This window comes from Nocardia pneumoniae NBRC 100136, assembly GCF_000308755.1.
GTDB lineage: Bacteria > Actinomycetota > Actinomycetes > Mycobacteriales > Mycobacteriaceae > Nocardia > Nocardia pneumoniae.
In genome coordinates, this window is sequence record NZ_BAGF01000060.1 from 1 (window position 1) to 57671 (window position 57671).

Annotated in this window: 56 protein-coding genes (1 of these 56 running past the window's edge); 33 read left to right on the forward strand and 23 right to left on the reverse strand. The window is 67.8% G+C overall.

Annotation, left to right across the window (positions count from 1 at the left end):
* Positions 1-2464: ATP-dependent helicase (locus ON34_RS20185; protein WP_245548110.1), on the reverse strand; the 2464-nt coding region annotated here is incomplete at its 3' end.
* A 93-nt stretch (positions 2465-2557) separates the two neighbouring features.
* Between ON34_RS20185 and ON34_RS20190 the strand changes: the two genes are divergently transcribed.
* The 10 genes from ON34_RS20190 (at position 2558) to ON34_RS33685 (ending at position 11317) form a co-directional block, all read left to right on the forward strand.
* Entirely contained in the window at positions 2558-3334 is a 777-nt protein-coding gene (locus ON34_RS20190; RefSeq protein WP_040781581.1) for an alpha/beta hydrolase, read from the forward strand.
* A gap of 4 nt (positions 3335-3338) precedes the next feature.
* Positions 3339-3650, forward strand: coding sequence for an MGMT family protein (locus ON34_RS20195; protein ID WP_040781583.1), 312 nt, complete (start codon positions 3339-3341; stop codon positions 3648-3650).
* A gap of 17 nt (positions 3651-3667) precedes the next feature.
* Positions 3668-4423: a VOC family protein gene (locus ON34_RS20200; RefSeq protein WP_040781585.1), complete on the forward strand. Its 756-nt coding sequence runs from the start codon at positions 3668-3670 to the stop codon at positions 4421-4423.
* An 82-nt stretch (positions 4424-4505) separates the two neighbouring features.
* Positions 4506-6248, forward strand: a complete 1743-nt coding sequence (locus tag ON34_RS20205; RefSeq protein ID WP_040781587.1) for an NTP transferase domain-containing protein — start codon at positions 4506-4508, stop codon at positions 6246-6248.
* A 548-nt stretch (positions 6249-6796) separates the two neighbouring features.
* Entirely contained in the window at positions 6797-6967 is a 171-nt protein-coding gene (locus ON34_RS36160; protein WP_157172350.1) for a hypothetical protein, read from the forward strand.
* A gap of 157 nt (positions 6968-7124) precedes the next feature.
* Positions 7125-7475, forward strand: a complete 351-nt coding sequence (locus ON34_RS20210; protein WP_040781588.1) for a DUF1330 domain-containing protein — start codon at positions 7125-7127, stop codon at positions 7473-7475.
* Positions 7476-7554: 79 nt separating this feature from the next.
* Positions 7555-9201 (forward strand): bifunctional S-methyl-5-thioribose-1-phosphate isomerase/methylthioribulose 1-phosphate dehydratase, encoded by a 1647-nt coding sequence (locus ON34_RS20215; protein WP_063821715.1) that lies wholly within the window; start codon positions 7555-7557, stop codon positions 9199-9201.
* On the forward strand, positions 9198-9773 hold the full coding sequence (locus tag ON34_RS20220) for a 1,2-dihydroxy-3-keto-5-methylthiopentene dioxygenase (protein WP_040781590.1): 576 nt from the start codon (positions 9198-9200) through the stop codon (positions 9771-9773). The genes ON34_RS20215 and ON34_RS20220 overlap by 4 nt, the downstream gene beginning before the upstream one ends.
* The gene (mtnC, locus tag ON34_RS20225; protein WP_040781592.1) at positions 9770-10459 is read left to right on the forward strand and encodes an acireductone synthase; all 690 of its coding nucleotides are present in this window, start codon (positions 9770-9772) and stop codon (positions 10457-10459) included. The genes ON34_RS20220 and mtnC overlap by 4 nt, the downstream gene beginning before the upstream one ends.
* Before the next feature lie 198 nt (positions 10460-10657).
* The gene (locus tag ON34_RS33685; protein WP_051022903.1) at positions 10658-11317 is read left to right on the forward strand and encodes a hypothetical protein; all 660 of its coding nucleotides are present in this window, start codon (positions 10658-10660) and stop codon (positions 11315-11317) included.
* Between the two features lie 200 nt (positions 11318-11517).
* Here the strand turns inward: ON34_RS33685 and ON34_RS20235 are convergent, their stop codons facing one another.
* The 7 genes from ON34_RS20235 to ON34_RS36165 are packed head-to-tail and all read right to left on the reverse strand — an operon-like array spanning position 11518 to position 16909.
* Positions 11518-12435: an NAD-dependent epimerase/dehydratase family protein gene (locus ON34_RS20235; RefSeq protein WP_040781596.1), complete on the reverse strand. Its 918-nt coding sequence runs from the start codon at positions 12433-12435 to the stop codon at positions 11518-11520.
* A gap of 12 nt (positions 12436-12447) precedes the next feature.
* Positions 12448-13317: a formylglycine-generating enzyme family protein gene (locus ON34_RS20240; RefSeq protein WP_040781597.1), complete on the reverse strand. Its 870-nt coding sequence runs from the start codon at positions 13315-13317 to the stop codon at positions 12448-12450.
* A 10-nt stretch (positions 13318-13327) separates the two neighbouring features.
* Positions 13328-13606 carry a ubiquitin family protein gene (locus tag ON34_RS20245; RefSeq protein ID WP_040781600.1) on the reverse strand — a complete coding sequence of 93 codons (279 nt, stop codon included), beginning with the start codon at positions 13604-13606 and terminating at the stop codon, positions 13328-13330.
* Positions 13606-14568 carry an NAD-dependent epimerase/dehydratase family protein gene (locus ON34_RS20250; RefSeq protein WP_040781602.1) on the reverse strand — a complete coding sequence of 321 codons (963 nt, stop codon included), beginning with the start codon at positions 14566-14568 and terminating at the stop codon, positions 13606-13608. Before ON34_RS20250 ends, ON34_RS20245 begins: the two co-directional genes overlap by 1 nt.
* A gap of 47 nt (positions 14569-14615) precedes the next feature.
* Positions 14616-15923: a nucleotide sugar dehydrogenase gene (locus tag ON34_RS20255; RefSeq protein ID WP_169333887.1), complete on the reverse strand. Its 1308-nt coding sequence runs from the start codon at positions 15921-15923 to the stop codon at positions 14616-14618.
* On the reverse strand, positions 15920-16642 hold the full coding sequence (locus ON34_RS20260; RefSeq protein WP_040781604.1) for a PIG-L deacetylase family protein: 723 nt from the start codon (positions 16640-16642) through the stop codon (positions 15920-15922). Before ON34_RS20260 ends, ON34_RS20255 begins: the two co-directional genes overlap by 4 nt.
* A 51-nt stretch (positions 16643-16693) precedes the next feature.
* The gene (locus ON34_RS36165; protein WP_157172352.1) at positions 16694-16909 is read right to left on the reverse strand and encodes a hypothetical protein; all 216 of its coding nucleotides are present in this window, start codon (positions 16907-16909) and stop codon (positions 16694-16696) included.
* Positions 16910-17637: 728 nt separating this feature from the next.
* On the opposite strand from ON34_RS36165, the gene ON34_RS20265 reads away from it, so the two are divergent.
* Positions 17638-18957 carry an NsdA family TPR-like regulatory protein gene (locus ON34_RS20265; RefSeq protein WP_040781607.1) on the forward strand — a complete coding sequence of 440 codons (1320 nt, stop codon included), beginning with the start codon at positions 17638-17640 and terminating at the stop codon, positions 18955-18957.
* Positions 18958-19139: 182 nt separating this feature from the next.
* On the opposite strand, the gene ON34_RS20270 is transcribed toward ON34_RS20265, so the two are convergent.
* Positions 19140-19871 carry a hypothetical protein gene (locus ON34_RS20270; protein WP_040781610.1) on the reverse strand — a complete coding sequence of 244 codons (732 nt, stop codon included), beginning with the start codon at positions 19869-19871 and terminating at the stop codon, positions 19140-19142.
* Positions 19868-20683, reverse strand: a complete 816-nt coding sequence (locus ON34_RS20275) for a winged helix-turn-helix transcriptional regulator (protein ID WP_306303648.1) — start codon at positions 20681-20683, stop codon at positions 19868-19870. The genes ON34_RS20270 and ON34_RS20275 overlap by 4 nt, the downstream gene beginning before the upstream one ends.
* Between ON34_RS20275 and ON34_RS20280 the strand changes: the two genes are divergently transcribed.
* The 5 genes from ON34_RS20280 (at position 20663) to narI (ending at position 28691) form a co-directional block, all read left to right on the forward strand.
* A complete protein-coding gene (locus ON34_RS20280) occupies positions 20663-21082 on the forward strand; it encodes a nuclear transport factor 2 family protein (RefSeq protein WP_157172353.1) in 420 nt (139 codons plus the stop codon). The genes ON34_RS20275 and ON34_RS20280 overlap by 21 nt on opposite strands.
* Before the next feature lie 658 nt (positions 21083-21740).
* A complete protein-coding gene (locus tag ON34_RS20285; protein WP_040781613.1) occupies positions 21741-25451 on the forward strand; it encodes a nitrate reductase subunit alpha in 3711 nt (1236 codons plus the stop codon).
* Between the two features lie 71 nt (positions 25452-25522).
* A complete protein-coding gene (narH, locus tag ON34_RS20290) occupies positions 25523-27259 on the forward strand; it encodes a nitrate reductase subunit beta (protein ID WP_051022905.1) in 1737 nt (578 codons plus the stop codon).
* The gene (gene narJ / locus ON34_RS20295; RefSeq protein WP_040781616.1) at positions 27256-27936 is read left to right on the forward strand and encodes a nitrate reductase molybdenum cofactor assembly chaperone; all 681 of its coding nucleotides are present in this window, start codon (positions 27256-27258) and stop codon (positions 27934-27936) included. The genes narH and narJ overlap by 4 nt, the downstream gene beginning before the upstream one ends.
* Positions 27933-28691 (forward strand): respiratory nitrate reductase subunit gamma, encoded by a 759-nt coding sequence (gene narI, locus ON34_RS20300; RefSeq protein ID WP_040781618.1) that lies wholly within the window; start codon positions 27933-27935, stop codon positions 28689-28691. Before narJ ends, narI begins: the two co-directional genes overlap by 4 nt.
* Positions 28692-28787: 96 nt before the next feature.
* On the opposite strand, the gene ON34_RS20305 is transcribed toward narI, so the two are convergent.
* Both ON34_RS20305 and ON34_RS20310 read right to left on the reverse strand, forming a co-directional pair.
* Positions 28788-29039: a type II toxin-antitoxin system RelE family toxin gene (locus ON34_RS20305; RefSeq protein ID WP_040781620.1), complete on the reverse strand. Its 252-nt coding sequence runs from the start codon at positions 29037-29039 to the stop codon at positions 28788-28790.
* Positions 29036-29308: a type II toxin-antitoxin system Phd/YefM family antitoxin gene (locus ON34_RS20310; protein WP_083889586.1), complete on the reverse strand. Its 273-nt coding sequence runs from the start codon at positions 29306-29308 to the stop codon at positions 29036-29038. Before ON34_RS20310 ends, ON34_RS20305 begins: the two co-directional genes overlap by 4 nt.
* 304 nt (positions 29309-29612) lie before the next feature.
* Between ON34_RS20310 and ON34_RS20315 the strand changes: the two genes are divergently transcribed.
* From ON34_RS20315 to ON34_RS20360, 10 genes are read left to right on the forward strand one after another with little or no spacing between them, the layout of a single operon-like run.
* Positions 29613-30305: a hypothetical protein gene (locus tag ON34_RS20315; protein ID WP_040781692.1), complete on the forward strand. Its 693-nt coding sequence runs from the start codon at positions 29613-29615 to the stop codon at positions 30303-30305.
* A gap of 5 nt (positions 30306-30310) precedes the next feature.
* The gene (locus ON34_RS20320) at positions 30311-31555 is read left to right on the forward strand and encodes an SRPBCC family protein (protein WP_040781624.1); all 1245 of its coding nucleotides are present in this window, start codon (positions 30311-30313) and stop codon (positions 31553-31555) included.
* Positions 31552-31959 carry a gas vesicle protein GvpJ gene (gene gvpJ / locus ON34_RS20325; protein ID WP_085997110.1) on the forward strand — a complete coding sequence of 136 codons (408 nt, stop codon included), beginning with the start codon at positions 31552-31554 and terminating at the stop codon, positions 31957-31959. The genes ON34_RS20320 and gvpJ overlap by 4 nt, the downstream gene beginning before the upstream one ends.
* Positions 31956-32759, forward strand: coding sequence for a GvpL/GvpF family gas vesicle protein (locus ON34_RS20330; protein ID WP_373291951.1), 804 nt, complete (start codon positions 31956-31958; stop codon positions 32757-32759). The genes gvpJ and ON34_RS20330 overlap by 4 nt, the downstream gene beginning before the upstream one ends.
* A gap of 1 nt (position 32760) precedes the next feature.
* The gene (locus ON34_RS20335; RefSeq protein WP_040781632.1) at positions 32761-33018 is read left to right on the forward strand and encodes a gas vesicle protein GvpG; all 258 of its coding nucleotides are present in this window, start codon (positions 32761-32763) and stop codon (positions 33016-33018) included.
* 6 nt (positions 33019-33024) lie between these two features.
* Positions 33025-33360, forward strand: a complete 336-nt coding sequence (gene gvpO / locus ON34_RS20340) for a gas vesicle protein GvpO (protein ID WP_051022907.1) — start codon at positions 33025-33027, stop codon at positions 33358-33360.
* Positions 33357-33794, forward strand: a complete 438-nt coding sequence (locus tag ON34_RS20345) for a gas vesicle protein (RefSeq protein WP_040781634.1) — start codon at positions 33357-33359, stop codon at positions 33792-33794. The genes gvpO and ON34_RS20345 overlap by 4 nt, the downstream gene beginning before the upstream one ends.
* Complete coding sequence (locus ON34_RS20350; RefSeq protein ID WP_040781636.1) at positions 33784-34575, forward strand: GvpL/GvpF family gas vesicle protein; 792 nt, start codon at positions 33784-33786, stop codon at positions 34573-34575. The genes ON34_RS20345 and ON34_RS20350 overlap by 11 nt, the downstream gene beginning before the upstream one ends.
* Positions 34572-34805: a gas vesicle protein gene (locus ON34_RS20355; RefSeq protein ID WP_040781639.1), complete on the forward strand. Its 234-nt coding sequence runs from the start codon at positions 34572-34574 to the stop codon at positions 34803-34805. The genes ON34_RS20350 and ON34_RS20355 overlap by 4 nt, the downstream gene beginning before the upstream one ends.
* Positions 34798-35103 (forward strand): gas vesicle protein K, encoded by a 306-nt coding sequence (locus ON34_RS20360; RefSeq protein WP_040781642.1) that lies wholly within the window; start codon positions 34798-34800, stop codon positions 35101-35103. Before ON34_RS20355 ends, ON34_RS20360 begins: the two co-directional genes overlap by 8 nt.
* Before the next feature lie 59 nt (positions 35104-35162).
* Here the strand turns inward: ON34_RS20360 and ON34_RS20365 are convergent, their stop codons facing one another.
* The gene (locus tag ON34_RS20365; protein ID WP_040781645.1) at positions 35163-35612 is read right to left on the reverse strand and encodes a cupin domain-containing protein; all 450 of its coding nucleotides are present in this window, start codon (positions 35610-35612) and stop codon (positions 35163-35165) included.
* A 72-nt stretch (positions 35613-35684) separates the two neighbouring features.
* Complete coding sequence (locus ON34_RS20370; protein ID WP_373291953.1) at positions 35685-36785, reverse strand: cytochrome P450 family protein; 1101 nt, start codon at positions 36783-36785, stop codon at positions 35685-35687.
* Positions 36786-37142: 357 nt separating this feature from the next.
* Between ON34_RS20370 and ON34_RS20375 the strand changes: the two genes are divergently transcribed.
* On the forward strand, positions 37143-38846 hold the full coding sequence (locus tag ON34_RS20375; protein WP_040781649.1) for a metallophosphoesterase: 1704 nt from the start codon (positions 37143-37145) through the stop codon (positions 38844-38846).
* 6 nt (positions 38847-38852) lie between these two features.
* On the opposite strand, the gene ON34_RS20380 is transcribed toward ON34_RS20375, so the two are convergent.
* Complete coding sequence (locus ON34_RS20380) at positions 38853-39191, reverse strand: TfoX/Sxy family protein (RefSeq protein ID WP_040781652.1); 339 nt, start codon at positions 39189-39191, stop codon at positions 38853-38855.
* A 532-nt stretch (positions 39192-39723) separates the two neighbouring features.
* Between ON34_RS20380 and ON34_RS20385 the strand changes: the two genes are divergently transcribed.
* Positions 39724-41910 carry a hypothetical protein gene (locus ON34_RS20385; protein ID WP_040781655.1) on the forward strand — a complete coding sequence of 729 codons (2187 nt, stop codon included), beginning with the start codon at positions 39724-39726 and terminating at the stop codon, positions 41908-41910.
* 22 nt (positions 41911-41932) lie between these two features.
* Here the strand turns inward: ON34_RS20385 and ON34_RS20390 are convergent, their stop codons facing one another.
* Positions 41933-42910, reverse strand: a complete 978-nt coding sequence (locus ON34_RS20390) for an alpha/beta hydrolase (protein ID WP_040781658.1) — start codon at positions 42908-42910, stop codon at positions 41933-41935.
* Positions 42911-43262: 352 nt separating this feature from the next.
* Complete coding sequence (locus ON34_RS20395; RefSeq protein ID WP_040781699.1) at positions 43263-44174, reverse strand: NAD-dependent epimerase/dehydratase family protein; 912 nt, start codon at positions 44172-44174, stop codon at positions 43263-43265.
* A 106-nt stretch (positions 44175-44280) separates the two neighbouring features.
* Here ON34_RS20395 and ON34_RS20400 point away from each other — a divergent pair, with 106 nt between their 5' ends.
* Entirely contained in the window at positions 44281-45282 is a 1002-nt protein-coding gene (locus tag ON34_RS20400) for a GlxA family transcriptional regulator (protein ID WP_051022908.1), read from the forward strand.
* A gap of 246 nt (positions 45283-45528) precedes the next feature.
* A complete protein-coding gene (locus ON34_RS20405; protein ID WP_157172354.1) occupies positions 45529-45981 on the forward strand; it encodes a hypothetical protein in 453 nt (150 codons plus the stop codon).
* A gap of 142 nt (positions 45982-46123) precedes the next feature.
* Here ON34_RS20405 and ON34_RS20410 read toward each other — a convergent pair whose 3' ends face one another.
* From ON34_RS20410 to ON34_RS20435, 6 genes are all read right to left on the reverse strand, one after another.
* Positions 46124-46876, reverse strand: a complete 753-nt coding sequence (locus tag ON34_RS20410) for a sirohydrochlorin chelatase (RefSeq protein ID WP_040781664.1) — start codon at positions 46874-46876, stop codon at positions 46124-46126.
* Entirely contained in the window at positions 46873-48114 is a 1242-nt protein-coding gene (locus ON34_RS20415) for a uroporphyrinogen-III synthase (RefSeq protein ID WP_051022909.1), read from the reverse strand. Before ON34_RS20415 ends, ON34_RS20410 begins: the two co-directional genes overlap by 4 nt.
* A 5-nt stretch (positions 48115-48119) precedes the next feature.
* Positions 48120-48521, reverse strand: a complete 402-nt coding sequence (nirD, locus tag ON34_RS20420; protein WP_040781704.1) for a nitrite reductase small subunit NirD — start codon at positions 48519-48521, stop codon at positions 48120-48122.
* A gap of 64 nt (positions 48522-48585) precedes the next feature.
* The gene (nirB, locus tag ON34_RS20425) at positions 48586-51111 is read right to left on the reverse strand and encodes a nitrite reductase large subunit NirB (RefSeq protein WP_040781670.1); all 2526 of its coding nucleotides are present in this window, start codon (positions 51109-51111) and stop codon (positions 48586-48588) included.
* Positions 51112-51140: 29 nt separating this feature from the next.
* A complete protein-coding gene (locus tag ON34_RS20430; protein WP_040781707.1) occupies positions 51141-52661 on the reverse strand; it encodes a nitrate/nitrite transporter in 1521 nt (506 codons plus the stop codon).
* Between the two features lie 297 nt (positions 52662-52958).
* On the reverse strand, positions 52959-54206 hold the full coding sequence (locus tag ON34_RS20435; RefSeq protein ID WP_051022913.1) for an MFS transporter: 1248 nt from the start codon (positions 54204-54206) through the stop codon (positions 52959-52961).
* A 65-nt stretch (positions 54207-54271) separates the two neighbouring features.
* Between ON34_RS20435 and ON34_RS20440 the strand changes: the two genes are divergently transcribed.
* The 3 genes from ON34_RS20440 to ON34_RS20450 form a co-directional block, all read left to right on the forward strand.
* Positions 54272-54943 carry a FadR/GntR family transcriptional regulator gene (locus ON34_RS20440; protein WP_040781673.1) on the forward strand — a complete coding sequence of 224 codons (672 nt, stop codon included), beginning with the start codon at positions 54272-54274 and terminating at the stop codon, positions 54941-54943.
* 200 nt (positions 54944-55143) lie between these two features.
* Positions 55144-56625: an MFS transporter gene (locus ON34_RS20445; protein ID WP_040781675.1), complete on the forward strand. Its 1482-nt coding sequence runs from the start codon at positions 55144-55146 to the stop codon at positions 56623-56625.
* Positions 56626-56978: 353 nt separating this feature from the next.
* On the forward strand, positions 56979-57671 hold part of the coding region annotated (locus tag ON34_RS20450) for an IPT/TIG domain-containing protein (protein ID WP_174372057.1) (this coding region is incomplete at its 3' end). The annotated region continues 368 nt past the right edge of the window; 693 of 1061 annotated nt are visible.

Here is a 57671-nt window from a genome sequence, read left to right on the forward strand (position 1 = left end):
GCCTGCGGTCCGGGTCGGCCTCGGGATCACAGACGACGCCACGCAATTCGGCCACCAAGGAATGCATCACCAGGGCACGGCCGGGGTCGACCACCGGAAGCGCGCCGGGCTCGCCGTCGTCGTCGTGGCCGAGCAGCTCGGCGAGAAAACGCGACGGCACCAGATCGCGTTCGCCCGAGACCGATTCCACGGCGGTCACCAGCAACGATCTCCGGGCGCGGCTGCACGCGACGAGCAGCAGCCTGCGTTCCTCGGCGAGGATCGGCGCCACGCGGCTCACCCGCTCCCCGGCATCGGCGACACCGGCGGTGAGATCGACCAGCTCCTCGGTGTGCAGCAGGGTGCCGCGCGAGCGCGGGTTGGGCCAGATCCCCTCCTGGACGGCGGCGACGGCGACCACGTCCCACTCCCGCCCCGCGGCGGCGTGCGCGCTCAGCAGCGCGACCGCCTCGCCCGGGGCGGTGCGTGGCGCGGCATCGTGCGGAATCTCCTGCTGCGACAGGTAATCGACGAAGCCTTCGATGCTCGCTCGCGGCAGCCGATCGACATAGGCGGCGGCCGCGTCGAACAGCCCGACGGCGGCGTCCAGATCCCGATCGGCCTGCATGCCGACCGCGCCGCCGCGCTCGGATTGGGCCACCCAGCGCCGCTCCAGCCGGGAACCGGTCCACAGCGCCCACAGCACGTCCTCCAAGCCCGCGCCGCGCGCCCGCGCCTTGCGCGCCCGGTTCAGCGCGTCCAGGACCCGGCGCAGCGGCGCGGCCTCGACCTCGGTGAGCCGGTCCAGGATCGCCGCGTCGCCGGATCCGATCAGCAGATCACGCAGCACCAGTGCGGAGGGACGGTCGATGTCCGCGTCGTGATCCGGCGGCGAATCCTCCTCGCTCTCGACGGTTTTCGCCCCGGTCCGCGCGACGTGGAGCACCGCGCGCCGGATGCCGCGCCGCAGGCGGCGCAAGGTGATCTGATCGGCGCCGCCGAGCGGCCCGGCCAGCAGGTCGAGCGCGTCCTCCGGCTCGAACTCCGGTTCCGCTCCGCGTGCTACGGCCTCGCCCGCCAGCACCGCGCGCAGCGACAGCAACATCCACGCCGCACCGCGCCTGCGCGCCAGCGGCGTGTCCAGCGCGGGCTGCTGCACCGGCACGCCCGCGGCCAGCAGGGCGCGACGCAGCGGCGCCAGCGACAGCGGCACCGAGCGGACGATCACCGCCATCCGCGACCACGGCACCCCGCCCGTGAGGTGGGCGCGGCGCAAATGGTCGGCGATCAGCGCGGCCTCTTTCGCGGGCGTGGCGAGCACGCGGACCCGTACCTCGGCGCCGTCGTCCTGCGGCGCCAGCTGGTCGGGCACCGGAAAACGCTGCGGCGCGGTGCCCGGCAGACGGGCCGCGATCCGCGCGACCGCCAGCCCCACCTGACCGTGGAACCGATGGTTGTCCCGCAGCACGATGCGCTGCCCGTCCGGCGCGTCCAGGTCGGCGACGAACCGCGCGTCCGCGCCGCGGAAGGCGAAGACGGCCTGATCGGGATCGCCCGCGATCACCGTGGTCCGCGCGCCGCGCCCGATCGCCTTGAGCAGCATCGCCGCCTGCGGATCGAGGTGCTGGGCGTCGTCGACCAGCAGATATCCGATCCTGGAGCGTTCCGCGGCAAGCAGATTCGGGTCGGCGGCCAGCGCGTCCAGCGCCGCGCCGACCAGTTCGGCGGCGTCCAGGGCAGGGGCTGTCGCCTCCGGCGCCTCCACGCCGACCGACCAGCGCAACAGCATCGTCTGCTCGTAGCGGAGCGCGAATCTGCCCGCCGCCACCCACTCGGGCTTGGCGTGTTCGCGGCCGAGCCGGATCAGGTCCTCCGGGCCGATACCGCGCTCGGTGGCCCGGAGCATGAGATCACGCAACTGCTCGGCGAATCCGCCGAGCGCGAGCGCGGGCCGCAGTCGCTCCGGCCACAACCCGTTCGCGCCCTCCGCGATATCCGCCAGGTCGCCGCGCAGCATTTCGCGCAGCACCGCGTCCTGCTCGGCGCCGGTCAGCAAGCGCGGCGGCGGGTTGCCGTGTGCCGTCGCATGTCTGCGCAGCACGGAGAAGGCATACGAGTGCACCGTGCGCACCAGCGGCTCCCGTGTGGCGCCGGGCACACCGCCCTCGGCGCCGGGCTCGGGTCCGGCCAGCCGCGCGGTGATGGCGTCGCGCACCGCGCGTGCCGCGTGCTTCGAATGGGCCAGTACCAGCACGGATTCGGGATCGGCCCCGGACGCGATGCGCGCGGCCGCGATATCGACGAGCAAGGACGTTTTGCCCGTACCGGGGCCGCCGAGCACCTGCCAGGGCTGCCACCCGGTGCGTGCCGGGCCGTCCTCGGCCGCGGCCTCCAGCAGCGCGCGAACGTCGGCGCCCCAGTCTCGCGGCCGGGGCGCCACCACATTCCGGCGAACAAGTCGCACCGCGCCATCCGATCGCACCACGCGGGCTATTGCAACAGACGCGACCGACACGCCGGTACACCCCTCCGCTCCACTGGCTCTGCGAACGATTCCGGCGCAGGTCACAATGAACCGGTGTCTGTTTTGAATGTCCATCGGTTCGGGCCGACGACCGGACCGGTGGTGCTCGCCCTGCACGGTGTGACCGGTCACGGCAAACGCTGGGAAGACCTGGCCACCCGGCATCTGCCCGACGTCCGTGTGCTCGCCCCCGACCTGCGCGGACACGGTCGTTCGACCTCGCTGCCACCGTGGAACTTCGAGACCATCGTCGACGACCTCGTCGAACTGCTCGCCGCCGAGGCCGACGGACCGGTCGTGGTGGTCGCGCATTCGTTCGGCGGCGCGTGCGCACTGCATCTGGCGCACCGACATCCGGAATTGGTGCGCCATCTGGTGCTGCTCGACCCGGCCATCGCGCTGGAGCCGGAATGGCTCAACCGGATCGCGCTGTCCACGCTGGTCTCGGCCGACTACGACAGCGTCGACGAGGCGCGCCAGGACAAGCTGGACAGCGGCTGGAGCGACGTGGAGCCGCGCCTGCTGGAGGCCGAGCTCACCGAACATCTGATGCCCACCGCGGACGGGCGCTTCGGCTGGCGGATGAGCCTGCCCGCCATCAACTCCTACTGGGGCCAGCTGGCCCGGCACTGGGTGCTGCCGCCCCGTGAGCTGCCCACCGTGCTGGTGCAGGCGATGAAGGTCGACCCGCCGTTCGTCACCCCGGAGTTCCGCGCGGCGCTCACCGAGCACATGGGCGCCAGCCTGACGGTGCTGGAATGGAATTGCGATCACATGGTCGCGCAGGCGTATCCGGCCGAGACCGGCGAACTCGTGCGCTCGGTGCTCTGAACCGATGCCGACGACAGACGCCCAGATCGAGCGGGTGCGCGCGCTGGTGGCGTCGATCCCACGCGGCCGGGTGGCGACCTACGGCGACATCGCCGCCGCCGTCGGGCTGTCCACACCGCGCACGGTGGGCTGGATCATGCGCACCGACGCCGCGGACCTGCCCTGGCATCGCGTGCTCGGCGCGAGCGGCCGACCGGCCGCGCACCTGGCCCATCGCCAGCTGCGCCTGCTCGCCGAGGAGGGCGTGCCGATCCGGGACGGACGCGTCGACCTGCGCGTCGCCCGCTTCCCGTTTCCTGATCGCGCGGACCGCTGAGCGCGTACCGTTGAGCCATGCCCACCCGCCTGGCGTGTGTCGTATTCGATGCCGACCGGCCGCGGTTGGTCGCGGACTTCTGGGCCGAACTGCTCGGCTGGAGCGTGACGCTCGAGTGTCCCGATCGAGTGGACGTCATGGCCTCCGAGGCCGACGGTCCCGGACCGGCCCTCACCTTCCTGCCCGCGCTGCGGGCCAAGATCGGCAAGAACCGCCTGCACCTCGATCTGGCCACCCGCTCGCTGGACCATCAGCGCACCCAGGTGGACCGGGCGCTGGCGCTGGGGGCGCGCCGGGTGAACATCGGCCAGGGCGCGGTGCCGTGGACGGTGCTGGCCGATCCGGAGGGAAACGAGTTCTGCGTGCTCGAACCCAGGGAGGAGTACGTGGACACCGGAGCCGTCGCGGCGATTGTGGTCGACACGCGCGACCCGGCGCGCCTGGCCGAATTCTGGTCGGTCGCCACCGGCTGGCCGTTCGCGCACCGCGGCGCGCGACTGGCCGGGTTGCGTTCGCCGGCCGGTCTCGGTTCCTGGCTGGAGTTCGTGCACACCCCTGACGCCGGGTCCGGACGCACCAGGCTGCATCTGGACCTCGCCTCGTTTCCGGCCGATGACCACGCCGCCGAGGTGGCCCGGCTGCGCGCCGCCGGCGCCAGGACGATCGACCGGGCCGCCCCGGCTCCCGACCACGAGACCGATCTGGTGCTCGCCGACCCGGACGACAACGAATTCCGGCTGCTGCGGTCCGCCCGTTTCCGGTCGAACGCCTGATCGGCGCCGTCCGCTCCCTGGCTTCCCGGCACCGACGAATTAGCATGGCCGCCATGGTGTACCTAGCTCGAGGTCGAGGCGTGTGACGGCCGTCGACGCGATCGTGCTCGCGGGCGGCCGGGCCAGCCGGATGGGCGGTGTGGACAAACCCGCGATCGTCATCGGCGGCCGTTCCATGCTCGAGGTGGCGCTCGCCGCGGTTGCCTCCTGCGCGCACACCGTGGTGGTCGGGCCGCACCGGCCCGAGCTGCCGCCGCGAATCATCCAGGTCAGGGAGGTGCCGCCCGGGTCGGGGCCGGTGGCCGCGATCGACGCGGGGTTGCGCGCGCTCGGCTCGGCCGCGCCGCTGGTCGCGGTGCTCGCCGCCGACCTGCCGTTTCTCTCGGAGTGGGCGCTCGCCGAGCTGCTGCGGCACGCCAACGAGTCCGGCGCGGACGCGGTGTTCGCGGCCGACGAGTCGGGTCGTCCGCAGTACCTGATCGGCGTGTGGCGACGCTCCGCGCTGACGGCCGCGCTGAACGGGCTCGGCGCGCTGATCAACCAGCCGATGAAGGCGCTGGTCCCCGCCGACGCCGCGATCATCCCGCTGCCCGGGGTCGGCGACTGCGACACCGAGGAGCAGGTGCGGCAGGCCAGGGCAGCGGTCGAAGCACCGCGCAGGCATCCGCCACTCGATCTCGACGAGGCGCGAAACCGGTTGCGCGGCAGACTCTCCCGATTGACCGCTTATGAGGCGGACCTGCGCTCGGTGACCGGCGCCGCGCTCGCGGGCCCGCTGACGGCGGCCGGGCCGCTGCCCCGCTTCGACGTGTCGGCGATGGACGGCTACGCGGTGGCTGGCGAGGGGCCGTGGCGCCTGCGCCGCGATATCGGCTTCGCGGGCGGGCGGCGTCCGGTGGGGCTGCTGTCCGGTGAGGCGGTGCGGATCGCGACCGGCGCGCACGTCCCGGACGGCACCACCGGCGTGCTGCGCGACGAGTTCGCGCACGTCGCGGAGGAAACCCTCTACCGGCTGCCGGACACTCCGCCGCGCGACGACATCCGCCGCCGCGGCGAGGACCGCGAGGTCGGCGACCTCGTCGCGCCGGAAGGCACGCCGGTCACCGCGGCGCTGATCTCCGCGGCCGCGAGCGTCGAGGTCACCGCGGCGACGGTGCGCGGCCCGGTGCGCGCCCGCATCGTCATGACCGGTGACGAGATCCGCAGCGAGGGTCCACTGCAGGCGGGCCAGACCCGCGACTCGATCGGCCCGATCCTGCCCGACCTGCTGTCCTGGTACGGCATTCACACTGTCGACCGGGTGCACCTGCGCGACACGCCGCACGGCTTCGACGAGGTCCTGGCCGTCTCGCCGGACGGCGACCTGCTGGTGATAGTCGGCGCGACCGGCGGCGGGGCCGCCGACCAGCTGCGTGCCGCGCTGACCCGCGCCGGGGCCGAGATCGTCGTGCCACGCCTGCGCCTGCGTCCGGGCGGTTCCACCGTCGTCGCCGAGCTCGGGTCCGGTACCACGGTGCTCGGCCTGCCCGGAAACCCGTTCGCCGCCGTCGCGACGCTCATGGCCGTGGCGCCCGCGATCGTCGAGGGTCGCACCGGCGCGTCCGCGGCGCGCCCGCTGCGCGGGCCGTTGCGCAACGCCGCCGAGGTCACGGGTCAGGTGCCGCGTGTCGTCCCCGCCCGCGCCGTGGACGAGGGTGGATGGATCGGCGACCCGACCATTCGCACCGCACACCTGGGCGGCCTGGTCGACCGCGATGGTCTGGTCGTGGTGCCGCCCGACGCGGTCGACGACGCGATCGTCGAATTCCTCCCGCTGCGCTATTGAGCGCCGGGAGGACGTTCTCCGGGCCAGCGGACCGGTACATACATGATCGCCGCTGAGGTTGAAAAAGGCTGTACACGTTCGGCTTCCAGGCCAGCATCCGGACGTCGCCGGTCATAACACTCACCTCACAGACCCAATGACGGCACGAAAACTATTCAGCAACAATGATTTTCAAATCTCCGCGGCGGTCACCCCAGGCCGACGACCGCATGCGCCACGACGGCAGAATTGAATTCGTCACCCCATGCGCGAAGCGCCCCAGGCTCGAGACCAATCAGCGCCGCGAATCCCTCCAGGAGAGCTCCGATTGTTCCTGATTACATTTCTATAGAGCGGCTTCCGAAAGGCCAGGGAATATGTATCATGCGTCGATCGAACAGCCGGATTCGCCAGTGAATACCGTCACCAATATCGGCCCTACCTGCGGAAATGCAAACAAACGGCCGCTAAGGGCCATATTTTTCACTTTCCCTTCCACAAGCCATATCCGCTCGCTATCGTGTGAGTTGTTAGGCGAATATCAATCCCCCGGAAAGGACCGTGTGGAGATGGCTGAAAAGTCGAAGAAAACGCCTAAGAAAATGCCGAAGCAGATGCCGAGGCAGCAGCAGCAACAGCGCCAGGAGCAGGGCATGCCCGAAGGCGCGAACCCGGAGAGCCGTCGCGGCAGCAAGGCCGAGGGCGACCGGCGCGGCGAGCAGGACCGCCGCTACAGCTGATCTGCGCCCTCGCCGCGCCGCCGGTCCCCTCTCCTCCCGGGACCGGCGGCCGCGGTCTGTTCGCCGCCTTTTACCTCCGCAGTAATTGCCGCCCCGCGCAGCGCGGACCTACGGTCGATTCCACGCCATCTCCGGTGTCATCGAACGAAGGAACGCCATGCCCGCCTATGGGTTCGCCCACCTGCGCGATCGCAGGCCACACCCCGACATTCTGGAGTACCTGGAACGCATCCAGGCCACCTTGGACCCCTTCGGCGGTCGCTTCGTCATCCACGGACCCCCGGCCGAGGTCGTGGAAGGCAGCTGGCCCGGCAGCATGGTGCTGATCGAGTTCCCCGGCATGACCGAGGCGCGGGAGTGGTACCGCTCGCCCGCCTACCAGGAGATCCTGCCGCTGCGCGCCGATCACATCGACGGTGACCTGCTGCTGATCGAGGGCGTCGGCCCCGACTACGACCCCCGCGAACGCGCCGCGAAGCTGCGCGCCGACGCGCCCGGGGCAGCCTGACGCGATTGCGGGTCGTCCAGCGCCGTCCGATACCGTTGACCAGGCAAGACCCTGCTCGACGTGACGAAGGATGCGCCTGATGGACGACAGCTCTCTGCTCTGGGACGACGGTGCGCTCGTCACCATCGACCAGCGCGGACTGCCGCACGAGGTGCGCGAACTGCGGCTGAGCACGATCGACCAGATCATCGACGCGATCAAGACGCTGGCCATCCGCGGCGCGCCCGCCATCGGTATCGCGGGGGCGTTCGGCGTTGTCATCGCCACCGCCGCGCACACCGTCGACGGTGTGGTCGACGAGGCGGCGGTCCAGGCCGAGGCTGATCGGATCGCCGCCGCGCGCCCGACCGCCGTCAACCTGGCCTGGGCGGTGCGGCGGGTCCGCGCGAAGGTGGCCGAGGGCGCGGACGCGGTGCTCGCCGAAACGCTGGACATGCTGGCCGAAGACGGCCGGGTCAACCGGGCCGCCGCCACCAACGCCGCCGACCTGGTGCAGCGCCTGTGCCCCGATCGGCCACTGCGGGTACTCACGCACTGCAACACCGGCAGGCTCGCGACCAGCGCGTTCGGCACCGCCATCGGCACGCTGCGGGTGCTGTCCGAGCGGGGCGCGATCGAGCAGGTCCTGGTCGACGAGACCCGCCCGCTGTTGCAGGGCGCGCGGCTGACCACCTGGGAACTGGCCGAGGCGGGCATCCCGCATCGGCTGACCATCGACTCGGCGGCCGCGTGGGCGATGGCGACCGGGCAGGTCGACTGCGTGCTGGTGGGCGCCGACCGGGTCACCGCCAACGGCGACGTCGCCAACAAGATCGGCACCTACGGCCTCGCGCTGGCCGCCCGGCATCACGGCATCCCGTTCGTCGTGGTCGCCCCGGAGTCGACCCGCGACCCCGAGATGGCCACCGGCCGCGAGATCGTCGTGGAGGAACGCGCGGCCCATGAGGTCACCGGATTCGGCGGTGTGCCAACGGCTCCCGCGCACACCGAGGTCTTCAACCCGGCGTTCGACGTGACCCCGGGTGAACTGGTGACCGCGGTGGTCACGGAGAACGGCGTGGTGCACCGCAACGATCCTTCGCACGGCACGGCGATCGCGGACATCGCGCGCGAGCTCTACCGGCGCGGGTGGATGCCCGGCACGGCGGGCAACATCTCGGTCCGCACCGGCGCGACCGCCATCGTCACCGGCAGCGGGTTGTCCAAAGGCGAACTCACCGAGCGCGACATGGTGACCGTGCGGGTCGCGGATTCGGCGCCGGTGTCCGACCATGGCCGCAAACCGTCGGCGGAGACCACGATCCACACCGCCGTCTACCGGACCCGCTCCGCCCAGGCCGTGGTCCACATCCACCCGCCGTTCGCCACCGCGTTGGCCACCCGCTCGGGCGAGCCCGGCGCGCTGACCACTCTTCGGATCACCGACTACGAGCTGATCAAAGGGCTCGGCGGCACCGATCCGGCCGTCGCGGACATCCCGGTGTTCCCGAACTGGCCCGACGTGCCGCGCATCGGCGCGGATATCGAGCGCTACCTCCTCGACCACCCCGGCGCTCTTCCGGTCCTGTTCATCGCCGGGCACGGGATCACGGCGTGGGGGGATAATCTCCCCCAGGCGCGCGACCGCGCCGAATGCTTGGAAGCGTTGTGCGAGCTGGTGTCCCGCACCGGCAGCCCGGCGGCGTTCGGCTCCCGCGACGACATTCTCGAGATTGGACTGACATGACCCTGCTGCAGGTGATGGCCGCGGACAACCCGGCCGACGTGCGCGTCCGCACCACCGACGACGAAGAGATCGGCACCGAACTGGCCCGGCACGGCATCACGTTCGGCCGCTGGCCGGTGGTCGAGAACGCCGCGTCCGTGTCTTCCGACGACCTGCTCGCCCACTACGCGAGCAACGTGGCCGAGCTGAACGAGTCCGGCCGCTACAAGCACATCGACATCGCGCGCATCCATCCCGACGACACCGACCCGAACTGGCCCCAGATCGCCAAGGGCGCGCGCGGAAAGTTCCTCGACGAGCACCGGCACGCCGAGGACGAGGTGCGCTTCTTCGCCGCCGGACGCGGCTGCTTCTACCTGCATCTCGGCCACGAGGTCCTGGCCGTGGTGTGCGAGGGCGGCGACCTGCTCTCGGTGCCCGCGGGCACGCTGCACTGGTTCGACATGGGTGAGCGCCCGGATTTCATCGCCATCCGCTTCTTCGAAGAGGAGGACGGCTGGGTCGGCGACTTCACCGGCGACAAGATCAGCGCGGGCTTCCCCACCCTCGACGAGCTGCTGACCGCGTCGTGACCGGCGCCGTAGTCGTCGACATCGAGGGCACCACGAGCCCCACCGCGGCGGTCCGCGAGGACCTGTACGGCTACACCCGGCAAAGGCTTCCGGCGTGGCTGGCCGAGAACAGCTCCGCCGCCGCGCCCGTGCTGGCCGCGACCAGGCAGCTGGCCGGGCGCCCGGACGCCGACCTCGCCGAGGTCGCCGCGATCCTGCGCGAGTGGCTGGACTCGGACGTGAAGGCCGAGCCGCTCAAGACCGCCCAGGGCCTCATCTGCGCGGAGGGCTTCCGCAACGGCGCGCTGCACGGCGAGTTCTTCCCGGATGTGCCGCCCGCACTCGCCGCGTGGCACGCCGCTGGGTTCTCGATATACGTCTACTCGTCGGGATCTGTTCGCAACCAACAGGATTGGTTCGCCTTCGCGCGCGGCCGCAGTCTGTCAGGGCTGATCAGCGGGTACTTCGATCTGTCGACAGCGGGCGGCAAGCGCGAATCCTCGTCCTACGAGAAGATCGCGGGCGCCATCGGCGTTCCGGCCGAGCGCATCCTGTTCCTGTCCGACCACCCGGACGAACTCGACGCCGCCGTCGCCGCAGGCTGGCGAGTAGTCGGACTAGCCCGCCCTGGCGAGCCCAATCCCCCACGGCCACCGCACCGTTGGGTCAAGACGTTCGCCGACATCGATCCCGCCAGCCAGACCTGATCGCGACACACGCCTTTATCGACAAAGTGACGCAACCACTTTCATGGACACAGCGGCCCAAACCCATATGTCACATAGCCCCTTGGCTGCGGCGTCGATGAGGTCTAGTCAGTACGGGGACCTGTAACGGGACAACGATATCGGCCGAGACAGAGTATGGAGCCGACGCTCGGCCCACCTCATCAGAAAGGCGTATCCATGAGCATAGCGACTGATCGCGTGTGGAGCATTAGAGACGCAATACTGCTGTGGTTGTACGAGGAAAATGCTAGCGGTAGTAGCCCACAACAACTCGATCGAAACGCCATCCAAGACACCGCAAGCTGGGCAGCAGAGCCCATCAATGATGGCGAACTCCAAAGAGCTGCGGAGTATCTGCTGGATGAGGAGCTCGTCCGAGGGACTCAGACTTTCGGTGGTGGCCTGATCATGCCGCGGATTACATCCGCTGGTGAGAAGCTCGTCGCGAGTGGACTTTCGGTCCGCCCCGGCCCGCCGCAGCCCGCAAACACGACCGGCGTTACAAATAATTACAATATAACAAACAACGCTCCGGCCCAGGTCGCTATCAACAGCAACGATTTCACGCAAACACTGACCGTCGAGGCCAAAGCCGATCGAGTAAACGCGGTCGCTGATGCCCTCGACCAGTACATTGCCGGAGAACCGCCCAACGCGGACGAAGTGAGGGAGCTTGCAACGGAGATCCGCAGCGCAGCCGGGGCACCCGAAGAGAACAAGACCAAACTCCAAGCGCTCTTGGCTGCTGCAATCGGCGCTGTCACGGCGGCAGCCGGTACCGAGATCGGGCAGCTAGTCACTCAGCTGGCGCTGGGTGCGATTCAATCGCTCGGCTAGATCGACTCGTCGAATTCCCTTCGACGCGACGATGCGCATCGTCGTTGGTGTCGAGGGATGCCGGTGAGCACATCGACTATGTCGCCGCTGGATTCAATCATTCCGCCGTTGCAGAGTAACCCAGGCATTTCGTCCGATGGCCCCGGGGCCGTGACCGCGCCTTGGATCGAGGCCCATGCGATCTGCAGACGTACAAGCGATTATGCGGTTAGCTGCTGGTAGGTGCGGAGGATGCCATCGGTAACGGTCGTGGCGGCTATCCATCCGAGTTCTGTTGCGGCGCGGCTTGAGTCGAGTGCGCCGTGCTTCCACTCGCCGTCGCGTTCGGGGGCGAAACGTGGCGCGATGGCGGTGCCTGCGGCGGCGTTCACCGCGTCGAGCAGGGTCAGGACGGATGTGCCTGCACCGGTGCCGATGTTGAACACGGCCTCGGTGCCGGTGTAGTCGGCGGCGGCCATGAAAGCCTCGATGACGTCGGCGACGTATACGTAGTCCCTGGTTTGTGTGCCGTCGCCGAAGATGGTCGGTGTTTCGCCGCGAGCGATCTGTCCGCAGAAGATCGCGACAACGCCCGCTTCGCCGTGGGGATCCTGCCGGGGACCGTAGGCGTTGCCGAGCCTCAGCGACAAGTGGCGGGTGCCGTAGAGCCGGTTGAACAGCGACAGATACGCCTCGGCGCAGTATTTGCTGATGCCGTATGGCGCTTCGGTCTGCGGGAGCACTGTTTCGATGGTGGGCATGGGTACGCCGTCGCCGTACATCGCGCCGCCGGTGGAGGCCAGGATGATGCGGGCACCGACCTGCTGCCCGGCGGTGAGCAGGTTGAGGGTGCCGCCGATGTTCGTGGTCGCGTCGTTCTGGGGGTCGGCCACGGAGTGCCGGACGCTGATCTGCGCGGCGAGGTGGAAGATCAGTTCGGGCCGCTCGTCGGTGACGATCTCGGTCATCGTGTTGGCGTCACGGATGTCGGCGACGTGCAGGGTGACGCCGTCGGGAACGCGGGACTTGTCTCCGCTGGAGAGGTTGTCGATAACGCTGACCGTGTGGCCGTCGCGAATAAGACGGTCGAGCAGGTGAGAGCCGATGAAACCGGCACCGCCGGTGATGATCGTGCGCATAGGGCAGGAACCTTATCCTTCGTCGTGGTTGGGATCGGCGACGCATCGGAAACCGATGTCGAAGCAGTTGTAGTCGGGCAGGCACGCGATGCGTTCGGTGGTGCGCGTCTGGAAGCGGAAATGCTTCCACGAGCCGCCACGCACCACGCGGTACCGATAGCGCATGGCCGCAGCGAATGCCGGATCGTAGGAGCGGTGCGGATCGTAGGGATCGTAGGTGCTGGCAGTCCATTCGGCGATGTTTCCGGACATGTCGGCTACTCCGAACGGTGAGTCACCGGCTGGGGAGAACTGACCAACCACGGTGGTGGACGGCGCGGGCCCATCGACCGCGTACCGGCGCATCCACCACCGACGCCATCCGTCTAGATCGGACAGCGGACCAGCCCAGAATTCGGCGCTGTTGGCCCGCGCCGGATCCCACTGTTCGCCCCACGGCCACGGCGACCATCGAGGCCCGTGCGCGGCATATTCCCATTCGGGCTCTGTAGGCAACCGCTTCCGTGCCCACGAGGCGTAGGCCGTGGCGTCAGCGTGGTCGACATGCACCACAGGATGGTCGGGACGCTCAGCCACCGCGTCCACGCCTAGTGCCGGCGTCCTCCAGCAGGTACCGGGTTGCTGGAGCCAGAACGTGGGGCCGTAGACCAGGCCGAACCCCCGACGCTCGGCTCTCGTGACGTGCCCGGTCGCATCGACGAATGCCGCATACTGGGCGTTGGTAACCGGCGTCCGATCGATGTAGTAGGCGCTGATGGCACGCGTGTGCTGCGGTGCTTCGTCCTCGAACCACGTGCGACCGTAGTGCTGCTGGCTGGCGATATCGTCGAGATGCGGTTCGGGAGCGCCGATGTCGACGCGCCCACCGGGGATATAGACCATGCCGTGAATGTCAGCCTCCCATGAGGGCGGGAATGATCTCCAACTCACTGTCGTCACCGGTGATCTCAGCGGCGAGTCCGCCAATGCTGCGTACGTCGATGTGGTTGAGGCACACGAGAGTCCAGGGCGCCAGGTCACCGTCCTCGGTGATGATTCGTTCTTTGAAGACCGGGAACGTGTCTGTGAGCCAGGTCAGCGCCTGCCCTACCGTAACTGCGTCGCAGGTCAGACCTGCGAAGTTGCTTCCGGCCAGTGTGCGCCAACTGGCGGGCAGGGTGAACCGCACCATTACGGCACCGCCGTTTCGCTGCGGTCGAGTACGTCACGCATCCACGTCAGCGACTGCTGAATGCCGTCGCGCAGAGTTGTGGTGGCACGCCAGCCGAGAATCGTTGCGGCGCGGCTTGTGTCGGGGCGGCGGACGGTGACCTCTGAATCTCGACCGGGGCCGATCTCCAGTTCCCCTCGCCCAGCGAGGTCGATGACAAGTTGCGCGAGTTCTGCGATGGATACCTCGTCCTCGCTGCCGACATTGATCGGCCCGAACTCGTCGACATCGAGCATCGCGAGTAGCGCGGCGACGAAATCCGCCACGTAGACGAACGAGCGAGTCTGTCTGCCGCCGCCGCTGATGTGCAAGGTTTCACTGCGCAGTGCAGCAGCACAGAATGAGGAGACAACGCGGCCATCCTCGGGCCACATATTGGGACCGTAGACGTTGAACGGTCGTACAACTCCGACGTTCGTACCTTGACGATGGTGAGCGGCCGCTGCGGCCTCGCTGACCCGCTTGCCCTCGGTGTAGGCACTGAACGGACCGACTGGGTCGGTGTTGCCCCGATAGTCTTCGTGCTGCGGGTGGACCTGCGGGTCTCCGTATATCTCGGAACTGGAGGCGATCACCGCACGGGCACTACTCCGGACAGCCAGTTCCAAGGCGTTCAATGTCCCGATCGTGGCAGCGCGGATGGTGTCGATGGGCATAGCCGTGTTGGCTTTGGGACTGGCTGGGCATGCCAGATGCACGATATGGGACACATCCTCGAGACCGGCGAACGCGACGGTGGTGGTGACGTCCGCGGCGCGGAATTGGAACCGCGGGTTGTCAGTGAAGAGATGAAGATTTGCGTGGTGGCCGGTGGACAGGTTGTCGATCGCGGTCACGCGGTGCCCGCGATCGAGCAGTGCCCGGCACAAATGCGAACCGATGAATCCGGCGCCGCCAGTGACAACGGTGTGGTCGGTACTCACGGGTGTTCCTTCCTCTTTGCGGTTGGGTAACTGAAGCTCATTGACGCTCAGAGTCGTTCGACGTTGGGAGCGGGTGGAAGCGCGAAGCAGGCATCGAACACATAGCTGGCGGAGCGGATTAGGTCGTAGTCAAGTGCGCGGTGAGCCACCAGGACCGCGACAACCGATGCGCGAGCGACCATCTCAACCGTCAACTCCTGCAGCATCGTGGGTACCTCCGAAACCAATGGTTCGACCACGATCACGTCGGCGCTGAACCGGCGCAGCTCGTCGACTACCTTGAGCGCACTCGATTCACGGAGATCAGGAACGTCGGCCTTATAGGTCACGCCGACTACGACGATGCAGGCACGGTCGGGCGCATGCTCCCGCCGACGCAGGCCGCTCACGATCCGTCCAGCGACGTAGGTCGGCATGGCGTCGTTGATTCGAGACGCCGTCTCGACCAGCCGCGCTGGCGCCCCGGATGCCTCTCGGATCGACCATGCGAGGTATCGAGTGTCCGCTGGCAGGCAGTGTCCACCCGCACCGATGCTGGGATGAAACTCCATGTACCCGTATGGTTTTGTGGCCGCCAGTCGTAGGGCGTCCCATATGCTCGCGCCGAGCGCGGGCGCGTAGCGGGCAAGCTCGTTGACCAGAGAGATATTGACCAGCCGGAAGGTGTTCTCGATCAGCTTGGCCAGCTCAGCGGTGCGGATGTCCGGTGCGAGCACGACCTCATCGACGAGACCGCGCCAGAACTCCGCGACCACTTCGCGTGATTCGTCGTCGATCCCTGCGACGATCTTCGGAACCGACACCAGCTCCGTAAGCGGGCTACCAGGATTAATGCGCTCAGGCGCATATCCGACGCGGATACCAGTACCCACGGTGAATCCGGACGTCTCCAGAATCGGCACCACGACCGTTTCGGTTGTGCCCGGGTAGGTGGTCGACTCAAGAACAACAGTTGCCCCAGGCCTGAGATACGCGGCCACGGTCTTGCTGGCCGCCTCGACACAGCGCAGATCAGGACGATTGCCATCGGTCGGTGTCGGTACAGCGATCAGAGCAACGTCGAAACCCTCGAGCGCATCCGAATCGCCAGTCGGGATGAGGCGGCCGGTTGCCAACGCCGCCCGCAGCTGCTGACCGGTCACGTCCGGGACGTAGGGGTCGCCGTTCTCGAGCCGGAGAACCCGATACGGGTCGGTGTCGAAGGCCACGACCGTGTGCCCAGCCGCAACTGCGAGCATCACGACCGGCAGGCCCACGTAACCGCATCCAACCACCGCCACACGCCGAGCTGGCACGGCGGCGACAGCGGCTGCGACCGGCAACTGCTCGATTGAATCGGGTCGCGTCATGGTCATGCCCTCCAGCGCAGGAGGTGGAACGCCTCGGCGTATCGGTAGCCGCTTTGCGCACCACGCAGGACCGCCAGACCACGCAGGGCTTCCTTGGAGCGGGTGTGTGGGTGCTCGCGCCATTGACTGGCGTGCAGTGCCATCGTGGCAACCTTGCGGTCGACATCGTCGGCGGCGAGTTCGACGAAGACATTGCGGACCAGAGCCGGTTGCGCGCTCCAGGAATCGGCGGCCTCCTCATACGTGAGAACCGCCGTCGGCTGGTGCCGAAAGGCGTCCGGTCCGGGCCTCAGCGCAGTGAGGACTGCCGATGCGACCGCCTGGTGGTCTTGGTTGTAGCTGGTCGGATCCGGTGCGAGAACCACCGACGGTTTGAGGGTGGGAAACGCCAGCGGATTCCCAGGACGTTCCAGCAGATCTACGAGTTGGCTTCGCGGCAGAATGTCCAGGCGCAAGTTGTGCTTGTCGCCGGGTAGCGCAAGGTGCCACCCGTCCAGGGAGAAGCTCTCCGCAACCTTCTCGATCTCACGCAACTTCTCGGCCGCAGTTGACCGGCCTGCCAAGGAGAAATCTGCGACCTCACCAGCGGTCACATACAGCACATGAACTTCACCGCCCTCACGCTTGACACGGCTGATCAAACCGCCACAGCCGAGGACTTCGTCGTCAGGGTGGGGCGCGATGATCAAAACGCGTTGTACATCCCAGTCGAAATACGTTGCCATGCTGAGTTCTCCTCTGTATCAGCGGCTGCCCGTGAAGAGGGCCGAGCAAGGTCAGGGCTCCAGGTAGAGCCGCTCATTCGGCAACCGGGAAAGGCCAGCAGTGTCGCCGGAAATGACGGTTACCGCGTCTGGGTAGTGGTAGGCGCGCCACTCCTGCACAAATCGTGACGCCGCGGTCAGGCAGGCAATGAAATCCAGACGGAGATCATGGAATTGAATTGACAGATGCACGTCATCTTCTTTGGGGCGTGGCGACAGCGGGTCCATGTCGTCACCGTCTGCGCTGTGGTCGGCAGGCTCGGATGGAATTGATCACGGCCATGCCGAATGGGCGGAAGTCGTCGCATGGTGGCCGCACCCAGACGCGGAATCCCGCCTGCCGCGCACCGGGTGACGGCAACGCGATTTGTGCGCCGAACCGTGATACGGAGACCTTGAGCCGAAACAGCTCGGCGAACAGCCTGTTCTCGTCTGGTACATCCGGCACGACGAGGAATGTCCACCGTTTCGAGTGCGGATGCGAGACGATCGGACCAAGCGATATGCCCTGAGTCCGCATATGGCTTTTCACCCGCCCACCCAACTCGGCGGGCATCGTGATGGCACCGACTCGGCCCGCTGGCACGATGATGCATCCGAGCTCGGGCTGAACTCTGGCAGGTAGCCCGCACGTATTTCGGTAGAAATGGCACCGCGTCATCGGCGTATCCGCCTGCACCGCTTGCAGCACCTGCGTGTCGTCTATCCCCATCCCCGCGCCTCCATGCTTGCTCGACTGATGAGCACCCGGAGACCGAGAGACTGCCCGATGGGCGACCCAACGCGGTCGGGGCACAAGCCCGGCCCTGGTGCTGGAGTCAGCCTGGTACAGCGAATGGTGTTGGGCGACAGCGTCGATCGGGCCGCCGGATGTGCGAAATATGCGGTCGACAACACATGCGGCGGCCTACAGTGTGTCCGTATTGACGCAAATCGGCGCAGGTCAAGGGGTGGACATGGCCGACAGTTCGATCTTCGCGTGGGACACACCCGAGTTCCGCGCCCACCTGGCCGCCCGGCGTCCCGGGCGGGCGTTCACGCTGGTCCGCAAGGCCGCGGGCATGACCCAGGCCGGGTTCGGTGAGCTCATGCACTGGGACCGCACGCATGCCGGACGCGTCGAACGCGACGAGGTCGCCACGATCTGCGACATCTATCAGATGGGCCGCACCGCCGATGCCCTGGGCGTCCCCCGGCTCGCGCTGCTGCCCGCCTTGCTCGAAACGTCCGACGTTGGGAACATCGAAATCACCGACAGCGAAGGAGCCGACGTGGACCGTAGGCAGTTCGGGCAGGCCAGCGCATTCATCCTCGCCGCCGCCCTCACCACCACCCCGGCCGCAGCGACCTCCCACGCTGCCACCGGCCAGCTCGTGGGAGCCGACCACGTGCGCTATCTCGCCGATATCGCCGATCAGCTCTGGGCACACGACAACGACTTCGGCAGCGGCGGACTCGTCAAGACCGCACTCGACCAGTTCGCCATCGCCACACGGCTGCTCGACCATGCCGACTACGATCCCCGCACCGGCACCCAACTCGCCGCCGTCGCAGGCAATCTCGGTCTCGTCAGCGGCTGGCTTGCCTACGACGGCGGAGACCAGACCACTGCTGGCAGGTGCTACAAAGACGCGCTGATCCTCGCCGAACGCGGCGGGGACGACTCGCTGGCCGCCGACATCATCGATGCCCTGCGGCAGCAGGCATGGACGGGCGGACGGATGCGCGAAGCCCTCCAACTGAGTCTGCGCGCCAGCGCCCGCAGCCGTCACGACCCCTCCGCTCGCCTGCAAGCCCTCCTCGCCGCCCGTGAAGGCGTCGCCCACGCAGCCGTCGGCGACCGTCGCCAATGCGAACGTGCCCTCGCCGCCGCCTGGCGCCAAGTCGACCGCGGCCTCGACGACCCCAACGACCCCGTACGGCTGCACTACATCACCGAAGCCGAGATCCGTACCATCGAAGCCCACGCCCGCCGCTACCTCGGCCAGCACGACAAAGCCGTCACCATCTACCACGACAGTGTCACCATCGGCACCCACCCACCGCGCGACGAAGCCTCCTACCGCGCCTACTACGCCGCCTCCCTTGCCCTCCTCGGCGACACCACCACCGCCATCCATGAAGGACTCACCGCCCTCACCATGCTCGAAGGGCCCGTGCGGTCACCACGCCTGGTCAACGAATTACGGCCGGTCTACCTCGCCGCACGGCAGACCGGCGGCGACGACGCCGACCAGTTCCGAACACGATTCGATGACCTGGTTCCCACAGCGTAGATCGCTCGGCGGACACAAGCAGCCGCCAGATCTCAGCTGAGGACCGGCGAGGGCGGATGCAATAGGTCGGTTGGACATCCTCGGTCCGCCAGCGCCGCTGACGATTCGCACAAGAGTCTCGGATACCTGCGCCAGCGCCATCGGACTCGATTGGGTGGTTATCCGGATGAGGAGCGGCGCGGCTATGGCTCGATCTCGATGTGGTCGATGTCGAGTGCGACGAGAATCGGATGGGGGAGAGTTCGGCCGCCGGGTCCTCGTGGGCGCACTCGTCGCCGTATGGGAAAGACGAGTCCAGCGAAGGGTCGGTGGTCGTTGCAGTAGTGGGCGGCGCGCGCCCATCGACCGATCGGGTGGGCAACGTAGTCGTGCCGGCGGATGAGACCGGCGGCGTCGACGTGGAAGGTCTGGTGTCGGGAGTGGGTGTGGAGGTCCGGCGGGAAGCCGACCTCGAGGCGTCGCCACCGCTCACCGGCTTCCGGCCAGGTCTCGCCTTCGGTGACGGTGACTCCCTCGCGCGTCAGAAGCAGGGGTGTCGAGAGGTAGTTCCACCATGCGTATCCGGCGAAGTACGCGGCATCCAGAGCGTCCCAGCGGAGGTTGCGACGGAGTCCGCTGAGCCCGGCGAAGGCGGCGCGAGCGTTACGCCGAGCGTTGATCAGTTCGCCATCGCGGGTCTCGATCCGTACGTCGCCTCGGTCGAACACCGCTTGCTGGTCCTGTTGCGGGAAGCCGAGAAAGACGGCGTGCTGTTGCGCCAACTGCACCCGCACGGTCACCTCGGCCATCCGGTTCCCGGGAAAGCGCGAGCGCAGGAGGCCCCCGAATCTCCCATGGGCAGTCACGGCCGTCACAGCCCGCCACTGTTCGAGGCCGCCATGGGCAGTGAGGACCTCGTCGAGCAGCCCGCTCATGTCTGCGCCCCGGCCAGCACCGTGGTGACGACACGCGGATCGCCGTGGACGCTCGCTTGGCCCAGGGCGTCATCGATGCCGATCGCACCGGCGGCGAGTCCCAGGACAACCTCCGGCTCCGCTTCGAGAATCGTGTCGGGGCACCGGTCGGGGTGGAGAGTCAGGTGGGGGCCGTCCTTGTCGATTCGCACGGTCAGGAAAAGATCGGCAACCTCGATACCCAGCTCAATCGGAGATTCTGCCGTCCTTCCCCGCAGCAGCGCGGGGAGTGCGACGGCCAGCCAGCGAGGCTGAAAGGCATCGCCGCCTCGGCCGCTGACCATCAACGGGAAGCTCCATCGGATCAACGCCTCGACCGTTTCACGCAGCTCACCGCCCCGCGGCGTCAGCGCGTACACGACACCGCCCGAGGCGGCCAGCCGCCGCTCGATCACTCCGCATGACTCCAAGCTCCGAAGGCGGTCGGCGAGCAGGTTGGTGGCTATCCCGCCCAGCGATGCCACGAGTTCGCCGTAGCGCATCGGGCCGGGGAGGAGCTCGCGGACGACCAGCAGGCTCCAGCGATCCCCCACCACGTCCAGCGAGCGCGCCAGACCGCAGAACTGCCCATAGGAACGAGCTGACTTCCGCTTGACTTCTTCCATAAGACTTGATTTATCAAGCGAACACTCGATGCGCTCCCACGAGAGGTTCCAATGCCGATCTCGGGCCCCGCCACCCCTGCTACCTCGCTGACCGCAACGGCGGTCGCCGCCCTCCGCACCGCCGGGGAAACCGGCGATGCCGACGCGGTGGCCGAACTCTTGGCGCATGACGTCGTCTTTCACTCCCCCCTCACCACGCGGCTACGGTTCGAGGGCAAGGAGGAGGTTGCGGCACTGCACCGCGACATCTTCGCCATCCTCGAGGACCTCACCGCCACCGAACCGCTCGTGCTCGGCGATACGGGATCGTTCTCGTTTCGCGCACGCGTTCGCGGGGTGGAACTCGAAGCCATGAATCTGGTGCGCTGCGACGAGCAGGGGCAGATCGTCGAATGCAAGGTCTTCGTCCGCCCGCTCCCGGGCCTCGCGACGCTGTTCGCGACGCTCCCGCCGCGGGTGTCGGCGCGGCGTCGCGGCCGCCTGCATGGCGCGCTCGTGGCATCCCTCGCCCGGCCGCTCGCCTTCGCGCTGCGCACCGCCGACCGCTTGGCGCCCTCGTTCCTCTAGCTTTGATCTTCGCGTCCGAGTCACGACCCGAAAGTCCTTCTGACGCAAAGGGACATGATCAACCACGGGCTTCCGCCCATGATCGACCGGCGGCGCGTCGCCAGCACAGACGACAACCCCGAAGGTTCAAAAAGTCGAGCTGGGCGCGGATACGCTCACCGCTTGCCGAGACATAGCCGAGCATGGACGTGCCCTGGACGCGACCCTCTTCCGTGCTCGAATGGCCCCCATCGATCCCGCGACTTCCCTATGCTATTTCCCGTAATCGCAAACTTTCCGCGAATTGTGATCCAGGCAACTGAATGCGGCCGGGAAAGCTTCACGGAAGCAACCGGAAACAAGTAAAACCAGCACCGCCGAGGGCTGTTCAGTTGTGTTAACAAATGTAAAGCGCGAGAGAACCGGTCGTTTCCAAAGCATCACCGACCCGGCCGTGAGCCACTCCCTCTGAGCCGCTTTTGACCAGGTCATCGCGCATCCTCCCTGGTCGTCCCTTCGGACGCGGCGCGGCGGCATCGCGCCACCGTGACCACCACGTTGCGGCGATCTCACAACTCACCACGCACTCGAATGGGCTGTGAGAGAGTTGTTTGGCGAGCCGTCGACGTCTCCTTACCCTCGACACATCAGCCCGATTTAACAGCTCGAAGGGGACGTCGTGGTTAATTCGCGTACCCAGGGTCGCGTACCCTCCACCCCGGCCACCGACGCCGGGGACGCCCTCCTGCGGCTGGGAAAATACTTCCACCGGGGCGAGGTGTCCGCCGACCAGCGGACGCTGCACAAGGTCGGCGGTCGCAGCGCCGACGAGTTCTACCGGGACCGCTGGTCGCACGACAAGGTGGTGCGCTCGACGCACGGCGTGAACTGCACGGGGTCGTGTTCGTGGAAGATCTACGTCAAAGATGGTGTGATCACCTGGGAATCGCAGCAGACCGACTACCCGTCCGTCGGCGCCGACAAGCCGGAGTACGAGCCCCGCGGCTGTCCCCGCGGCGCGTCCTTCTCCTGGTACACCTACTCACCCGCCCGGGTTCGCTATCCCTACGTGCGCGGCACGCTGCTGGAGCTGTACCGGGAAGCCAAGTCCCGGCTCAAAGACCCCGTGCTGGCCTGGGGCGAGATCGTCGAAGACCCGGAGAAGGCGCGCAACTACAAGGCCGCGCGCGGCAAGGGCGGCTTCGTCCGCGCCGAATGGTGGGAGGCTGCCGAAATCGCCGCCGCCGCACATGTTTACACGATCAAGCAGTACGGGCCGGACCGCGTCGCCGGGTTCTCGCCGATTCCGGCCATGTCCATGGTGAGCCATGCCGTCGGCGCCCGGTTCATCTCCCTGCTCGGCGGCTCCATGCTGTCGTTCTACGACTGGTACGCCGACCTGCCGGTGGCCTCGCCGCAGGTGTTCGGCGACCAGACCGACGTGCCGGAGTCCGCGGACTGGTTCGACGCGGGCTATCTCATCATGTGGGGCTCCAACGTGCCGGTCACCCGGACGCCGGACGCGCACTACATGACCGAGGCGCGCTACCGCGGCCAGAAGGTGGTGGTGGTCTCCCCCGACTACGCCGACAACACCAAGTTCGCCGACGAGTGGGTGCCCGCCCGCCCCGGCACCGACGCCGCCTTGGCCATGGCGATGGGCCATGTGGTGCTCAAGGAGTTCTTCGTCCAGAAGTCGACGCCGCGCTTCCTCGACTACGTCAAGCGCTACACCGATCTGCCGTTCCTCATCACACTGGACGAGCGCGACGGGTCGTATGTGCCCGGAAAGTTCCTCACCGCGGCCGATCTCGGCCACACCGGGGAGAACGTGCAGTTCCAGACGGTGCTGCTGAACGACGAGGCGCAGCCGGTGGTGCCCAACGGGTCGCTCGGCCATCGCTTCGGCGAAGCGGGCGCCGGAAAGTGGAACCTCGACCTCGGGGACGTCGATCCCCTGCTGACTCTGTACGGCCGCACCGACGACGCTGCGGCCGTACAGATTCCCCGCTTCGACAGCGACACCCCCGGCGTGCTCACCCGCGGCGTGCCGACCACGACGGTCGCGGGCAAACGCGTCACCACGGTCTTCGATCTGCTGCTGGCCCAGTACGGCGTCGGCCGCGACGGCCTGCCCGGAACCTGGGCGAGCGGCTACGACGACGCGGCCGAGCCCTACACCCCGGCCTGGCAGGAGGCCATCACCGGCGTGCCCGCCGTGCAGGCCGAGCGCATCGCGCGGGAGTTCGCCGACAACGCCGACCGCTCCGGCGGCCGCTCGATGATCCTGATGGGCGCGGGCACCAACCACTGGTTCCACTCCGACCAGATCTACCGCGCGTTCTTCACCCTGACCCTGCTGACCGGCTGCCAGGGCGTGAACGGCGGCGGCTGGGCGCATTACGTCGGGCAGGAGAAGTGCCGCCCGGTCACCGGGTGGTCCACGCTGGCGTTCGGTCTGGACTGGCAGCGCCCGCCGCGGCAGATGCAGGGCACGGTGTTCTGGTATCTGACCAACGACCAGTGGCGCTACGACCCGTTCACCGCGGAGTCGTTCGCCTCGCCGCTGGGCGACGGGAAGTTCGCCGGTCGCACGGCCGCCGACAACATCGCGCTGGCCACCCGGCTTGGCTGGATGCCGAGCTACCCGACGTTCGACCGCAATCCGCTCGACCTGGTGGACGAGGCCGAGGCCGCGGGCAAAACCGCGCCCGAGCACGTGGTCGACGGGCTGAAGTCCGGTGACCTGCGGTTCGCCTGCGAGGACCCGGACGCGCCGGAGAACTTCCCGCGCTGCCTGACCGTGTGGCGGGCCAACCTGCTCGGCTCCTCCGGCAAGGGCAACGAGTACTTCCAGCGCCATCTGCTCGGCGCCGACTCCAACTTGCAGACCACCGACGCCACCGGCGTGCGGCCCCAAGAGCTGAACTGGCGCGAGACCGCCGCCACCGGCAAGCTGGACCTGCTGCTGTCGCTGGACTTCCGGATGACCAGCACCACGCTGTTCTCCGACATCGTGCTGCCCGCCGCCACCTGGTACGAGAAGCACGACCTGTCCTCCACCGACATGCACCCGTTCGTGCACGCCTTCTCCCCGGCCATCTCGCCGCCGTGGGAGGCGAAGACCGACTTCGACGCCTTCCACCGGATCGCGCGCGGCTTCTCCTGGATGGCCGAGAAGCACCTGGGCAAGCGCAAGGACATCGTCGCCGTGCCGCTGCAGCACGATTCGCCGGACGCCACCGCGCAGGCGGGCGGGCGCGTGCTGGACTGGAAAGCCGGTGAGTGCGAACCCATTCCGGGCAAGACCATGCCGAAGCTGGTGGTCGTCGAACGCGACTACCCGAAGCTCGCGGAGAAGATGGCCGCGCTCGGGCCGCTGATCGACACGCTCGGCGTCACCACCAAGGGCGTCACCACCTACCCCGACCAGGAGGTCGAGTACCTCGCCGGGGTGAACGGCACCGTGGTGTCCGGCATCGCGCAGGGACGCCCGTCACTGGCCAAGGACACGCACGCGGCCGAGGCGATCCTCGCGCTGTCGGGCACCACCAACGGCAGGCTCGCGGTGGAGGGCTTCCACGCGCTGGAACGCCGCACCGGCACCAAGCTGGCCGACCTGGCCGCCGAGCACGAGGGCAAGCGAATCTCCTTCGCCGACACCCAGGCTCGCCCGGTACCGGTGATCACCTCGCCGGAGTGGTCGGGCAGCGAGACCGGCGGACGCAGGTACTCGCCGTTCACCATCAACACCGAGCGGCTCAAGCCCTGGCACACGCTCACCGGGCGGCAGCATTTCTACCTCGACCACGACTGGATGATCGAACTCGGCGAGCAGCTGCCGATCTTCCGTCCGCCGCTGGACATGACCGCGCTGTTCCGCGAGCCCGCGGTGGGCGAGGTCGGCGAGAAGGGCGTCACCGTGCGCTACTTGACGCCGCACTCGAAGTGGTCGATCCACTCCGCCTACCAGGACAACCTGCACATGCTGACGCTCTCCCGCGGCGGGCAGACGATCTGGATGTCCGACCGCGACGCCGCGAAGATCGGTGTGGCGGACAACGACTGGATCGAGGCGATCAACCGCAACGGCATCGTGGTGGCCCGCGCGATCGTCAGCCACCGGATGCCGGAGGGCACGGTGTTCATGTACCACGCCCAGGACCGTGCGGTGGACGTGCCGCGCATCGAGGGCATCGGCGAGGACACCAAGGGCCGCGGCAAGCGCGGCGGCATCCACAACGCGCTCACCCGCATCATGATCAAGCCCTCGCATCTCATCGGCGGCTACGCGCAGCAGTCCTTCGCGCTGAACTACCACGGCCCCACCGGAAATCAGCGCGACGAGGTCACCACGATCCGCAAGCGCTCGCAGGAAGTGGAGTACTGACATGAGCCCGACGAGGTCACCACGCTCTGTCCGTAGGCGTCCGCAGGAAGTGGAGTACTGACATGCGAGTCATGGCACAGCTGGCCATGGTGATGAACCTGGACAAATGCATCGGCTGCCACACCTGCTCGGTCACCTGCAAGCAGGCGTGGACCAACCGCGGCGGCACCGAGTACGTCTGGTTCAACAACGTGGAGACCCGTCCCGGACAGGGCTACCCGCGGCAGTACCAGGATCAGGAGAAGTGGAAGGGCGGCTGGACGCTGAACAAGCGCGGCAAGCTCACCCTGAAGTCCGGGTCCCGGTTCAAGCGGTTGCTGAACATCTTCGCCAACCCGGACCTGCCCACGGTCGAGGACTACTACGAGCCGTGGAGCTACGACTACGACAACCTGCTGTCCTCGCCGCCCACCGACACCACGCCGGTCGCGCGCCCGAAATCGCTGATCACCGGCCAGGATACGAACGTCACCTGGGGCGCCAACTGGGATGACGACCTCGGCTCCGGCCCCGAGCAGGTCGGCAAGGACCCCCTGCTGGCGAAGCTGTCCAACCAGGTGAAGCTGGAGTTCGAAGAGACCTTCATGTTCTACCTGCCGCGGATCTGCGAGCACTGCCTGAACCCGTCCTGTGCGGCCTCCTGTCCCTCCGGCGCGATCTACAAGCGCGCCGAGGACGGCATCGTGCTGGTCGACCAGGACAAGTGCCGCGGCTGGCGGCAGTGCGTGTCGGGCTGCCCGTACAAGAAGATCTACTTCAACCACAAGACGGGCAAGGCGGAGAAGTGCACCTTCTGCTACCCGCGCGTGGAGGTCGGCATGCCGACGGTGTGCTCGGAGACCTGCGTCGGACGGCTGCGCTACATCGGCGTCATGCTCTACGACGCCGACGCCGTGCTGGAGGCCGCGTCGGTCACCGACGACAAGGACCTCTACCCGTCCCAGCTCGGAGTGTTCCTGAACCCGCACGAGCCGCGAGTGATCGCCGAGGCGGAGCGGGCCGGGATCTCGCCGGAATGGATTCAGGCCGCCCAGGATTCGCCGGTCTACAAGCTGATCGTGGACTACCAGATCGCGCTGCCGCTGCATCCGGAATACCGCACCATGCCGATGGTCTGGTACGTGCCGCCGCTGTCGCCGGTGGTGGACGTGCTCACCGAGACCGGGCACGACGGCGAGAACGTGTCGAACCTGTTCGGCGCCATCGACGCGCTGCGCATCCCGGTGGAGTACCTGGCCGAACTGTTCACCGCGGGTGACGTGGGACCGGTGCGCGCGGCGTTGCAGCGCTTGGCGGCGATGCGCTCGTTCATGCGTTCGGTGAACCTCGGCGAGGAGCCCGATCCCGCGATCGCGCCGTCGGTGCGGCTGGAGCCGGAGGAGATCGAGGCGATGTACCGGCTGCTGGCCATCGCAAAGTACGAGCACCGGTATGTCATCCCGACCGGTGCGGGAGCGCGGGCGCACGAACTGGATTCGCTCGCCACCGGGTGCAGCCTGGACACCGACGGCGGACCGGGTATGACGGCGTTCGACCAGATGGTGGAGAAGTTCCATCTCACCGACACCAACGGCGCGGCGCCGGAGCAGAAGTCGTCTCGGATCAACCTGTTGAACTGGGACGGTAAGAGCACCGACGGCCTGCTGCCGACCAACGGCAAGCACGACGGGCACGCGAGCAACGGCGTTCCGGCCAATGGCTCGGCGAACGGACAGCCCACCAAGGGCTCGGGCATCGGCGTGGTCGCGAATGGCGACAGCGCCCGCGCCGATGACCCGGCCTCAGCACCCAGCGGGGCGGGCCGATGAGCCTGCTGAAGCTGCGCCGCCGCCCGGAACCGTCCGTCGAGCTCGCCCAACGCGACCGGCAGCTGGTCTGGCGGATCGCCGCGCTGCTGCTGGACTATCCGACCGAGCAGACTCTCGCCATGGTCGACCAGGTGGCCGCCGCGGCGGCGCAGTTGCCGGACGAGGTGCGCGCCCAGCTCAGCGAATGCCTCGACTACCTGCGGACGACCCCGCCGCTGGAGCTCGCGGCCGCCTACGTCGAAACCTTCGACATGCGCCGCCGCGCCAGCCTGCACCTGACCTTCTACGCCTATGGCGACACCCGCAAGCGCGGGATGGCGCTGTTACGGTTCAAGCACGCCTACCGGCACGCCGGTGTCGAACTCGGCGACGAAGAGCTGCCCGACCATCTGCCGGTGCTGCTGGAGTTCGCCGCCACCGTCGATCCGATCGGCGGTGAGCGACTGCTCGGCGAACACGTTCCGGTGCTGGAGTTGCTGCGGCTTTCGCTGTCCGACAGCGGTTCTCCGTACGCCGGGGTGCTCGCCGCGGTGGGGGCGACGCTGCCGCCGCCGACTACCGCCGACCGGCGGCGTATCGCCGAGCTCGCCGCGCAGGGGCCGCCGGAGGAAGAGGTCGGGTTGGAACCCTTCGCGATGGACCCCTCCCTGTTCGACGGATCGGAAGGCCGACGATGAACGCATCCCCGCATCTGCCGATCTCGCTGTGGCTGATCCTGCCGTACATCGCATTCACCTCGTTCGTGCTCGGGCACCTGTGGCGCTACCGCAACGATCAATTCGGCTGGACCACCCGCTCCTCGCAGATCTACGAGAGCCGTCTGCTGCGCTTGGGCAGCCCGCTGTTCCACTTCGGCATGGTCGGGGTGTTCGGCGGTCATGTGCTCGGCGTGCTGATCCCGGAGTCGTGGACCGCCGCGGTCGGGATCTCCGAGCACGCCTACCACGTCATCGCGGTCGGGGCGGGTTCGGTGGCCGGGCTCGCCGTGCTGGCCGGGGTCGCGATTTTGCTCTACCGGCGTATCACGGTCCCCGCCGTCCGCAAGGCCACCACCGGCAACGACAAGCTGATGTACGTGCTGCTGGCCGCGGCGCTGATCACCGGACTGCTCAACACCTGGGGCAGCAACCTGCTGTGGGGCACCTACAACTACCGCGAGACCGTCTCCCCCTGGTTCCGCAGCCTGTTCACCCTCACCCCGCAACCCGAGCTCATGGTGGACACCCCGTGGACATTCCAGCTGCACGGGTTGGTCGTGCTCGCGCTGATCGGGTTGTGGCCCTACACCCGGCTGGTACACATGTTCAGCGCGCCGGTCGGCTACCTGGTGCGGCCCTACGTGGTGTACCGCAGCAAGGAATACGACGCCCCCGACAAGCGCCGTTACGCCCGCGCCTGGGAAGCGCCGGTGACCCCGGAACGCTGGCGCTGACGACGCCGTCGCGCACGCGAGACCCCGCCCGGACAACGGCGTCCGGGCGGGGTTTTTGCTTGCCCGGTCGGCTCAGGGTTCCCTGCACCAGTTGGATCAGCGGTAGACGTCGGATCTTTTGGCCACGATGTAGATCGTCACGAGTTGTTCATCATCATCGATCTCGTACACCATGCGGTACTGACCGATCCGAACTCGCCAGTCATCACGGCTGCCGACAAGCTTCTTCGCACCGGCGGGTCGCGGCTCTTTACTCAGCCCGATGATGGCCTGGAGCGCGGCTTCGAACACATCGCGCGGAAGCTTTTGCAGTTGCTTCAGTGTGTCGGGGTGGAACTCGATCCTCACGACGCGAGGACCGTCGCGGGGTCGACACCCAGCTCCTCGACCATTTCCGACATCGACATCGTTTCGAAGGGCACTTCCCGCATCCGCCGCAATCGAAGGGCGTCGGCGATGTCGGCGTGCTCATGCAGACGCTCGTAGTCGGCCATGCTGATGAGCACCGCGATTTCGGTGCCACTGTCGGTGATGACGACCTCGTCGCCGGTCGCAGCCACCTCCCGCACGATGGCACCGAGCCTCGTCCGCAGATCCCTCAGACTGTAGGTACTCATGTCACACATGTTACACATGTGGACCTATTCCCGCGGCACGGTTTCGACGTAATTGGCGAACTTTCTCGAGAAATATTTTCGACCCCGTCGGCGACATCGAGCACTGGTAAGTCGCTGGTAGACCTCGCGCAATCGGATCTTGCGGACTTTGCGCAGGCAGCATGGGCCTCTCCGGCGGTAACCCAGCGTGCGCTGGGAGGTTTGGGTATGGCGATGTGGTCTAACCCGCACGTGGGGCACAGAGGACCTCGGCTGCCTCCTTTCTCTCTGTGCAGCGGCAGCCGAAGGCAAGCAAGGAGTGATGATGAAGGGCGGAGCGAAGATAGCTTTAGGGGTGGGTGCCGGGTATCTGCTGGGCCGCACGCGCAAGATGCGCTTGGCGCTGTCGCTGGCGGGCGCGGCGATGGCCAGGCGGTCTTCCGGCGGGCCGACGCAAGAACTGCTGGAGCGTGGGACTTCCCTGCTCAAATCGTCGCCGGAGCTGGCCGAGATCACCGAGACGGTCCGCGGACAGTTGATGGGCGCCGTGCGGGCCGCGGCGGTCACCGCCGCGAGCAACCGCATCGACGCGTTGAACGCCCGCCTGCAACGACAGGCGGCGCTGCCCGAGACGGAGGAAGAACCGCGAGACGAGACCGCGGACGTCGGCGAGGAAGAGTACCCGGAAGAGACGACCGAGGACGAGCAGGGATACGCCGACGAGGACGTGGGGGACGAGTACCCCGAAGAAGAAACGGACGAGTATCCGGAAGAAGAAGAGGACGAGTACCCGGAAGAAGAGGAGACGGAGGAGGACGAGTCCGAGGAGATCGAGGACGAGTCCGAGGAACCCCCGGGGCCGGTCCGGACACGCCGGGCGCCGTCCACCACCCGGCGCCGTGGCGGTGAGCCCCGGTCCAGGAAATCGGGTGCACCGGATCGGACCGCGGCCTCGCCTCGTCGGCACCGGATTCGCGCCGAGGCCGAGGAAGCGCCCATACGGCGCACGAGGAGGTGAGTCCGATGGCGTCGAGATCTCTATCGGACGCGGCGGACAAAGTAGGCAAGACCGCCGCCCGCACTACTGGCAAGGCAGGCAAGACCGCCGCCCGCGCTACGGGTAAGACAGGCAAGACCGCCGCCCGCGCCACGGAGAGGGCGGGAAAGACCGCTGGACGCGCTGTGGGAAAGGCAGGTTCGACCGCTGGCCGCGCCGCGGGCCAGGCGAGCGGAGCCGCAACCCGCGTCGGCGCGACGGCCCAGAAGACCGTTCAGGAGGCCACCCCGGCAGGCCACCTGCAGCAATCACTGCAGACCTTGGCCGGCACCGTGATGGATCGCGCTCTCGCGGGAGTCACCGGCAAGGTGGCGGGCACGGCCGACCGCCTCACCGAGTACGCCGAAGGAGGCGGCAGCCTGCTGGCGGCGGTGACCGGGGCGGAGAAGCTCGCGGGCGGAGCATCGCCGATCAAGGCGGCCATGAGCGGTGGGTTGGCGCAGGCCACGCACACGCTCCAGGACAAGCTCCACGAAGCCAAGGAGAGCCTGACCGGCGGAAAGGGCAAGGGCGCCGGTGGCAAGAAGCTGAAACTGACGAACATCGTCGAGCAGATCGACGTCGGCGTTCCGATCGAGCTCGCCTATGACCAGTGGACGCAGTTCGCGGACTTCCCGAAGTTCATGAAGAAGGTCGAGCAGGTCGAGCAGGTGTCCGACGAGAAGCTGGCGTGGACCGGCAAGGTGTTCTTGTCGAGGCGGACCTGGGAGTCCACGATCGTGGAGCAGGTGCCGTACGAGCGGATCGTGTGGCGCTCCAAGGGCCACAAGGGCTATATCGACGGCGCGGTGACCTTCCATGAGCTCACGCCGGACCTGACCCGCATCATCATGGTGCTCGAGTACCACCCCGGCGGCGTGTTCGAGAGGACGGCCAATTTGTGGCATGCGGTCGGCCGCCGCGCCCGCCTGGAGCTCAAACATTTCGAGCGACACGTCATGACCCAGAGCGCACTGCACCCGGATGACATCGAGGGCTGGCACGGCGAGATCCACGACAGCAAGGTCGTGAAGGACGACGAGACCGCCCGCCGCGAGGAGCGGGCCGACATCGAAGACGAAGACACCGAAACCGAAGAAGAACCCGTAGCCGACGTGCGGGACGAGGAAGAGGCCGAGGACGAGGAACCCGAGCCGCGCCGTCGACCCGCGAACCAGCACCGCAGCACCGCCGCACGCCGACAGAGTGACAGGCAAGGAGACCGGACATGACTATCGAACCCGTAGGCGGCGGCGGTGGTGGCGGCGCAGGGACAATGGCGCGCCCAGCCTCGTCCAGCTTGGCCGACGTCATCGACACGATTCTCGATAAAGGGCTGGTCATCGACGCGTTCGTGCGCGTGTCGCTGGTCGGTATCGAACTTGTGACCGTCGACGCCAGGGTCGTCGTGGCCAGCGTCGACACGTACCTGCGCTTCGCCGACGCCGTCAACCGGCTCGAAATCGGCACTGAACCGAAGGGCCTTTCGGATCTGGTCGGCGAGGCCACCAGTGGCGCCGCGAAGCACAAGACGAAGGGCGCGCTCGAGGCCGCGGGCGAGAAGGTCTTGGGCTTCCTCAACGAGGTCGAGGAGAAGCGCCAGCCCGTAACCCGGCCCAGGCGCAAGGAGGAATGATGGCCACGCAGCACGCAACCGAAGAAAGGGAAACCGAGAGCGGTCGGCGCACCGGCGTATACGTCTACGGCATCGTGCCCGCCGACGTGGAGCCCGAGGAGGACGCCTCCGGTGTCGGCGATCCCCCGAGCAGCATCGATGTGGTGCGGCACGGCGAGATCGCCGCGCTGGTCAGTGACGTCACGGTCGATCGGCGCTTCGGCACACCCGATGACCTGACCGCGCACGCGCGGCTGCTCGACGGTGCGGCAGCCGTCGCTCCGGTGCTGCCGCTGCGGTTCGGAGCGGTCATGTCCGATCCGGAGGCGGTAAAAAAGGAACTGCTGGAGGCGCACGACGACGAGTTCCGCACCGCGCTCGCGGAACTCGAGGGCAAGGCGCAGTTCGTGATCAAAGGACGCTACGTCGAGGGCATGCTCCTGCGGGAGGTGCTCGACGAGAACGCCGAGGCGGCGCGGCTGCGGGACGAAATCCGCGACAAGCCGGAGGACGCCACCCGGAATGAGCGAATCGCTCTGGGCGAGATCGTCAATCAGGCGGTCACGAACAAACGCACCGAAGACACCCGCCGGATGCTCGCCCTGCTCGAGCCGCTGACATCGCTGGTCAACCAACGCGAACCCACCCACGAAGAGGACGCGGTGCACGTCGCGGTCCTTCTCGAGCTGTCCCGGCAGAGGGAATTGGAGGAGGCGTTGACTCAACTCGCCGAAGGGGAATGGGAAGGACGCGTCGAGCTGAGCCTGCTCGGCCCGATGGCGGCATACGACTTCGTGACCAAACGAGCCCCGGAGGGCTGACATGGGCTTGCTCTCGTCGATCCTCACGCTGCCGATCGCTCCCGTCCGGGGCGTGATCTGGCTGGCTGAAGTGATCCAGGATCAGGTCGAGCAGCAGATGCGGGATCCAGCCACCATGCGGCGCGAGCTGGAGGAGATCGACAAAGCCGCGGCGGCCGGTCACCTGTCCGAAGAAGAGCGGAAACAAGCGCAGCAAGCGGTCATCGATCGCATGATCCAGCCGTCCGGCGACCCGACGTCGACCGATCGGAAGGAGTGACCTCGCGTGAGCCGCAATACGACATCGGAAGACTCTGAGGACGTCCACGCCGAATCGGGTGAGCCGCCGCTGGCCGCGCCGCAAGCCGTCGCGGCGGCGGCGACCGAGCATCTGCTGGAGCTGACCTCGAAGCAGGCGGAGGGAGTCACCTCCATGGAGCCGACGGAGGACGGCTGGCTGTTGGAGATCGAGGTGCTCGAGGACCGCCGCATCCCCTCGTCGTCGGACATGCTGGCGCTCTACGAGGTGGAGATCGATGGGGACGGCAATCTGCTGGCCTACCGCAGAACCCGGCGTTACGCCCGCGGCAGCACCGACATCGGCGGAAGGGATCAGCCATGACGGTAGTCCCAGAAGGTGGGTCGCAGGCGCCGATGCCCTACGGCGGCGCACGTCAGTCGACGAACCTCGGCGACATTCTCGAGCGGGTCCTCGACAAAGGCTTGGTGATCGCGGGCGACATCCAGGTCAATCTGCTCGACATCGAACTTCTCACCATCAAGTTGCGCTTGGTCGTCGCGTCGCTGGAGACGGCCAAGGCGGTAGGTATCGACTGGTGGGAGACCGATCCCTGGCTCAACAGCAAGGCCCGCAGCCTGGAGCGCCAGGATCACGACCTCGAACTGGAGAATCGGAAACTGCGCGACCGGATCGCTGAACTGGAGGCGGACCGGCGCGTATCCATCGAACGCCGCAGGGAGCCGAGCGAAGCGGCCGACCGCCGCGAACCCATCGAACGCCGCCGCGAACCCAGGAAAGCGAGGGATCGTGACTGACGGCGTCTGGCTGTACGCGGTGACGACGGCCGAGAATGTCGCGGAGGAGCTGGGCGGGATAACCGGGGTGGCGGGCGAGCCGGTGCGTGCCGTGGTCTCCGGCGGTTTGGCGGCCGTCGTCGGCACGGTGCCGCTCGAGGTCTTCGGGGAAGACCCGCTGCGCCGGAACCTCGAGGATCTGGCTTGGCTGGAGGCTACGGCGCGAGCGCACGACGCCGTCGTCTCGGCCCTGGTCCGCCGAGGCCCGGTTGTCCCGCTGCGCCTGGCCACCGTCTTCCTCGACGACGATCGGGTGCACGAGATGCTCGATGACCGGCGAGCGGATTTCGATTCGGCGCTGACCCTGGTGAGCGGCCGCACGGAGTGGGGTGTGAAAGCCTATGGCGACCGCGCCGCACTCGTCTCGGCCTCCGCCGAAGCCGCGAGCCGCGGCGAGGGCGGCGGAAAGGGCGCGGGCGCAGCGTATCTGGCGCGCCGACGCGCGCAGCTGGCCGCGCAGGAAACCGTCGAACGCGACGCGGCGCTGCACGCCGACGAAATCCATGCGTGCCTGGTCCGGCACGCCGCCGCTGGCCGCCGTCAACCGGTGACGGACCCGGCGCTGACCGGCCGCCGAGAGTGGATGGTGCTCAACGGCACCTATCTGGTGGACGACGATCGCGCGGACGGTTTCGCGGCGATGGTCGACGAGCTCGGCACAGAATTCCCCGGTATTCGGCTCGAGCTCACCGGGCCGTGGCCACCGTATTCGTTCGCGGGAGTGGAAAGGGAACCGGCATGAGCCATGTCGCGCCGAACGTCAACCGCGAGCGCCGTGTCGCGCTCGTCGACCTGTTGGATCGGGTGCTGGCCGGTGGGGTGGTCATCACGGGCGACATCCGGCTCTCCATCGCGGACGTCGACATGGTGCAGATCTCGCTGCGCGCCCTCATCTCCTCCATCAGCCCGCTGTCCACCCCCGCGCTGGACTCCTCGGCACACGGCGCGCTGGAGCCGCCCCCCGATGACTGAATTCGGCGGCATCCCACCGCGTATCGACACCGACCCCGAATCCGTCGAGCGCGGGCTGGTCCAACTCGTCCTCACCCTGGTGGAACTCCTGCGGCAGCTGATGGAGCGGCAGGCGCTGCGCCGCGTGGACCAGGGCGACCTGACCGACGCCCAAATCGAGCGTATCGGCACCACGCTGATGCTGCTCGAACAACGCATGGACGAACTACGCGACCACTTCGGCCTCACCCCCGAAGACCTCAACATCGACCTGGGCCCATTGGGCACGCTCCTCCCCCAATACCCCGACGAACGCTGAGATCAACGGCACATGGCCGCGGGATTTCGCGAGAGGACCCCTCCACCAGGTGCCGTTGATCATGAAGCGCAGGGCGGCGCGGGGGCGTCGACGAAGAGGGGTTTTCCGGTGGGGGGTGTGTAGACGACGTCGAGGATGAGGGGTTCGGTGCCGAGGTTTCGGCCGATGTGGACGTTCCACTCGCCCGCGGGCTCGTAGATGAAGTCCCCGGTGCGGTAGACGGGGGCGTCGCAGTCGGGGCCGGGATGGGTGAGGGTGCCCGCTCGGATGAAGCCGAAGACCGGGCCGTCGTGGTAGTGCCAGCCGGTGGAACCACCTGGGCCGATGGTGATTTCGCGGACGACCAGGTCGGTGCCCGCGACGAACGGGAGCAGTCCGGCCGGGATCTGCGCTTGGCCCAGGGTGACGGCGGTGATGTCGGTGCCCGGCGTCGCGTTGGCGTTCGCCGCGCCGGCCAGCGCGCCCGCGAGCACGACCGGCGCGACGGCGACGCGAAGGATAGGCGTCATCCTGGCAGCCTAGCCACCGTGACGTGGCACGGGAACCCTTCCGTGCCCCCGAACGCTGGCGGACCGCCCATGCTACACAGCGTCGTTCGGCGGAGACGGCGGAAAAGTGACCGGCAGAGCCGCTAACGCCCGGTGGAAGGGGCCAGGCCGCCAAGTCGGTCCCCCGGCCGGTACGGCGAGCTGCATCTCGGGCAGCGCATCGAGAAGTTGATCGATGGCCTCCTGAGCGATCAGGTAGGACAGGGATCGGGCGGGGCAGGCGTGTGGTCCGAGGCCCCATGCCAGATGCGAGCGATTACCGGTCTGATCCTTCGCCCGGATCGCGGGATCGTTGTTGCAGGCGGAGATGCTGACGACGACCGGCTGGTGCGCGGGCAGCCAGACGTCGTCGATGAGGATCGGCTGCCTGGGGTAGGTGATCAACATGTTGGCCAGCGGCGGGTCGTTGAACAAGAGCTCGTCGAGGGCGTCGCGGGTGGACAGACTCCCGCCCAGGACAGTTGTGCCGAACCGGTCGTCGGTGAGGATCAGCAGCAGGGTATTGCTGATCAGGTTCAGTTGCAGTTCGATTCCCGCACCGTAGACGCTCACCAACTGGTGGACCATCTCCAGCTCATCGAGTTCGGCTGGGTGCTGCAAGAGCAGCGTGGTGATGTCGTTGCCGGGTTCGCCCCGTTTCAAGGTCACCAGTTCCAGAATCGCCTCGCTGAGCATGGCGTTGCCCTTCTCGGCCTCGATGCCCTCGAAGATCGCGGCCATACCGGCGGCGACTCGAGAACCTATCTCCGGCGGGCACCCGAGCATCGCATTGACGACCTCGAACGTCAGCGGGAAGATGTACTGGCTGATCAGGTCGGCCGCACCGGCCTGGCAGAAGCCGTTGATCAGCGGGATGGCGATCTTCTGCACGGTGGCTTGGATACCGTACAGATTTACCTGAGCAATGCTCGTGGTGATGGCCTGCCGGTAGCGCAGCAAGTCCACCCCGGCGCTTCTACTCCCGGTGGGGCGCCACTCCATGATCGGAAGGACCGGGCAGTCGGCGGGGATGTTCTTCTGCCAAGTACGGGGATCGGCCGGAAAGTGCTCAGGATCGTTGAGGATCCGCAGCGCGGTGTGATAGCCGATCACCAACGTAGCCGGCACGCCCGGCGCCAGCTCTACCGGGGCCAAAGATCCATACTGTCTTCGCATTTCACGGTAGACATGGTGCGGATCGACAGCGAACTCGGGTGCATGCAGCGACACCCGCGAGTCGCCGGAACCGGTCGGCGAGCCGTGGATGACAGGACACGATGGGCCATTCGGCGGGAACTCGGACGTGCGCAAAAAGGGAACTCCAGGTCGTTCGGGTGTATTGCCGGATCCCCCCGATCACAATGCCGTTCCGTTGTCTGTCTACCAAAGGCGAGCCGATTATGCCAATTGAGCGGGACCACAACGAATTCCGCGTCGACACGTTCAGTGTTCCCGCACATGGTGTGCGTGTCGAGTTGCCGGTGCGCACCATAGCCGGACAACATCAGCGGCATGCCGTCCACTCCGCTGAATCCAGCAGGCGACATTCCCGACACCGGAATTCCGGGCCGTCTCGCCACCGACATGACGATGACCGAGCAATACGAATGGCACCGCGCCTATCTGCGCCGCCATCCGGTGTCGCGGCGCAATATCCTGCGTGGCACCGCGGCGGCCGCGGCAGTGGCGGCGGTCGGCGCCGCGCCCTTCGGTGCGCGCGCGTACGCCGAGGAGGCTCGGCTCGCGGTCGGCGGACGACGGGTGGCGTTCGGCCCGGACGCGGCGAGCCAACTGCGCTTCGCGGCACAGTTGTCCCGGCGACCGGCGGGCGCGACGGTGTATCTGGACCACGGACCCACCCCGGCGCTGGGTGCGACGGTCGAAGCCGAGGTGCGCAATCTGCTCACCCAGCTGCCCACGGTCGATGGCGGCGTGCTCGCGGCCGAACAGTTCTACGTCCACGCACCGGTGGACGGGCTTCCTGGCCGGGTGCCGCACTTCTATCGTTGGCGTACCTCCGACGGTTTCGTCGGCGACATCCGCGCCGCCGCACCCGCGATGCCAACCAGCAGGGCCGCGCTTCTGCCGTTCCGCTTCACCATGATGGGTGACCAGGGCACCGACGAGACGCCCGCACTGCCGGACGGCGTCGCGCCCGGCGACTACGACGACAAGTACTACCGGCCCGACGACGATCCGGCCGCACCGCACGCGAGCAACGTCCTGCGGCAGATCGCGGCGGCCCGGCCGGATTTCCACATCCTCGCAGGCGACATCGCCTACGCCGACCCCTCCGGCAGAGGCAAGCCGGGGCAGTTCGCCGCGCACGGCGCGCAGCCATCCAGCGGGTTCGACAAGTACAACCCCTACGTGTGGGATGTCTACTTCAACGCCATCGAGCCCAGCGCGGCCCAGACCCCGTGGATGTTCACCACCGGCAATCACGACATGGAAGCCACCTACGGCGACCACGGCTACGGCGGACATCTGGCGCGGCTGGACTTCCCCGGCAACGGCCCCGCGGGCTGCCCGTCGGCGTACTCGTTCACCTACGGGAATGTCGCGGTGCTCTCGCTGGACGCCAACGACGTGTCCTACGAGATCCGCGCCAGTACCGGTTATTCCGGTGGGGCGCAGACGAACTGGGTGGAGCGCGCGCTGGCCGCCTACCGCGCCGACCCCGGCATCGACTTCATCGTCTGCTTCTTCCACCACTGCGCGTATTCGACCACCGAGGCGCACGCCAGCGACGGCGGCGTGCGCGACGCCTGGGTCGGGTTGTTCGACCGCTATCAGGTGGACCTGGTGCTGCAGGGGCACAACCACGTCTACGAGCGCACCGATCCGATCCGAGCGGGAAACGCGACGAAGGTCGCGGGCGACAACTCGATCGTCTACCCGGAGACCGACGGAACCGTCTATTACACCGTGGGCGGCGGCGGACGCCCCCGCTACGAATTCCAGCCGGGCTCGCGAGAATCCTTCCGCGGCAATGAACTACCCGATACCACGGTGCCGAACAGCTACGTGTGGACGCCCGGCGGCGGCAAACAGGACGAGGCCGCGCCGTGGTCGCGGGTCCGCTTCCGGAACTACTCGTTCCTGCGCGTCGACGTCCGGCCGGGCGTGTTCGCCAGCGAGATGGACGTGGTCGCGGTCGACGAGTACGGCCGCGAATTCGACCGGGTGCTCTTCCGCCGCCTGGTTCGTCCCTGAGGCGGGTTACTTCTTCTTTTTCGGTGGGAGGGTCCGGGCGTAGGCGACGCCGCGCTCGACCCATTCCCGCAGGACTTCCTCGTCGGCGACTGCCGCGGCGGCGACATACAGCCAGCCGGCCATCTCGCGTCCGCCCATGACCATGGGTTCGACCGACTCGCCGAGCAGCCGCTCGCCCTCGTCCGGGTCGACGCGAACCAGCAGGCCACCCTGGCGGCTGGCCGCGACCGCCATATTGCCGCCGATCAGGAACGCCAGGCCACCGAACATCTTCTGCTCGGTGAGCTTCGGCCCTGGCCCGATCAGCTCTCGGATCCGCTCGGCCAACTCCTCGTCGTATGCCATAGCGGCATTGTGCGCCCTGGGTACGACAGGCTCGCGGAGCTGACCCGACCTGCCCGGTCGTGTCGCTCGGTGGTGTGCGCCGAATCCAGGCGCGGTCACCGACCGCACGACTGACGAGACTCGCTCGTCCGGCCGAGAACCCGCTCGATCCGGCCCGCAAATCCACAGAACGAGCGGCCGATAAGTGTACGAATCACTCTGCAGCGCACCGTATTTGGGTCTATGCCGGGCCTGGCTTCACCAAGGTGCTTACGTACACTCCCGAGCCGCATGGATGTCACTGGACGTTCAAGCGGATGTTTCCGTACCTGTCTGTAATACACAGCGTGAGACGGGGGCCGAGGCTGTCAGTACCGCACGCGCACAGCTCGTTTCACAATTCGCAGTCGACCGCGCCCCCAGCAACGGGACGAAGGACTCTTCCGTGCACATCTGCTCCCCGGTGGTGCGATCACGCACTGTCAGCCGCCGTTCATCCAGGCGGTATTCGGTTCGAGTTCCCGACGAGTTCCGCCGAGCCCCACATCGCGGTGTGCCGCGCTGGGGCACCGGCACTCGGCGGCGACGGGTAGCCTGGCTCGCACTGATCATCTTCGCGCTCTTCGTCTTTCCCGGCTTCCTCGGCGCGATAGCCGTCGCCCAGGACGCGGCGAGCACGACGGCCGAAGCATCCGGGATCGACGGGCTCAGCTGGATGAATATCCGGGACTCATCGGGCATCCCGCTGTCGGACTATCGGTTCGCGACCGGCGACGAAAGCCTGTTCAAGCCGCGCGCCACCGTCCTGTGGGCGGTGCTGGGCTTGGAATTCATCGGTTACATCGCCATTGTGACGACCGCGATCTGGTTGATCGGCTACGCGTTGAGCTTCCGGTGGCTGGACATGTTCAGTGCGGCGTTGCGTGGCGTGGCCGACGCGCTGGCCGGGCAGCTCGCGACTCCGATCATGCTGGTCACCGCGGCCACCATCGGCGCGTTCTGCGTCGCCTGGTTCATCGTGCGCGGCTACCACGCCAAGGCCACCATGCAGGTGGTGACGATGCTGGCGGTGGCGGTGCTGGGGCCGGTATTCCTGGCCGAGCCCTTGGCGGATGTGCTGTCCTCGGACGGGTTGCTGGCGCAGGGCCGCGACCTGGGCATCTCCGTGGCGGCGGGCCTGAACGGGAACGCCAACCCGAATCCGGCTCAGCTCGTGACGACCATGCAGAGCGAACTGGCCGACAATTTCGCCCGTCAACCGCTGCAAGTGTGGAATTTCGGGCATACCGTCGACGCGCGCCCGGCCTGCCGGTCGGCATGGTCGGCAGGGGTTGCGGCGGGCGACGACGCCCGGGTGATCAGCGGCATGAAGTCGTGCGGAGACGCCGCCGCGCACGCGAAGGCGGAGAACCCCACCATGGGGCAGGTCGCCACCGGGCTCATGCTGTTGATCTGCGGCGGCATCCTCTTGCTCTTCGCGATGTACCTCGGACTGAAGGTCATCAAGGCCGCGCTGGACACGATCTATCACGGGATCATGTCGATCTTCGGCTTCGCCGCGGGCGGATTCGTGTACGGCCCGACGCAGACGTTCCTGGTCCGCAACCTGGTGGACAGCTTCGTCGCGGCGGCCAGGATGACGGCGTACACCATATTCCTCGGTGTCTACGTGCTGTTCATGGGCAATCTCTTCGCGCAGGCTCGCGGCCAGGTCATGGCGGTGATCATCATCGCGGGCACCGTCGAGATCGTCGCCATCCTCCAGCTGAAACGACTCAGCGGCAGCCTGTCTCGCGGCAACGACTGGATCGCCAACCGGTTCTCCCTGGCGGTGCAGGGCAGTCAGACCAAGTCGAGCAGCGGCGGCACGGCCCTCGGCATGGGTGGTGGCGGCGCGAAAGCCTCGTCGGGCATGGGGTTCGCGAGCACACTCGGCGTACTCAATACCATCAACACCTCACCCGTGACGGCGTGGCTGGCCGGGGGAACGGTCAATCCGCTGAATCCCTTGGCCAGCACACGGAAGAGGATCGAACGGTCCACCAGGAGAATCCTGGCCAGCCGCGAGGAAGGCTACGTCGAGCATCAGCTGTCCCGCACGAACTGGCGGGGCGTCGCGGTTACCGCGGCCAGGCAACACGGGGGCATGCACACCCAGCTCGGTGTCTCCCGTGCCCTGAAAGCACTGCGCGACAACAAGGTTCCCGAATCACGCGTGCATCACGTGCTGCTCGCCTCTGGGGCCAGCCACGAGATGGTCAACCACTCGCTGGCCGCACTTTCCACCCAGGAATCGACGGTATCGCAGAATCCGTACGGCTTCGCACCCTTGCAGAAGGCGATTGCGACAGCGTGGGCGGTGGAGAACCACGTCGGCCACGAGGCGCACGACGCCTTCGCCGCCCAGGCGGTCATCGCGGCGGACAGCTTCGTCCGGCACAGCAACGCGCCCGCGCCGGGCGCAACGATCGACCAGGCGTTCGTGCAACGGGTGGAGAACAACTGGCATTCGGACCGGGCGCTGCGGGCGGCGATCACCCCCGACGAGTGGAACAACGCGGGCCGCGACACCCGCTGGCATATCGGCCACCGGGTGGCGACCATGCACCGGGACGCGGCCCAGGCGTACTACGCCGATCCCACCGATATCAACCGCGAAGCTCTGGTGCGATCGGCCAGGCGCGTCGCCAATCTCGATCACCTCGATCCCGAAGGGGGCCTGGATCCCTGGAATCCGTGATCCGGCCGGGTGCGGTGGCCGATCAGGCGCCCAGCGCGGCGGCGAACATCGGCCAGGACTCGTGCACGTCGTCCTGCCAGTACGTCCAGGCGTGCGTGCCCGCGGGGCGGAGGTTGGTCGTGACCGGGATGCCGAGCGCGTGCAACCGGTCGACGAACTCGCGGGTGCAGCCGCCGATCACCGTCTCCATGGTCCCGCCGACCAGCAGCCGATCCACCATCCGAAGCGGATTGCCGTCGATGCCGGGATCGCCCATCGTCTCGTGGGCGCCCGGTGCGCCGGTGCCCGCCGAAACGTAGAGCGCTACGCCGCGCAGGCGCTCGGCCTGCACCATCGGATCGTTCTCGATCCAAGCCGGACCGGCCGGTGGGCCCCACATATTCGCCGCGCTCGCGCCGAACACCGCCAATTGCGAGTTGACCATCGCCTGGCCCATCGCATCGCTGGTGCGGGGGCACCCGCTGTAGGAGCCGACAGCCCGATACAAGCCCGGCGCGGCGATCGCCAGATTCAACGCGGAGGTCGCCGACATGGACGTTCCGGCGACGGCGTTGCGGCCGTTCATCCCGAACCTGCCCGCGAGCAGCGGGGGCAGTTCCCTGGTCAGGAAGGTGGTCCACTTGTTGCGGCCCAGGACCGGGTCATCGTGCAGCCAATCGGTGTAGTAGCTGGCGCGCCCGCCCATCGGCACGATCACGTTGACCGGCTTGTCGGCGAAGAACTCGGCGACGTCGGTGCGCCGGGTCCACGGCCCGCCCTCCTCTCCGCCGTCCACGGCGTTCAGCAGGTACAGCGCGGGCGCGCCCGGACCCGGATGCGACAGCCACAACGTGATGGGCCGCCCCATCGCGCCCGAGTGGACCACGACTTCGAACTGCCGCCCGCCCAGTGGCCGCACGTCCAGAATCGCCGCGTCGGGGTCCGCGGTGGCGGTCGCGGCCGGGACCAGGGCGGCGCCGATCGCGAGGAGGGAAACCAGGCATCGCATGAGCCGGTACATGGGCCGAATTTCTATCACGCCGCGACCGCCGCATTCAGCATTCAGCGGGCATGTTCCCATAGCGATATAAAATCGCAGGTAGACGGCGACATGGTCTGATTTTTCGGCAATCAGCAGATATTCAGCAACTGATCAGCGAAGCTGAGGGACCAGTGCCCAGGACCTCTCAGCGGGAGTCATCGCAGTTCTCGTGCACCACTTCGCAGGCCGTTGGGAACAGATTTGCCGAACCGGCTCGCCGATGCGACGCGGCGGAGCGCAGGATCCCAAGGCGAGTACCACTGCGAAGCCGTGCCACAAGGCCCAGCGGCCGAATCTCCGCTCCGGATCGCATCCAGCGGCGCATCCACGCTCAGGAAGCGCGCACCACCTCCGCGAACACCTCGTCCGGGTCGGATGCTTTCAAGCCGAAGGTGTCGCGGATGGCGGAGTCGTCGACCGTGAATGTCGCGTGCGACATGTGGTAGGTCTCGAACAGCTCGATCCAGAACGGGTCGGTGAGACCGAGCAGCGTCAGCTCCCGATCACTCATCAACTCCAACCGCGGCTCGGGCGCGCCGGCGACTGCGGCGAGGCTCCCGGCCAGCTCCCGCACGGTCGCGGTGATGACCGGCGCGTGCCAGGCTCGGCCCCACGCGCGCTCGTCGCGAGCAACGGCGACCGCTGCCGCCGCCGCGTCACCGACGGCCGTGTAGGCGTGCGGCACGTCGAGCGCCTGCGGCACCAGCGCCAACTGTCCGGCCAGGATCTTCGGCTGGGCGAGCAACGAGAACACCGAGATCGCGCCAGCGCCGATGAATTGCGATGCCCGTACCTCGGCCACCCGCACCCGGCCCGCCCGGTGCGCCTCCTCGGCCTCCCGCCACATCCGGGCGCGCACCTGCCCCTTCGGCCCCATGGCCGCCAGCGGTGACCGCTCGGTGACCGGGCCGTCCACAGGTCCGTACCCGTACAGATTGCTCAGCATCACGTAGTTCGCGCCGGTCCGCTCGGCGGCCGCGCGGATGGACCCGAACAGCGGCGGAACAGCTTCCGGCCAGGTGTGATAGGCGGGCATGGCCATGTTGAACACGGTCTCGGCGTGCTCGGCGATCGCGGTCAGCGCGGCCGTATCGAGCGCGTCCAAGGCGATCCGCTCGATATTCGGATGCTCCGGACCGGCCCCGCTGCGGCTCACCATACGTACCCGATCGCCGGATTCGGCCAGGAGCGCCGCGGTGGCCGAGGCGGTGGCGCCCCGGCCGACGATGACCTGCGTAGGCATGCGATTTCCCTTCTGCGACAACAACATCAACGCGTGCCACTCAGCCTGCCCTGGCCTGTTCGGCTAAGCTAGTGACCGGATTGCCAACTATCCCAAGGATCAGGCCATGCAGACTGTCGCCGTTGTCGCGGTACCGCCCGTGAAGGCATTCGACCTGTCCATGCCCGAAACCGTGCTCGGCGCGGCGATGGTGGACGGCGAACCCGGCTACCGCATCCTGGTGTGCACCGCCGCGCCCGGTGTGCTGCCCGCCGGGTTGGGTGGATTCGACGTGGTGGTGTCGCGGGGGCTGGAGGCGATCGATGCCGCCGATATCGTCATCGTGCCGAGCACCGGCAGCCGCGGCGGCGCCGACGAAGCCACCGTGGCCGCCCTGCGTCGCGCCGTCGCCGATGGCAAACGCGTCACCTCGATCTGCAGCGGAGCGTTCGTGCTGGCCCAGGCGGGTCTGCTGGCCGGACGCACGGCCACCACCCATTGGGGCCTGGCCGCCGAGCTGGCGGCGATGTTCCCGGACGTGTCGGTCCGCAGCGACGCGCTGTTCATCGAGGACGGCCCGATCACCACCGCCGCGGGCGCGGCGGCCGGAATCGACCTGTGCCTGCATCTGATCCGCGCCGACTACGGCGCGACCGTGGCGAACGCGGCCGCCCGCGCCGCCGTCGTCACGCCGGTGCGGTCCGGCGGGCAGGCTCAGTTCGTGGACGCCCCACTGCCGCCGGAAAACGGCGTGACCCTGGCGGCCACCCGCACCTGGGCGCTGCGCCGCCTGGACACCCCCCTGTCGCTGGACGACCTGGCCAGGCACGCGCGCACCAGTGTCCGCACGCTGACCCGCCGATTCCACGAGGAGACCGGCCTCAGCCCGCAGAAATGGCTCCTGCACCAACGCCTGCAACGCGCCAGGGAACTGCTGGAATCCACTACCCTGCCCATGGACCAGGTGGCCCGGCACAGCGGCATCGGCTCCGCGGAATCATTGCGCCAGCACATGATCCGCCATGTCGGCGTGTCACCGAGCAGCTACCGCGCATCGTTCATGCGCTCTCCCGCAACCTTCGAACCGGAACGAAGAGGCCCCCGAGCGGTTGCCCGACACCAACCGTGACCTGCTCGCCGCTGCTGTCGGTGCGCCGCGAGCACCTGCCCTCGCAGGCCCAATCGCCGCCAGCGCCAGCGCTGGTCACAACCTCGATCGATGCGCCGAGCCCCGAACTCGGCGCTACGCACGCCGGTGCCCGAAAACTGGACGTCCACCCCTCGTAGTACCACCAAGCTTGGGAAGCATGCTCCTGCGCGTCCGCGTTCCCGCGACAGAATGATCACGTTGTCGCCGAACACGAAAGAGACCACGATGATCGATGAGACGCCGTTGGCGCTGCGCTATTCGGAGTGGGTGGACAATTTCGGTTTGCGGATCGACCGTCTCAAAGCCAACCTTCCGGAGGATGTGCGGCTGGACTCTTCGAGCGCCTCACTCGGAAGGCTGGAGGCGGAGGTGTTGCGCCGATTCGGTGAGGTGTCCCAATTGAGCGCCCCCGAGGCACAACCATTCCTCGAAGGTGTGGTTGCCTATGTCGGCGACATGCTCATCAGAGTCGGCGGTGGCGGATGGTCTGGGGACAATTACCGGGATGTCCCGCTGCTCGAGATGATCGGTATCCAACCGAACGAGGATTACGATCTCGAAAAAGTCGAGCCCATGGACCTGCTGCGCGCCGTAGTACGTGAGCGCGACGGAGACCTCTTCATGTGGCTATATCACGCATGGGAAGACACCGTGTACGACCATTACGGAATCCTGTGATAGTGCCTGCCCTTAGGTCCGCGCGCATCGGACCACGAAAGGCGGATAGTTCGATCGAAAGATCGCCATTAGGGCAGTAGGTTACGCGTACCGCCGAACATGTTCGGCGGTACGCGCACGTGTGGTCCCGTGTGCCCGCCGATCAATGAGCGCGGGCTCGAACCATCTCCTGGGCGGCGACGTGGTAGCGCTCGGCGATGAGCCGGACCACGGCCGGGTGCACGCCGATGGGTTCGGCGACGCCGTCGGCGCCCGCCTCGTGCAGGCGCTGCTGGAACAAACCGTGGGCCAGCAGATACGAAGCGACGAAGACCCGGCGTGCCCCTGCGGCGCGCAGTTCGGCGACCACCTCCGGTACGCGCGGCGCACCGGTGGCGACGTAGGCGATGCGGACGCCGGTACCGAGACGTTCGGCCAGCAGCCCGGCCGCGCGCCGGACGTCCTGGCGGGCGCGGGCGTCCGACGAGCCCGCGGCGGCGAAGACCACCGCGTCACCCTGGGTCCAGCCCGCGGCGCGCAGGCGCATCTTCATGATTCGCGCCAGCGCGGGATCGGGGCCCATGGCCGGGGTGACCACCGTCGCGGGATGGGCGCTCTCGGAGACCTCGCGCGGCACGTCCTGGTAGACGTGATAGCCCGAAGCCAGGAACGCCGGAACCACCACCGCGGGCACGGATTCCCCGGTCGGCGTCGCCAGATCGCGCAGCACCTCCGCGGGCGAAGGACCGAGCACGTCCACGAATGCCGTACGCACCCAGGGCTTTTCCTCGGTGCCGGGCCCCGAAACCCCGGCACCGAGTTCCTTCGACACGGCCTCGGCGAGCGCCGCGATCATCTGCACACCCTTGGTGCTGCGCGTCCCGTGGGCCACCAGCACCAAGGCGGGCGCGGTCACCAGCTCCCCGCAGTCTGGATGTACCGAGGTGCCCGGGTCGGAATTCCGACGCCGGGCACCTGGGGGCCTCCTGTCGCGGTGGGCCGTGGGTTGTTGTCGGTGCATTCCGCCGGGTCCAGCGCGAGCCGGTATCCGCGTTTGACCACGGTCTGAATCGCTTTCGGCGTGCCGAGACCGGCGCGCAGGCGGGCGATGGCGGTCTCCACCGCGTGCGTGTCGTCACCGCCGCCGGGCAGCGCGGCGAGCAGGTCTTCGCGGGAGACGACCCGGCCGGGCTGGCGGGCCAGCGAGCGCATCAGCGCCATCGGCGCGGGCGCCAGCTGACGCACCTGACCGTCGACCACCACGCACGCGCCGCGCACGCTGATGTTGTGGCCCGCGGCCTGAATCCGGTTGGCGCGCCTGGGCAGTTCCTCGGCGACATGGCGGGCCAGGGCTCCGAGCCGGGCACGCCCCGGCATCGACGTGGGCACCCCCAGTTCCTCCAACGGCGCGGCCGTGATCGGACCGACGCAGGCGGGCAGCACCCGACCGCGCAGCGCGTACAGCAGGCCTTCCAGCAGCCCGGTTTCCTTGGCGCGCATCAACATGGACGCGACCGCGGGGGCGCTGGTGAAGGTGACGCAGTCCAGACCGGACGTGACGATGCCCTCGATCAGGTGATCCATCGGGCCCTGGTCGTCCGGCGGCACCCAGCGGTACACCGGCACCGGCACGACATCCGCACCCGCGCAACGCAGGACCTCACAGAAGTCCGGGACCGGTTCCCACTCGGTGGTGGCGCCGTGCAGCTGCACCGCGATCCGGACGCCTTCCACGCCCTCCGCGAGCAGGTGGTCGAGCACCTCGGCGGACGACTCGGAGGCGGGGGACCATTCCTCGCGCAGCTCGGCGGCGCGGATGGCGCCCTTGGCCTTCGGGCCGCGAGCGAGCATCCGGGTGGCGCCCAGCGTGCGACGCAGATCCTCGGCCAGCCCCCAGCCTTCGGCCGCCTCCATCCATCCGCGGAAGCCGATACCCGTGGTGGCCACGGTGATCTGCGGCGGATCGGCGACCAGCTGCCGGGTGACCCGCTCCAGCTCGTTGTCGTCGGCCAGCGGAATGATCCGGATGGCCGGTGCGGACACGATGCTCGCTCCCCGGCGTTCCAGCAGCGTGGCGAACTCTTCGGCGCGCCTGGCCGCCGTGATGCCGACCGTGAATCCGGCCAGGCTGGCGCCCGTGTCAAGTGTTGTCATGCGAGTCATCCATCCGACGACGCGAGCTCGGCCACGACCGGCTCGTTGGAAACCGAAACGATGCCGTCGTCCACGCGCACCGCGTACACCGGCAGCATCGCCGATTCGTCGTCCAGGCAGTGCCCGTCGACCAGGGAGAAAGCCTGCTTGAGCAGCGGCGAGGCCACGACGGGCACGCCGCCGCGGTCGCCGACGATCCCGCGCGACATGACCGCGGCCCGTCCGATCGGATCGATATTGCCGACGGCGTACAGCATGCCGTTGTCCAGCAGGAAAAGGGCGGCCTGGCGGCCACCTTTCAGCAACACCGCAACGCCGCGGCCGGGAATCAGGTAGTCGAGACGGCATGCCTGCGTCCACCCAGTGGTGGTAGCTGCGGCGATGCCGGGGGTGTCGATCACGGTCATCGGTGTCATCCTCCAAACGCCTTACTCATTGGTACCGACGCTCTGTTTCCGGGCGGTTAAGCGGTCATTTCCCCTGCGTGGCGACCGGGACCTCGGGCAGTCCCAGCAGGACGGGAACCTTCCGCTCGCCCGAATCGTCGAACGAAATCGTCGGATCGGCCTCTTCCGGGGCGTTGACGAACGACACGAAGCGAGACAGCTTCTCTTCGTCTTCCAGCACCGCGGCCCACTCGTCGCGGTAGCCGGCGACATGCTGAGCCATGGCCGCCTCTAGATCCTCGGCGATGCCCAGGCTGTCCTCGCAGATCACCTGCTTGAGGTAATCGATGCCGCCTTCCAGCGCCTCCTGCCACGGCGCGGTGCGCTGCAAACGATCAGCGGTGCGGATGTAGAACATCAGGTACCGGTCGATGTACTTGATCAGCGTCTCGTCGTCGAGGTCGCCGGCCAGCAGCACCGCGTGCTTCGGGGTGAGGCCGCCGTTGCCTCCGACGTAGAGGTTCCACCCGTGCTCGGTGGCGATCACGCCGACGTCCTTGCCGCGCGCCTCGGCGCATTCGCGGGCGCAGCCGGACACGGCCAGCTTGAGCTTGTGCGGCGAGCGCAGGCCCCGGTAACGCTTCTCCAGCAGCACGGCCATGCCGACCGAATCCTGCTGACCGTACCGGCACCAGGTGGAGCCGACGCAGCTCTTCACGGTGCGCAGCGACTTGCCGTACGCGTGACCGGATTCCATGCCAGCGTCGACCAGTCGCTTCCAGATCAGCGGCAGCTGCTCGACGCGCGCGCCGAACAGGTCGATGCGCTGACCGCCGGTGACCTTCACGTACAGGCCGAATTCCTTGGCCACCTCGCCGATGGTGATCAACTGCTCGGCGGTGACCTCGCCGCCCGGCATCCGCGGCACCACGGAGTAGGTGCCGTTCTTCTGCAGGTTGGCCAGGAAGTGGTCGTTGGTGTCCTGCAGCGCGGCCTGCTCGCCGTCGAGGATGTGGTCGCTCGAGGTGGAGGCGAGGATGGAGGCGACGGTCGGCTTGCAGATGTCGCAGCCGGTGCCCTTGCCGTACTTGGCGATCAGACCCGAGAAGGTGCGGATGCCGGTGACCTGGACGATCTGGAACAGCTCGGCGCGCGACTGCTCGAAGTGCTCGCACAGCGCCTTGGACATCTCCACGCCGGACTGCTCGAGCAGCTTCTTGAGCATGGGAACGCAACCGCCGCAGGAGGTTCCGGCGGTGGTGCACTTCTTGATCGACGGGATGTCGCAGGCGCCATCGGAGATCGCCCCGCAGATCGCGCCTTTCGACACGTTGTTGCAGGAGCAGATCTGCGCGTCGTCCGGAAGGGCGTCGGCGCCGAGTTCCGCGCCCGCGGGCGAGATCAGCGCGGCCGGTTCGGCGGGCAGCGGGCGGCCGACCAGCGGGCGCAGCGCCGAGTAGGCGGTGGCGTCGCCGACCAGGATGCCGCCGAGCAGGGTCTTGGCGTCATCGGAAACCACGAGCTTGGCGTAGGTGCCCTTGGCCGCGTCGTGCAGCACGACCGACAGCGCGCCCTCGGTGACGCCGTGCGCGTCGCCGAAGCTGGCCACGTCGACGCCGAGCAGCTTGAGCTTGGTGGACATGTCCGCGCCGGGGAACTCGCCCGCGCCGCCGAGCAGCCGGTCGGCCACGATCTCGGCGGTGCTGTAACCCGGCGCGACCAGGCCGTAGCACACGCCCTCCACGGCGGCGCATTCGCCGATGGCCCAGATGTTCGGGTCGGAGGTCTGCAGGCCGAGGTCGGTGATGATGCCGCCGCGCGGGCCGACCTCCAGGCCCGCGTCGCGGGCGATCTGGTCGCGCGGGCGGATACCGGCGGAGAACACGACCAGTCCGGCCTCGATGACCGACTCGTCCGACAGCGTGACCTTCACTCCGTCTCCGGTCGGCTCGATCGAGGAGGTGCCGACGCCGGTGTGCACCTGCAGGCCGAGGTCGGTGACCAGCTGCTCCAGGATGGCGCCGCCGCCCTCGTCGACCTGAGCGGGCATCAGCCGCGTGTTGTACTCGACCACGTGCGGGGTGAGCCCGAGCAGTCGCAACGCGTTCGCTGCCTCCAGACCGAGCAGACCGCCGCCCACGACCACACCGGCCGCGCCGGGACCGGCCGCCTCGGCCGCGGCACGGATGCCGTCCAGGTCTTCGATGGTCCGGTAGACGAAGCACTCCGGGCGGTCGTGACCTGGCACCGGCGGCACGAACGGGTAGGAGCCGGTGGCCAGCACGAGCGCGTCGTAGGCGAGGGTGTCGCCCGCCGACGTGGTGACCTTGCGCGCTTCTCGGTCGATCGACTCGGCGCGCTGCCCGAGCCGCAGCTCGACCAGGTCGTCACCGGCGTACTCGTTGCCGGGCAGCGCCAGCGCGGCGGCGTCCCAGCTGCCGACGTAGGACGAGAGGCCGACGCGGTCGTAGGCGGGCAGCTGCTCCTCGCTGAGGATGACCACCTGCCAGCGGCCTTCGGTGTCGCGCGAGCGCAACGCCTCGACGAACCGGTGCCCGACCATGCCGTGGCCGACGACCACCGCGGTCTTGCGAGCGACTGTGGGGTTCATCTGTTGGTCCTCCTGGACTGGATCTGGTGTCAGGCGCGGGCCGACGAGCTGGTGGACTGGGAGGGGGCGCTTCCGGACTGGGAGCGGCTGGCTTCGGCTTCGAGCACGAACGACTCGGCCTCCACCACGACATCGGAATCGGCGGCGACGCGGCCGACCGGGCGGCGCAGGAAGACCGCCCAGACCACCAGCGCGCAGACCACGTAGAAGGCCATGAACACCCAGAACGCGGTGGTCGCCGACTTGGTCGAGGCGTAGGAGGAGCGCAGCACCAGGTTGATGCCGACGCCGCCGAGCGCGCCGATGGCGCCGACGAAGCCGATGAGCGCGCCGGAGGTGTTCTGCGACCACGCGGCCCGCTCGGCGGGGGTGGCGTCCAGGCTCTTGGACTTCGCCTCGAAGACCGAGGGGATGATCTTGGTGACCGATCCGTTGCCGATTCCGGACAGCACGAACAGCGTGATGAAGCCGATGACCAGCGCGGTCATCACCGCACCGCTGGCCACGCCGTTGTTGCGGTCGGCCATCGTGCTGGCCACGCCGACCAGCACCGCGGCACCCATCATGGCGCCGAACACGTACAGCGTGACCCGGCTACCGCCGATGCGGTCGGCCCACTTGCCGCCGTAGGGGCGGGCCAGCGAGCCGAGCAGCGGACCGAGGAACGCGATCTGCGCGGCGTGCAGCGTGGCCTGCGCGACGCTGTCGCCACCGGCCTTGAAGCTGATCTGCAGGATCTGGCCGAAGGCGAAGCTGTAGCCGATGAACGAGCCGAAGGTGCCGATGTAGAGGAACGCGATCGCCCAGGACTGCGGCACCTTCAGGGCGGTGATCATGTAGGACAGATCGGCCTTCTGGCCGGGCAGGTTGTCCATGAACAGCGCGGCGCCGAGCCCGGCGAGCACGACGAGCAGCAGGTAGACCGCGCAGATCAGCGAGGCGTAGCCGTTGCCGATGGTGGCGATCACCAGCAGGCCGATGAGCTGGATCACCGGGACGCCGATGTTGCCGCCGCCCGCGTTCAGGCCGAGGGCCCAGCCCTTGAGCCGCTGCGGGTAGAAGGCGTTGATGTTCGTCATCGAGGAGGCGAAGTTGCCGCCGCCGAAGCCCGCGAACGCGGCGATCACCAGGAACGTCGTGTACGAGGTGCCGGGCTGGTTGATGAAGTACAGCGTCAACAGCGTCGGGATGAGCAGCAGGGCCGCGCTGAACACGGTCCAGTTGCGCCCGCCGAAGCGCGCGGTCGCCACGGTGTAGGGAATGCGCAGGAACGCGCCGACCAGCGTGGGCATCGCGACCAGGAAGAACTTGCCCGCCGGATCGATGCCGAACTTGTCGGTGGGCATGAACAGCACCATCACCGACCAGATCGACCAGACCGAGAATCCGACGTGCTCGGCGAAGACCGACCAGATCAAATTGCGCTTGGCGATGTCCTTGCCGCCTGCTTCCCAGGCCGCGACATCCTCGGCATCCCACTGCTCGATCTGCGGCCTGCGGATCTTCGTCCATAGCGCTTCCGAACGGTTACGCGTCAGCGTGCTCAACAGGGCCTCCCAAAGTCGGTTGGCCCCACGGTAGGAAATGGGTATTGCCGAAATGCTGCGCGAAATGACCGTCAAATCAACGGTTGCTCACGATTCCCGGTACGGCGGGGTGAGTTCCTAGTGAATGTTTCGCGCATGTGACACAGCGGTTTCCGCGCGTGACAAAGTGGCCGATCTCGAATTGGACGGCCCGTGAGGTGTGACGCGCGCTACCCGCCTCCGCGTATCGCCCACATCCTCACCCGGTTCGCACAGCGGCGCAACCCGAGTTGTGAGATTTCGCGAAATAGGTAAGGAGGTTCAATTCCAGGTGTCTTCGAGCAGGCGAGGTTTGCAGGCTTGCCAGGCGCCGGTCAGCAACACGAGCACGGCGGCGCCGAGCATCGCGAAGGGAGCGAGCCACCCGCCGGTCGCCGTGCGCAGCATGCCGAACAGCAGCGGACCCACACAGGCCACCGCGTAGCCGACGCCCTGGGTGAAGCCGGACAGCGCGGCCGACCCGCCCGGCGTGCGGGTGCGCAGGTTGATCAGCGTCAGCGCCATCGGGAAGGTGCTCGGGCCGAGACCGAGCAGCACGACCCACAGGATCGGCGCGGACATCGGCGCGAGCAGCAGCCCGGCGAACGCGGTGAAGAACAGCACCGCGCAGCCGACCACGACGGGGAACGGATTGCGGAACCGGGCGACCACGGTGGGCGCGGTCAGCGCGGCGACCAGGCCGACCACGGCGAACAGCCCCACCATCGCCCCGCCGTACCCGGCGCTGGCACCCGCCTCGCCCAGGACCTTCGGCAGCCAGGTGAACATCGAGTAGGTGATCAGCGAGGTCATGCCGAACATGCCCGCCATGCCCCAGGCGATCGGCGAACGCCACACGCGTCCGGTGCGCGGCGCCTGCTCCGGTGCGGCGGTCCTGTCCGCGTCGTCACGTCCGCGCAGCACCACCACCCACGGCACCGCCGCAGCGAAGCCGATCAGGGCCCACACCCCGAGCGAGACGCGCCATCCGTGCGCCTCGGCCACCGGCACCGCGGTGAAGGCGGGCACGACGGTGCCGAGTTGCACCATCACGATGTACAGCGAGCTGACCACCGCGAGGCGATCCGGGAAATACCGCTTCACCAGCGGCGGGATCACCACGTTGCCGATGCCCATGCCAGCGAGCGCGAGCGCGGAGAAGATCAGCAGCTCCACCGTGCCCGACATGAGCACGCGGATCAGCATGCCCGCGCCCGCCATCAGCATGGCGGTCAGCGCGGTGCGCTCCAGTCCGAGCCGGGTGGCCAGGATCGGGGTGAGCAGGCCGGACAGCGCGAACATGGCGGTCGGGATCATGCCGAAGACGCCGACGACGGCGGTGCCGTAACCGATCTCGGCGCCGATCCGCTCGGCAAGCGGGCTGAACGCGGTGACGGCGACCCGCAGGGTGAGCGCGGACATCACGATCGCGGCCAGTACCAGCAGGCGGCCCTCGGTCAGCGCACGTCGACGACGCTCGATCAGGACGGATTCCTGGCGAGGCACGATTTCGGGGAGGGTCGCAGTCACCGAGAAATCATAGGATGACCGGATGATGAGCGGCAATGATTTGTGATGGGCGGTACTCTGTCGAGGTGCAACCCGTCCGGCGCACCAGCCTCATCGCCCAGGTCACCGAGCAGCTTCGGGCCGAAATCCGTTCCGGCCGTTGGCCGATCGGCTCGCGCATTCCCACCGAGCCGGAGCTCACCGAGCTCACCGGCACCGGCCGCAATACTGTGCGCGAGGCCGTCCAGGCCCTCGTGCACGCGGGCATGCTGGAACGCCGCCAGGGCTCGGGCACCTATGTGATCGCCGCGTCCGATCTCGGCGGCACCTTGGGCAAGTACTTCGCCGACGCCGAGGAACGCGACGTGCTGGAGCTGCGCCTCGCGCTGGACACCACCGCCGCCGCGCTGGCGGCCCGCCGCCGCGACGACACCGACATCGCGAACCTGCTGCGCCTGCTCGCCGAGCGCGACAAGGAATGGGACGAAGACCAGGCCGCCGCGATCGAGGCCGACGTGCAACTGCACCGCGCGATCGTCGTCGCGAGCCACAACGCGGTGTACCTCGAGTTCTACGACTCGCTGCTGCCCATCATCGAACAGGTCATCCGGGCACGGACCGCGAAGTCCGACGACTCCTATCCCGAAGAGCACGCGGCCCTGGTGCACGCGGTGATCGACGGCGATCCCGAACGGGCCGCGTCGGCGACACGATGCTTCCTCAATTCCCTCATCGCCGAATATCCGGACGCGCGATAACCTCGCGCGACCGGCGAGGTAACCAAGTGGTCACCATCGGAATCCGGGCAATGTGAGTTGGAATTGCCGGGAATGTCACCGAACGCCACGGGGACGCAACAACCGGCTCTTACCTTTGTCTCGACCGTAGCTAGGCACTCGATACCGCCGGCGGCGACAGCCGCGATGAGGGCCGGTCGAGCCGAATCGAGAGGAAGCCGATGACCGCCGTAGCAGCCACCGGCCAGCAGTCGCAGCCAACGACTTTCGAATACAAGAAACGCGGACGCTGGATCGACCACTGGGATCCGGACAACGCGAAATTCTGGGAATCCGGCGGCGCGAAGACCGCGCGCAAGAATTTGATCTTCTCCGTGTTCGCCGAGAACCTCGGCTTCAGCGTCTGGGTCATCTGGGGCACCGTGGTCACCAGCATGGGCGCCGCGGGCTTCGACTTCCTCGCCGGCCTCGGCAAGGGCAACCCCACTGCGGTGAGCAACGCGCTGCTGCTGACCTCGACCCCCACCCTGGTCGGCGCCGCGCTGCGCATTCCCTACACCTTCGCCATCCCCAAATTCGGTGGCCGGGCGTTCACCGCGTTCAGCGCGGCCATGCTGTTGCTCCCGACCATCGGACTGGCGTACTTCGTCAACCAGCCCGGCACGCCCATGTGGGTGTTCCTGCTGCTGGCCGCGCTGGCCGGCGTCGGCGGCGGCAACTTCTCCTCCTCGATGGCGAACATCTCGTTCTTCTTCCCCGAAGGGAAGAAGGGTGCGGCCCTCGGCATCAACGCGGCAGGCGGCAACCTCGGCGTCGCGCAAACCCAGCTGATCCTGCCGCTGCTGATCACCCTCGGCACCCACATCATGGCGAAGGATCCCGGCGGCTACCGGTTCGGCATCACTCTGTCGGTGCTGGTCTGGATACCGTTCATCCTCATCGCCACGTTCGGCGCGCTGCGCTACATGGACAGCATCAGCACCGCGAAATCCGACGGCAAGTCCTACCGGCTGGCTCTCACCAGCCGGCACACCTGGGTGATGTCGTTCCTGTACATCGGCACCTTCGGCTCGTTCATCGGGTTCTCCTTCGCCTTCCCCACCCTGATCAAGGCCAACTTCCCGGACCTGGCCAAGATCGGCTGGATCACCACGCTCGGTAACCTCGCCTTCCTCGGCGCGCTGGTCGGCTCGTTCAGCCGTCCGTTCGGCGGCTGGGTCTCCGACAAGGTCGGCGGCGCCAAGATCACCGCGTTCGTGTTCGGCGGCATGTCGGTCGCGGTCGCGCTCATCATGGTCGCGCTGGAACTGAAGAGCTTCCCGCTGTACCTGATCTCGTTCCTGCTGCTGTTCGTGCTCACCGGCATCGGCAACGGCTCCACCTACCGGATGATCCCGATGATCTTCAGCGCCCAGGCCAAGAAGTACGCCGCCGAACACGGCCTCGACATCACCGAGTCGGTGGCCTCGGCCAAGCGTCAGGCCGGCGCCGCCATCGGCGTGATCGGCGCGATCGGGGCTTCCGGCGGCTACCTGCTCCAGCAGGCGCTGCGCCTGTCGAACATCAACTTCGGCAGCATGGCCCCCGCCTTCTGGGCCTACGCCGGGGCCTTCCTGGTCATGGCGGGCGTCACCTGGTGGTTCTACCTGCGGTCCTCGTTCGCCATTCAGCGCGTCCCCTCGCTGGCGTACGCGAACGTGTAACCGCCACAGCGTGTCCCGCGGTCCGGACCCCGCGGGACACGGGCGCGACGGCCCGCCGTTCCCCTCCGGCAGGTCCCGCGCCCACCGCAAAGAGACCGAACGTCCGCCTCGTCGCCCGGGTGATCCCGGGTCCGGCAACGGGTCCCGGCCTGCACCGGGACGATGGGCGGGCGTTCGGTTTCGTCGTACCTGGGTCCGTACGGAGTGCGCACCCAAAACGGACAAAACCAGATCGGAGATACATTGCCCAGCAACTAGTCCCGGGGTGTTAATGGAAAGGGCGGGCCGCCAATCGAGTCGTGCACCAATCCGGTGCAGAGGAATTAGCACCACGGCAACGAGGAGGCTCCGCCATGCCTACTATCACTTCCATTTCCCCCACGTCAGGGCCAACGACGGGGGGTACCAGCGTCACGATAACCGGCACCGGGTTCACCGGTCCGACCACCGTTCGATTCGGCAGTACGGCAACCACTTTCACCATGAACTCCCCGACCCAGATCACGGCCATCGCGCCCGCTGGGTCGGCCGGTACCGTACAGGTCACCGTCACCACCGCGGCCGGAACCAGCAACGGGGTCTCCTATACCTATCTCCCGGTTCCCTCCCTGAGCAGCGTCAGCCCCAGCCAAGGTTCCACCTCCGGCGGGACGACGGTCACACTCACCGGATCCGGCCTGACCGGAGTCACCGCGGTCAACTTCGGTGCCACACCGGCAACCTCGTTCACGGTCAACTCCGACACCCAGATCACCGCCGTCTCCCCTGCCGGGAGCGGGATCGTGTCGATCACCGTCACCGGACCGGGCGGCACCAGCAACCCGGTCACCTATGTCTACGTGGTGGTCCCGACCATCACTTCCATCTCCCCGACCGCAGGGCCCGCGGCGGGCGGCAACAGTGTCACGATCACCGGCAGCGACTTCACCGGCCCACTGACGGTACGGTTCGGCAGCACCGCAACGACTTTCACCGTCAACTCGCCGACACAGATCACGGCCACCGCCCCCGCCGGGTCGCCCGGCACGGTACAGGTCACCGTCACC

Excerpts from the sequence above, each read along its gene's own strand:
- ON34_RS20195 (WP_040781583.1), top strand. The coding sequence starts at position 3,339 with ATGCCGACGACAGACGCCCAGATCGAGCGGGTGCGCGCGCTGGTGGCG.
- ON34_RS20200 (WP_040781585.1), top strand. The coding sequence starts at position 3,668 with ATGCCCACCCGCCTGGCGTGTGTCGTATTCGATGCCGACCGGCCGCGG.
- ON34_RS36160 (WP_157172350.1), top strand. The coding sequence starts at position 6,797 with ATGGCTGAAAAGTCGAAGAAAACGCCTAAGAAAATGCCGAAGCAGATG.
- ON34_RS20210 (WP_040781588.1), top strand. The coding sequence starts at position 7,125 with ATGCCCGCCTATGGGTTCGCCCACCTGCGCGATCGCAGGCCACACCCC.
- ON34_RS20215 (WP_063821715.1), top strand. The coding sequence starts at position 7,555 with ATGGACGACAGCTCTCTGCTCTGGGACGACGGTGCGCTCGTCACCATC.
- ON34_RS20220 (WP_040781590.1), top strand. The coding sequence starts at position 9,198 with ATGACCCTGCTGCAGGTGATGGCCGCGGACAACCCGGCCGACGTGCGC.
- ON34_RS33685 (WP_051022903.1), top strand. The coding sequence starts at position 10,658 with ATGAGCATAGCGACTGATCGCGTGTGGAGCATTAGAGACGCAATACTG.
- ON34_RS20235 (WP_040781596.1), bottom strand. The coding sequence starts at position 12,435 with ATGCGCACGATCATCACCGGCGGTGCCGGTTTCATCGGCTCTCACCTG.
- ON34_RS20240 (WP_040781597.1), bottom strand. The coding sequence starts at position 13,317 with ATGGTCTATATCCCCGGTGGGCGCGTCGACATCGGCGCTCCCGAACCG.
- ON34_RS20245 (WP_040781600.1), bottom strand. The coding sequence starts at position 13,606 with ATGGTGCGGTTCACCCTGCCCGCCAGTTGGCGCACACTGGCCGGAAGC.
- ON34_RS20255 (WP_169333887.1), bottom strand. The coding sequence starts at position 15,923 with ATGACCATGACGCGACCCGATTCAATCGAGCAGTTGCCGGTCGCAGCC.
- ON34_RS20260 (WP_040781604.1), bottom strand. The coding sequence starts at position 16,642 with ATGGCAACGTATTTCGACTGGGATGTACAACGCGTTTTGATCATCGCG.
- ON34_RS36165 (WP_157172352.1), bottom strand. The coding sequence starts at position 16,909 with ATGGACCCGCTGTCGCCACGCCCCAAAGAAGATGACGTGCATCTGTCA.
- ON34_RS20265 (WP_040781607.1), top strand. The coding sequence starts at position 17,638 with ATGGCCGACAGTTCGATCTTCGCGTGGGACACACCCGAGTTCCGCGCC.
- ON34_RS20270 (WP_040781610.1), bottom strand. The coding sequence starts at position 19,871 with ATGAGCGGGCTGCTCGACGAGGTCCTCACTGCCCATGGCGGCCTCGAA.
- ON34_RS20275 (WP_306303648.1), bottom strand. The coding sequence starts at position 20,683 with ATGCGCCAAGAGTTCGGCCACCGCGTCGGCATCGCCGGTTTCCCCGGC.
- narH (WP_051022905.1), top strand. The coding sequence starts at position 25,523 with ATGGCACAGCTGGCCATGGTGATGAACCTGGACAAATGCATCGGCTGC.
- narJ (WP_040781616.1), top strand. The coding sequence starts at position 27,256 with ATGAGCCTGCTGAAGCTGCGCCGCCGCCCGGAACCGTCCGTCGAGCTC.
- narI (WP_040781618.1), top strand. The coding sequence starts at position 27,933 with ATGAACGCATCCCCGCATCTGCCGATCTCGCTGTGGCTGATCCTGCCG.
- ON34_RS20310 (WP_083889586.1), bottom strand. The coding sequence starts at position 29,308 with ATGAGTACCTACAGTCTGAGGGATCTGCGGACGAGGCTCGGTGCCATC.
- ON34_RS20315 (WP_040781692.1), top strand. The coding sequence starts at position 29,613 with ATGAAGGGCGGAGCGAAGATAGCTTTAGGGGTGGGTGCCGGGTATCTG.
- ON34_RS20320 (WP_040781624.1), top strand. The coding sequence starts at position 30,311 with ATGGCGTCGAGATCTCTATCGGACGCGGCGGACAAAGTAGGCAAGACC.
- gvpJ (WP_085997110.1), top strand. The coding sequence starts at position 31,552 with ATGACTATCGAACCCGTAGGCGGCGGCGGTGGTGGCGGCGCAGGGACA.
- ON34_RS20330 (WP_373291951.1), top strand. The coding sequence starts at position 31,956 with ATGATGGCCACGCAGCACGCAACCGAAGAAAGGGAAACCGAGAGCGGT.
- ON34_RS20335 (WP_040781632.1), top strand. The coding sequence starts at position 32,761 with ATGGGCTTGCTCTCGTCGATCCTCACGCTGCCGATCGCTCCCGTCCGG.
- ON34_RS20345 (WP_040781634.1), top strand. The coding sequence starts at position 33,357 with ATGACGGTAGTCCCAGAAGGTGGGTCGCAGGCGCCGATGCCCTACGGC.
- ON34_RS20355 (WP_040781639.1), top strand. The coding sequence starts at position 34,572 with ATGAGCCATGTCGCGCCGAACGTCAACCGCGAGCGCCGTGTCGCGCTC.
- ON34_RS20360 (WP_040781642.1), top strand. The coding sequence starts at position 34,798 with ATGACTGAATTCGGCGGCATCCCACCGCGTATCGACACCGACCCCGAA.
- ON34_RS20365 (WP_040781645.1), bottom strand. The coding sequence starts at position 35,612 with ATGACGCCTATCCTTCGCGTCGCCGTCGCGCCGGTCGTGCTCGCGGGC.
- ON34_RS20375 (WP_040781649.1), top strand. The coding sequence starts at position 37,143 with ATGCCGTCCACTCCGCTGAATCCAGCAGGCGACATTCCCGACACCGGA.
- ON34_RS20380 (WP_040781652.1), bottom strand. The coding sequence starts at position 39,191 with ATGGCATACGACGAGGAGTTGGCCGAGCGGATCCGAGAGCTGATCGGG.
- ON34_RS20390 (WP_040781658.1), bottom strand. The coding sequence starts at position 42,910 with ATGTACCGGCTCATGCGATGCCTGGTTTCCCTCCTCGCGATCGGCGCC.
- ON34_RS20395 (WP_040781699.1), bottom strand. The coding sequence starts at position 44,174 with ATGCCTACGCAGGTCATCGTCGGCCGGGGCGCCACCGCCTCGGCCACC.
- ON34_RS20400 (WP_051022908.1), top strand. The coding sequence starts at position 44,281 with ATGCAGACTGTCGCCGTTGTCGCGGTACCGCCCGTGAAGGCATTCGAC.
- ON34_RS20405 (WP_157172354.1), top strand. The coding sequence starts at position 45,529 with ATGATCGATGAGACGCCGTTGGCGCTGCGCTATTCGGAGTGGGTGGAC.
- ON34_RS20415 (WP_051022909.1), bottom strand. The coding sequence starts at position 48,114 with ATGACAACACTTGACACGGGCGCCAGCCTGGCCGGATTCACGGTCGGC.
- nirD (WP_040781704.1), bottom strand. The coding sequence starts at position 48,521 with ATGACCGTGATCGACACCCCCGGCATCGCCGCAGCTACCACCACTGGG.
- nirB (WP_040781670.1), bottom strand. The coding sequence starts at position 51,111 with ATGAACCCCACAGTCGCTCGCAAGACCGCGGTGGTCGTCGGCCACGGC.
- ON34_RS20445 (WP_040781675.1), top strand. The coding sequence starts at position 55,144 with ATGACCGCCGTAGCAGCCACCGGCCAGCAGTCGCAGCCAACGACTTTC.